We start from the raw sequence: 41,894 nt of genomic DNA on the forward strand, positions 1-41,894 counted from the left end.
ATGAAGCTACACTTGGGCTGATTCGTAATTATATCACTCATATCCTTTCCTGGTATGGTAATAAAATTAGCTGGCTTTCCAATTTCAATTCCATAGTTTTCTTCAAGCCCAAAGCTTTGCGCACCATGGTGAGAAATCATTTGAAAAATAGCATGTAAATCATCAGCCCCTGTCATATGCGCTAAATGTAACCCCATATGTGCAGCTTGTAAGATGTTTCCACTACCGAAAGGATAAAAGGGTGTGCGAATATCGTCATGCGCGATACATACATTAACTCCTGCTGTATATAAGTCTTTTATTCTCGTAATCCCTCTTCCTTTAGGAAACCGATCTAGCCTACCTTGTACAACACTATTAATCAATGGACACGCGACGATCGTTAACTCTGCTTGTTTAACTAATTGGATTACCTTTTGCGCATAGGGTTCATTGTAATAGGCTAAAGCAATCGCATGACTAGCTGTCACAGACCCTTCCATATTATTTTTAATCGTTAAATCCGCAACAACTTCCAGAAATCTGGACTGGTCATCATCGATCTCATCACAAAAAACATGAACAAATTTATCATACTGCTTCGCAATCGAAAAACAGTATTCTAGTGACGCTATCCCTTGTTCTCTCGTACGCTCTAAATGAGGTACAGCACTAACTGCATCAGCACCCATCTCAACCGCTTCTATTAATCTCGCTTGATTTTCCTCACATGACATTAATCCGTCTTGTGGAAATGCAATGATTTGGAGTTCTAATACCTCTGCCATTCTTTTTCTTACCTCTAACAAAGCTTTTAATGCTGTCAAATGCGGATCTGATATATCCACTGCTGCTCGTACGTACAATACACCGTGCTCCATTAACATGTGTAACGCCTTGGTCGCTCGATTTATTACGTCTTCTTCGGATAAATACTGCTTTCTTTCATGCCAGATCGAAATGGCCTCAAACAATGTGCCCGTTTTGTTATTTACTTGATTTCCGATCGTTAAAGTCGTGTCTAAATGTGTATGCATTTCTACGAATGGTGGCAGCACGATATGACCATGTGCATCCCACTCTTTTTCTCCCTGTATCGATGCTGTCGTTATGGCAGCAAAACAACCATTCGCAATGCCAATATTTACTGTTTTATCTTCATTTAATCGTCGAACATTCTTCACAACACTATTGAACATGCAATCAATCCACCCCGACTTACAGTTTAATTGTTGCTGATTGTTTGATTCCATTCCATAAATCTTCTAACTTACGATCTCCAAAAGAATGGGATTCTGTTGTACTTGTTAGCCATTTGCCCTTGGTAAATATATACCTTGAAGGAGAACTCGAACCAAACATATCATAGACATCATTGGTATCAAAAACAACAAAGTTTGCGTATGCACCTGGTTCCACCTGGTGATTGTCGATGCCGAACATACGACCTGGGATCGTTGTGATCATTTTTAACACGTGTAAGATTTCAGTTTTGCTCGCCATATGTGCTGCGTATGCAGTTAATAACCCAATTTGAAGCATGTCACCTCTACCAAATGGATGGAATGGATCATTTATATTGTCTGATGCAGTGGCTACAGGAACACTATACTCAACTAACTCTTTTACTCTAGTGATCCCTCTTCGAACTACACCCCGATCTGCTCTACCCTGTAAATACATATTTGCTCCAGGCAGAGTAATGGCATTTATTTGTTGCTCCGCCATGCTGCTCATAATTTGATCAGCCTTCTTTTGCTCCATAGCAGCTAAAGAACAAAGATGGCCAGCTGTTACCCTCCCCTGCAAACCATATTGCTTCGTTTTTTCAATAAGTTGTTCGATTGTACAGATCGCTGGATTATCATTTTCATCTACATGCAAATCAATGAATTTATCATACTTTATTGCTAGTTGAAATAATTTTTCTATATTTGCCTCTGCATCAGGGAAAATGTGTGGGGCGCCACCTATGCCGTCTACTCCTAGTTGAATCGCTTCTTCTATAATTTCCATTTCTCGTTTTGTTCTTCCGCTCATTTTTGAAAACATCGGTACTACTTGCATGGATACATAAGGGCTCAGTTCACTTTTGACTTCTAGTACTGCTTGCAAATGCTCTAATGCTAGCGTTTGACTTACATCTAACTCGAAATTCACATGGGTGCGTATATGTGTCGTACCAAAAGAAAGGGATTGAAGCGCAGACCTATAGACGCGCTTCTTAATCTCTTCTTTTGAAAATAAGTGTGCTTTTTGACTATAGTTGGAAATCGCTTCTTGCAACGTTCCAGATTCATTAGGTACATCTTTTAAGGAAAATGCTTTATCCATATGTGTGTGAATGTCAACAAAAGAGGGAAGAATGATTCTTCCCTCTACATCTATCTCAGAAACTTCTACTTGCTTACCATCCATAATAGACAAAGCTCTCACTTCTGTAGCATATCCCGGTTGTTGTTCGATCCGTTTATACATACCATCTTGAATAATAATCTTATAAAACATATTTTCATCCATAAGTGGTAACCGAACATTGTGTAATATCATTTCATTCGAGCTCTGCATCACTTATTCCTCCGTTGGTAAAAATTCCGTCGTGAAGTAATTGCTTGCATCCTCTTCGTATGAGATGATTCCTAAATCAATCATTTTTTGTTGTAAATCGGACCAACGTTCTTCAGACATATAACCAAAACCATGTTCCGCAGCATCTCCACCAAATACGAATTCATCTTGTGTTTCTGCTCCAAAATCCATCAATTCGGTTGTTAAATCTGGATTATATTCTTGTAGGAAAGATTGATATGCAGCTGGATCCTCTCGATAAGTCTCCCAACCTTTCACTGTAGCCTTCATAAATGCTTTCACAAGCTCTGGCTTTTCTTCTATTACTTTTTCCGTTGTAAAGATGACATTCGAGTATGGTTGGAAACCAGAATCATGGATTAATAGATGATTGTTTGCTACACCTTCTTTATCTAGTACAAATGGCTCTGAAGTCACATAGCCTTGTGTTACTGCATCAGGATTATCAATAAAGGTTGCTAAATTACCCGTATAGGAAAGCTCTTTCACATCATCTAGATCATACGCTTCTTTAATATATTCCCAATAACCAACACCAGGGGCAGTAATCACTGTTTTTCCGTTTAAATCAGAGAAATCTTCAATTCCAGCTTCTTCGTGTGAGATCAGTACATAGGGACTTGTTTGAAAAATAGCACCGATTGCTACGAGTGGAATACCTTTATCACGTGCATTCAGAATATCTTCTCCAGAAGTATAGCCAAATTCTACTTTTCCAGACGAAACCAACTGTGTTGCTGAAATTTGCGGGCCACCAGGCTCTACCGTCATATCTATACCTTCTTCCGCATAATACCCTTCCTTAAGCGCTGCATAGTTACCACCATGTTCCGGCTGTGCAAACCAGTTCGTTACTAACTTTGCTTCTCCTAAATCAACTGCTTCTTCACTCGCTTCTGTTTCACCTTCTGTCTCAGTTGTCTCCGTTTCCTCTACGTCCGTATCCGTTGCCGCTCCTGCTTCAGATGATGCATCTTCCCCACATGCTGCTATTACCATTAATAGCAACAGCATTCCAATCGCTACGATAAATTTCCCTGCAGTTGATTTCATTTGATTACCCCCTATAAATTTTTGTTATCTTTCTTTTTTCATCTCCGATTCATGCCAAGAGCCTAATACTAATTTCGAAAATAAACTTACTAGTAAGAAGAACACAATCCCTAAAATAGAAGCTGCAATACCACAAGCAAATAAGTATGGAATTTCCATCGTCGTTGATGCTACTGTAATCGCGTAGCCTAGACCACCGTCACCTCCCCCAATCCCCGCGATATATTCACCTACAATGGCACCAATGATCGCCAGTGTACAAGATATTTTTAGACCCGCAACAATGTACGGAAGCGCCGCCGGAATACGAATTTTCCACATAATTTGCCACTTGGAAGCTTTATATAAGCTGAGTAAATCTATCATGCTGCGATCTGTGGCATTAAGTCCAATTAATGTATTGGACAACATCGGGAAGAATCCAATTGTAAATGCAATAATGACAATGGCATTCATACCTGAACCAAACCAGATGACGATGATTGGAGCAATTGCCACGATTGGTATCGTTTGAAGTAAGATCGCATATGGGTATAGACTTCTTTCTAAGATCTTTGAGCTCGCCATAATAATGGCTGCCGATACACCAATCAATACACTAAACACAAACCCGATGACAGATTCTAGTATCGTCGTTGTTGCCGAATTCACAAGTCTACTCCAATTCTCAATGGTTGCTGCGAGAACATCTGTCGGTTTCGGCATGATATACGGAGGAATCTGTAATAATAATGTGCCAAATTGCCAAATAAGCAGAAACAGAACAAGCGCAATAATTGGAGGTCCCCAGACAGACAGAATATTCAGATTTATTTTTGTGGACCTAGCAGATGGTTTTTGCGTAACTTCCAGCTTTTCCGTTTGTATATTCTCCACGTTATCTCCTCCTTTTTAGTTAACTAATTCCTCATGCTCCGGCTTAGGAATTTTACCTCTATTCAACAGATCATACGGATCATTTTCTTGCTTCAATTTCGTTATTTCTTCCATTCGTAAATTGTATCCACCAAAACCAAGATAGTACGTATGTGGATTGTTTATCATCACACCATTTGCTTCAAAAAAGGCAATGATTTCATAAAGCCTTTCCTTCGATTGATATATGATTACAGGTAAAGAGGCTGGTGTCACTTTGCCATTTATTTTGATATATTCAAAATGAAATTGGACTTCATAACCAAAGCGATCACGAATTGCCTTCATTTGATCAAAAACCTTCGACGTATCAAATCTCGCTTGTAAGTAAGTCATATTCTCTCCGTGTTTATGCGCCCATAAGGTTGCATGATTCCAAGTGAAATCTGATACCTTCAGACCCTTGTGATACTTACTTGCCGGAATAGAAAAGCTAACTTCTCCTTTATGTTTTTGTATGAAATGGGACAATTCATCACCGTTTTGTTCATTTGTTTCCAACATTACAATCGACTTATTTTCAGGAAGAAACTTCTTTAACTGTTGAAAGTGTGATGGGATCGGCCATTCGCAGACGGAAACCAATCGTTTTAATACAGCTTCTTCATGGGCTAATTCATCACTAAAAGTGACAGCCTGTTCAAACGTATCAAATGAGACAATATGTTGGGACCATTCGGTCTTTGGTTCAATTGGCAATACAGCTTCGATCACAATTCCGGTAGTTCCATAATTATGGATATAATCTCTAACCGCATCCCCTTTTAACGTGAAGATTCGTGGTTGTTTTTCAACGGTCATCACTGTTACTTCTAGTACATTGCCATCCCATAAATTTCCCCATCGAATGGAACCAATTCCTCCTGAACCACCACATAAGAAACCACCAACAGTCGATTTCATAAAAGTGCTTGGATAAATATGAAGTTCTTTTCCTTCCTTTCTTAGCGTTTTCTCTAACATCCCTAGACGAAGTCCTGATTGCACATGCACTTCACCATCTCTTATTTGTAAAATTTGATCTAACTTTGTTAAATCAAGTACAATACCGCCATCTAGTGGAATCGCCTGCCCATAATTCCCTGTTCCAGCTCCCCTTGGTGTTAGTGGAATTCGATGTTCGACGGCAAATGTTACGACCGCTTTTAACGCATCCACTGTTGTTGGCTGCACCGCACAATCTGCTACTTTATCCTTTAACTCCTCGTATAAAACTGGTGAATACCAATAGAAATCTTTCGATAACCGCTCTACCGCCGCTTCCTTCACAATGATTTGTTCCTCACCAATTACCTGTTTCAGCTGATCGATCCACACCTTCATCACTCCCAGTTAAAATTTTAAATCGTGTGATACTTGCGCAACGATGTCACTAAATTGATGTGTTGTTCTGATTTCATCATTACGAGGAAATGCCAGTGGTACATCTACTGTAGAAGCAATCTTCCCAGGACTTGGTGTCATTACGGCAATTCGGGTAGATAAGTAAACTGCTTCAAATACGTTATGTGTGATAAATAACACCGTCATCTTTTGTTTTTCCCAAATACGTAAAAGTTCTGTTTGCAGACTTTGACGTGTAATTTCATCCAGCGCACCAAACGGTTCATCCATTAACAGTAGTTTCGGTTTTGCCACTAACGCTCTAGCAATCGAGACACGCATCCGCATTCCGCCTGATAATTGTCTTGGCAGTGATTTCGTATAATCTTCTAACCCTACAAGTTCTAATGCACGTAAGGCTTCTTGTTTCTTTTCCTGTTTAGACATTTTCTGAAATTCGAGCGGTAACATGACATTATCTAGAACAGACCGCCATGGTAATAGGGTGGCATCTTGGAATACAAATCCTACATCTGTTCGTTTCTGGCCCGTATCATTCATGTCTGAACCTAGAATCTCAATGTTTCCTTTTGTATTATCAATAAGTCCAGATATCATCTTAAATATAGTTGATTTCCCACATCCAGATGGACCTACAAACGAGATAAACTCTCCTGCTGAAATATCAATGTTAATGTTATTTACTGCAACATTGCCATTCGGAAACACTTTACCAACATCCGTCATTCTAACTACTGATTGACTTGATTCCACTTGTGTTGATACCTTATTTACCACTGTCGATTCCGTAACCACGCCTATCTCCTCCTATCCTTTTACAAATGCTCGTTTTAGTTCATCAATATTAAACATGCTCATTTCAATCAATGCTTCGGCAACAAAAGCACCAGCCCTACGGTTTATTTCTTGCCCTTTTTCCACTGTTGCTTTCGTCGCATCTCCTGCCATTCCGGTCGTTGATATATCCTCAATCACCCAAGCAAAGTAGCAACTACCCTTTAAATAAAGATGTTTATTTTCAACTGGCAACTGCACAAATTCTGTTGGACTTAAGTGCGCGTGAACCCAATCCTGTTTCATATCTAATACCATGGATGTTTCTACATCGCCCCCGTGAATCCCGAATTGCCTTTCACGTTCAGGTATCAAATCACCCAAAACGTTTCCATCAGAAGCATTTAACCGAAAAATCATCATTCCCGTTTCAATTCGAACTTCCCGAGAGATCATGTTTAATAGATCATGATTGCCTCCATGTGAGTTAAACAACACCAGTCGTTTAAATCCACTGTCCCTGACACTTTTAGCTATATCCATTACGACAGCCTGTAGTGTCTCAGCAGATAATGTTAATGTACCAGCCATCCCTAGATGCTCCGTACTTTTTCCGTATGGTAACGGAGGAAGCATCCAGATGTTATGGTCATCTGTAAAATGTTCAAATGCTTCTGTCAGCACACCTTCTGCAATTAATGTATCTGTATAAATTGGCATATGCGGACCATGTTGCTCCACTGCACCGATGGGAAGAACAATTAATGCATCCTCTTTTGGTAATGCTTTAACTTCTTCCGTACTAAGACGCGCAAAGAACCGGTCATGAAAAGCTGTGCCTTTAAATCTATCACTTTGCATAAGCTAGTCTCCCCCTCACTTTTTGTTTTTCAGAAAATTCAGACTATATTTTGTAAAAAATTAAAGGTTATACTTCAACCTGTAGGTCTCTTATAACCCTCTCTACTGATCTAATAATTCCTCCGTAACCTGTGCATCTACATAAATTACCAGATAGCGCCTGCCTGATCTCGTCTTCTGTAGGATTAGGGTTTTCATCGATTAACGATTTTACAGCCATAATCATGCCAGGGGTACAATAACCACATTGAAAACCACCTTCTTCTAAAAAAGCACGTTGTATGATCGGCAGCGTCCCTTTTTCCTTATCGATCGTTTCTATGGTCGTTATGTTTGATTCATCCACTTGATAAGCCATTACTAGACACGCATTTACAAGTTGATTATTAATCAACACAGAACAAGCTCCACACCTACCAATACCGCAAGAGATTTTTGTGCCTGTTAACGCTAAATCGTCTCGAAGTATATCAATAAGCCTCCTTGTAGGGTCAACTTCCAACATCATGTGCTCCCCGTTTAGGCTAAACGATATAGAAGTTTGCTCATTCACAGGTTCTGTTTCGGTTTTACTCAGTGTATTACTTTCTTCCATCTTTTCTTCCCCCTTTGACTAACCGCTGTAACAATCTCTTCCGATGAGACAGGAAGTTTAGACACCCAATGCCCAGTTGCATCATGGATTGCCTTTACAATTGCTGGCGCAACTGCTACGTTACCGATTTCACCAACTCCCCGAGGTCCATAAGGGTCCCCCTTAGCTAGCTTTTCAATTTTTTCTGTGTTCATTTTATACGGAACATCATAGATCCCTGGAATTAAGTAGGAATCAAAATTTTCCGTCACATACTTGGAATCCACCATCTTGGCTTCTTCCATTAATGTATAACCTAATGCCATCACACCCCCACCTTCAATCTGACCTACGTACCCCATTTCATTAACAACCGGCCCGGCTGCAACAGCTTGATCCAGTGCAACAACCCTCACATTTCCGGTAAGCACATTAATTTCTACTTCCGCTAGTACACCTGAAAATGCGTATAAAAAATGCCCCGAATCAATTTCGTCGGGTGTTGTTGGAAAGTCGAAATTGGTAGAAACCACGATCTTCTCTTTATCACCGATTGATTTAGCGATTACTTCATAGGAGATAAAAGTACCGCCACCTTCACTCGCTATCACACCACCATTACTTAATTGCAATTGCATAACTGGAATATCTAGTATTGCTGCCGCCTTTTCTAGGATCAATCGTTTAAATGGTTCTTTCATACGTTGCATCGCATGCCATACCATACTCGTACCACGAGAAGCCGTCGTTGAGCCTGAAGATGGCACATACTTCGTATCACCGATCAGAATCGATAGATCGTCCGGTGAACACCCCAGTTCTTCCGTTACAATTGTTTCAATAACTGCAATGATGCCTTGCCCTACTTCTTCAAACCCAAAAGCTATTTCGATCTTTCCCTTTTCTGTTAACGATAATCTGCCTCCTGCAGGATCTAATCTTCCGTACCCCAATCCACCACCATGCATCGTAAGAGCAATTCCAGTACCTCTCACTGTATAACGAGTTTCACTTCGTTTTGATTTTTGTTGTTTAATTTGTAATGATTTAGAAATAGATTCTAATACGTTAGAAGCTCCGTCTGTTTCAGCAATCCGTTGTCCAAGTGGACCAAGATCCGTTGCTTTTCTTATATTTCTTCTCCTAAGCTCAACGGGATCTAAGTTTAGCTTCTCCGCAATTCTGTCCATTTGGCCTTCGAGTGCAAACGTTACCTGGTTACCACCAAAACCTCTAAACTCACCAGATACACCATTATTCGTATAGACGGATACACCTTCCACTTCCACATTTGGTATAATATATGGTCCAGTTGCATGCTCTACAGCAAAATCCAAAATAGCTGGACCTAGGGTGGCATATGCTCCTGTATCCGCGACGATCTTAGCTTGATAGGCAAGTATATTACCTTTTTGGTCAACACCCGTTTTTACACTAATTTTCATTGGATGCCGTTTCAAACCAGAAATCATGGATTCTTTCCTTGTTTGATGGATTTTCACTGGCCTTCCCGTTTTTAATGCAAGTAAAGCACCATATGGTTGGATGTTTAGTTCATCCTTACCACCAAAAGAACCGCCCATTGGACTTGAAATAATCCGGATTTTCTCCTCTTCAATTCCTAGAATTCTGGATAATTGAAATCTATCTTTAAATCCATGTTGTGTACCTATATATACTGAAATCCCACCATCTTCTTCCGGTACAACGACACCGCCTTCCGTTTCCATATAGGCATGCATTTGTCTTGGTACTTGATAGGTCTCTTCCAAAATGACATAACTTTCATCTAGCGCTTTATTTACATCCCCTTTTTTATGACCCGCACGATGCAATACATTTCCATCCTTACCTAGTAGAGGTGCATCCTCCTTTAATGCTTTTTCCGGGTCATCAATAACAGGTAAGGTTTCATAGTCCACTTCAATAAGTTGGATTGCTTGTTCCGCAATTTCTATGGAGGTTGCTGCTACAGCTGCGATTGCGTCACCCACATATAAAACTTTATCTTTACATAAAACAGGTTGATCAGGCGTGATAATACCAAAGCCATTTAGCCCAGGTACATCTTCATGTGTAATAACACCATAAACACCCGCCAAGGCTTCTGCTTTCTCGGTATTAATGGATAGAATTCTAGCATGGGGATAGGAACTTCTTACTATTTTGCCATATAGCATATCCGGAAAAGAAAGATCGCTTAAGTATTTTAGGCTACCAGTAACTTTAGATCTCCCGTCCGGCCGAATTTTTTTCTGCTTAGCATTACTTTGCTGAGGGTGATGCATTTTTGGACCACTCCTTTGCTTTAGGATATGAGCTGTTCTAACTCAGCAACAATCAGGTTGGCTAACACGGATTTCCGATAACTTTCCGTAGCAAACGGATCTCCCGTTGGTTTGTACTCCTCTAAAATTAGATCATATACATCTTCTAATAACGCTTCCGTTATCACTAAGTCTTGTAGCTTATTTTCACATGCCACTAAGCGTTTTGGCGTAGTTCCTCCACCTCCAGCTGCTATACGTACAGCCGTAATTTTTTTACGCAAGTCGATGGAACAAATAAGTGAGACTGTCACAATTGATGGAATAAAAGCTTGCCTTCTGCCTACTTTTTTATAAAAAGTAATTGGTTCTAAGCCATTCCATTTTGTTGGTATATCTATTTGAGTGAGAATTATATTTTTATCTTTTTTCATGACCTCTAGAAAAGTAGAAAGTTCATTCGTGTTGTACTTCCTACCATCAAACCAGGTTACCTTTGCGTCTAACGAGAGGAGAGCTGGAATAATATCACCAATTCCGTATCGTACGTTTCCACCAATAGTAGCTCTGTTACGAATTGACGGAGAAGCAATCCCTTTTATCGCTTCAACCATGATGGGGTATTCTTTAGCAATAATAGGATGGTTCATACACATAGCCAGACTCGATAATGCCCCAATACTTACTTTATTTTCAGATCCGGTCCGAAAATAATGAATTTCTTTTAATTCGTCTATTTTTTCTAAACTTATCAGATGGGCTGGTAATTGATTACCTTGTTCTCGTTGCAATTGGATTAACGTACCACCAGCGATCAATATAGCATTGGAATCATATTTCACTTTAAGTTCATACGCTTCTTTTATTGATTTAGGCATCCATACTTTTGTTGCAAGCGTTTGGGTAGCATTTTCTGTTACTAGATTCCCATTATCCATCGGTAATCTTCCTCTGTATCAACGTCATAAAAACATCTCCAATCATCGCACTCGATAATCACACCACGATCATCATCTTTCATTCTAATTAACGATCTTGCACCTTTATCTCCTTCAAGCTGTAACAATTCAGGAAAGCATGTATCCTTAAATAAAATAGGTGGTTGAACTACCCCTTTGAAACTAGAAGCTACATAATGTACTTCTTTCCCTGTATTCATTAAGTCGTGATACGTATCAATCAATTGGTTAACTAGATTCTCGTTTATAAGAGGTTGGTCCGCTAGTAGGATGACTACCGCTTTTGCTTTTAAAGCCTTCGCGAACTTCACCCCACATTTAATGGAGTTTGCCTGCCCTTTATCAGCATCTTTACAAGCCAAGATTGAAATCTTTCTATCTATTATCTGTTGTTCCTTAAGCCAATGCTGTTTTTCCTTCTCTTTTGTAATTGCTGCAATATGATCGATTTTGGATTTCTTTGCAACCTCTAAGGCTGAATTCCCTAATACACCATTTTTGAATGGTAACGATAACTTATCCTTTCCCATCCTTGTACTCTTTCCAGCAGCTAGATATATACCGATACAATCCGCCTGCTTCATCATGATATACAAGCTTTCTTTATATCTCTTCTTTTGGAAATCTGAATCAGTTCTGCTACGACACTAATCGCAATCTCTTGTGGACCTTCTGCCTGTATGGATAATCCGATTGGAGACGTAATATTTTCAGGTATTGGTTTACCACCTAATAACCTGCGTGTTCTTTGCTTAGAACCTAAAACTCCTAAATAGCGTACTTTCTTATGCATTAACGTCGCAAGTAACTCTTTATCCTTTTCAAAATTATGCGTAAGAATTACTACAAAATCATTTTCAGTCAATTGGATGCGCGCAAGCAGTTCCGCTGGAAAACCAATAACTACCTCAGCCGCATTTGGAAATTTTTCTTTTGTACATAAGGCTGGTCTCCAATCTGCAACAGTGACATGAAATCCCGTAGCAGTAGCAAATGAAACCAAAGGTCTTGCATCAATACCTGCCCCGAATATAATTAGCCTTTGCTTCGGATGCATATGTTGCACATACACGTCATATCCAAGATCCTTACAAGCATGAATCCCATCCCCCAAATGTTGTATGTTTTTTGGAATTTCACCTATCCATTCTCCGAAATGATCATGATCTTCTGCTACATAAAGATAGTCGTTGGACACATCACCTTCCCTTAACTTTTTCAGGTAAGTCACAGATTTACCTTTGTCCAAGTATGACTTTAATCTTTGAAGGTAACGCTTCTGGTCTTGCTCTATTCTTTCAACTAAGACGTCAATTACACCATTACATCCAGAACCTTCTCCCCACGTAAGACTGTCTATACCACGCATATCATAGGAAATTGTACATGATTGTTCTTGAATCCCATTTTGTATTCTTACAGCAAGATCTTCTTCCAGACATCCCCCACTTATTAAGCCAACCTGAGAACCGTTATCTTGAAAAAAAGCCATTGCACCCTCTTTCTTATATGCGGAGCCTTCTACACGAATAATTCTAGCCATAAAACCATCTTCATCCGAAATGCAGATAGTATCTAAAATGTCATATAGATCATTCAAGATAATCTCTCCTTTACTATTATTTGAATAGTCAGTTTTATTAAGTAATACTCTTAGTATTTATATTGAATTAGAATTGATGAATCATCTATGTGTTTGTAAGATTATCTTACAAACTTCCAAGTAAATTACATTAATCACATCACATATAATGTAATGTTTAATTACGTTAATTACATCCTATACTATATAAAGCATCTAGTCATTGGTCAAAATAAATGAATAACACTTCGCTAATTAGATACTTTAACTAATGAATTATCAAACGCGTATGTATAAAGGTGTACCCTGAAATAGCTTCATAACAAGCTGAAGCTTAAGATTTGGACAACGTCAAAGGATGAATAAACAACCTTTCCAACCATCTTTTGTAGCAATCGAATTCACCTCGCAAGCATTCACCATGCATTTATTATCTGAAAATTTATAAAATTCAATTATATCATTTGCAATTATCCATTTTAAAATGTAACACTTCGTAACAAAAAGTGTTATGTAAATGAATATTCAGACTAATTAAAACATTCATCAATTCATGGAATTTTACATATTTCGGTTTGTTGTTGTAAAAAATCAGGGGAAAATGTAGGAGAAAGAAGAATGAAGAAAAAATAACGCAATCGTGTAGATAGAAGAATCCTACTGATTGCGTTGCCAATAGCGTATTTTATTTTTTTATTGAAGATTATTTTATTTCTAAGTCACCCTTCGTCCACTTCTTTGAGTTCATCCACTAATTTTTCTGCTAATTTCCGATACATATTACTTTGATTTACTAATGTAGTTATAAGTAGGAGAGATCGAAAGTATTCTTGATCGTTATCATTTATGTTATCTAACTCTTGATTTACCATATTATCGATCGTTTTCACATTTTCTTTAAAACCTGCCGAGTTCTTATCATGAAGTGATAAATAGCCGTTGTACACTTCTGCTAAACCGCCCTGATCTTGTTCAAACTTGGCATTCATTTTATCAAGCACAGCTTTTATATCATTAATTGATAATCCACCCTTAAGTTGATAGATAAAACTAATCATCAGCAAGTGTTCTTTTGAATATTTTTTATTTTTAATTGGAAATAAAAGCTTTGCCTTCGAATAGTTATTGATCATCGTTTTCGTTAGTATTTTATCTTCAGGATCTCGTTTACTCTCACTATATATATTTTCAAATAACTGGGTTACTTGATCCATGTATAAATCAATGTTAGGAATGTCCTCTAACGTAAGTCTCTTTTCTAATCCAAGGCCTTCTATTAACGCATCTATTTCTTTCATGTACTAATCACCCACATTCTTCTTTATAAATAGTAATTATTAGCAATCTATTTTATCAACCACAGCTTTCATTTTTGTACAGTATAACTCAATTAGCACCGAATTTAAAGCCTTGACCACACCTTACAACAGTAGTATTATAATATGTAGTATTTAAAACTACATGTTGTTATAGGAGGGTTTTAAATGAACACTTATATAAGAGAACCTATAAATGGATTAACACACCTAGCCGGTGCGATCCTTTCCTTCGTCGCATTACTTGCCATGGTGATTAAGGCGTCCATTACAACTGCTTCACCGCTTGTTATAGCTGCAGTGACTGTATTCGGTATTAGTATGATACTATTATATGCCGCTTCAGCCACTTACCATATGGTTATAGCAAAAAGCAAAGTTATTGCATGGCTTAGACGTTTAGATCATTCGATGATTTTTGTTCTAATCGCCGGGACCTATACACCTTTTTGTTTAATTACTTTAAACGGCGTGACTGGATGGTCATTATTTGGGATTATCGTCGCTTTCGCTATTAGCGGTGTTGCTTTTAAAATGATTTGGTTTAAAAGTCCAAGATGGCTTTCTACAATGCTATATATTGCTATGGGCTGGATGATCGTTTTCGCATTTGCACCTCTATCCAATGCGATGGAACAAGGTGGCATCATTCTATTAATTTTAGGTGGCATACTTTACACCATCGGGGGAATCATTTACGGTGTAAAACCTTCATTCCTGGAATTTAAACACCTGGGATTTCACGAGATTTTTCATATCTTTATCTTACTTGGCAGTCTAGCACACTTTCTTAGTGTTTATATGTACGTACTTTAATGGAACGGATGATACAAGTATTCTAGTATCATCCATTTCTTATTTTCATCATGTTCCCGACCTAACTTGCATATACCAAGGTATGGTGATAACGTTTATATATAAAGAAACACAAAATACATATAGATAGGTGAGGCTATAAGAAATGAATCAAATCATAGAGATTTTGGCAGATTACTTCCATAATTATGAATGGCTAAAATCTGCTTCTATATTTTTTATTGTTGTGCTTTCCATCCTTCTGATCCGGTGGTTACTTGGTTTACTCATAAAGAACATGAAAAAACATAACAACCCCATTATCAGTGAAAGTGAAACAGCATTAATCTCCTTATTAAACTGGGTAACTATATATGGTATTCTAATTTTTATTCTCTTTTATTTCTTTAATTCTAAATGGATTAAAAGCGAGATCGCATCCATCGGCTCTGTAACAATTTCTCCTTTTTTAATCATTGTTGCGATTCTTATTATCACTTTTGCAAATCGAGCCTCCAAAACGATTACCAAGTATCTTTTGCCGAGAGTGTACGGTAGATACCAACTTGATAGAGGCGTACAATTTACCTTCAATCGCATGTTTCATTATAGCATTATGGTTCTCGCTTTTATTATTAGTATTTCCACAGTTGGCATTGACTTGAGTGCGTTAACTGTATTTGCGGGGGTAGTTGGTGTCGGAATAGGTTTCGGCCTTCAAAATATAGCATCTAACTTTATATCAGGGATTATTATCCTATTTGAGCGACCAATTAAAGTAGGAGACCGCGTTATCGTTAACGATATTATTGGTGATGTTGAAAAAATAAATATGCGTGCCACTGTGATTAAATCCATTAATAACGAGCATATTATTGTACCTAACTCCTATTTTCTTGAAGAACATGTGGTGAACAGATCCTATAGCGATCCAACGATGCGCCTTACCATACCAATCGGAGTTGCTTATGGCTCAGATGTAGAGAAAGTAAGAGATTTACTCCTCCAAGTTGCAAAGGATGAGGCGGAAATTTCTCCGTCGATGTTATTAGATCCAGAGCCATTTGTTAACTTTGTCGGTTTTGGAGATTCTTCCTTAGACTTCGAACTGTTTGTTTGGATCTCTAATCCAAATGAGATAATCGTAACGAAAAGTAATATTAATTTTCGGATTAACAACACCTTACATGAACACAATATAGAAATACCATTTCCACAAAGAGATCTTCATATCAGAAGCATCGATAATGATACAATTAGAAGTTTAAAGAACTAAAAAAAGCATTTCAAACCTTTTTGGTTTGAAATGCTTTTTTCTTATGATACTGGTTGTTCGGCCTTAGTAAGAAATTCTAGAGCTTCTTCCGTCGAAGTGAAGTGGTGCTCATTATCATGACTAGACTCTTTCGCTGTTCTCCTAAGCTGCAATTTCGCTATCGCACTACTTACCACCACTGCTGCTCTATTCATTCCTTTTTCTATAGCCCAAGCCTGATGCTTCACTAATTCTTGTTGTGTTTCTGGTACTAATACAGTTATATCTCTCATATCGACTAATACATCGAAGCTAGTCCAACTTAATTCAGAAAGTGTGTTTTCTATTTTTTGGTTTGCTTGTTCGACATCTTCAACCGAAACTTTGCCACTCCATTCAATTCCTAAAATATTCTTGGTTTTATCGATCACTTTAATATTATGCATATGTATTTCCTCCTATTTTGTATAGTAATTGTATAACTTTTGTACACATTATATACCATATAGTTTAAAAAGCAAAGACTTTTGACCTAAAAAGTTATACAAAATTGCTATTGAGGTGAAATTGGCTGATTTTTGATTCGCATTTGATACAAAATGCGAAGTAACTTTCCCACCCGCTCCTCGAGTGAAATTGCTTCAAAATTATGATACAAGCATTTATCTAGTAGCGTATTAAACCATATTTCAATCTCGCAATGTTTTTAACCTTTAAGATGTCTGCTAAAACAGTAGCAAAATTATCTAAAAGAATCAGTGAATAGTAAGCCAAAACAGTGGAGACAGAATACGAAGACTCCTGCGGGAACAGCGCGAGCCGAAGATCCACTCAGGAACGCACTTTGTGACTGAGTTAGCTGAGGCCGTGCCCGCGGAAAGCGAAGTATTCTGCCGGAACGGCGTTGCAACACATCACTATTTCTATGACTTGAAATTATTACTACGTAGTTTATAAAGATAAAGATACAAACACTTTCCTCAAAAAACGCAAAAAAATAGAGAAACACGATAAGTGTTCCTCCATCTATCTCTTTATTGGTTTCTACGAGCAAAATCCACAAATCGAAACTTATCTGGTCTATGTCTAGATTCCGTGTACTGAAACAGGCTTGCATCATCTAGATATACATAATTCTTTATGATCACAATCGCACTAAACCCTTCAAGGTCCAATAATTCGCGATCTTCTTCTGTTGGTTGATCTACAGTTATTTCTTTCTTTGCAAAACTAATCATCAGATTCAACTCATTCTCCACATATGCATAAATCGAGTCTTGGCATATTTCATCTGTTAACGTTGGTACAAAACTATTATTTAAATAGTCCTTGTCTAAGATGACTTTCTTTCCTCCAATAACCCTTGTTCGAATCACTTCCCACACTTTATCTTTACTCGACGTATTCAACTGTTGCCGTATATAGGTTGTGGGTTGGATTAGTTCCAACTTATTTACAATCGTTTCTGGTTTTTTCTCCATTTTATCTGCCAGTTCTTTGAAGCTAACTAGCCCAGAAACCGGAAAATCCAATTTACTTCTTTCAATAATTATCGACCCTTTACCCCGCACCTTCTGGATATACCCATTTTGAGATAATAGGTTTAAAGACTTACGAATTGTTTCCCTTGAAGTATCATATCGATCCTTTAACTCATGTTCAGAAGGGAGATAGGAGCCCGACTCCATTTCTCCCTTTTCAATTTGCTCTACTAGCTCATTATAAATAACAATATATTTATTATTCATGACGGTATCTCCAATTTACTTTTTTAGATAGTAAACAATGGACTCATACGGACGCAGTTTTCCGCCTAGTTCTTTTGTAACATCTGGATAATTTGATATAAGGACTTCCTTTACTGATTCCTTGTTTACGTGACTAGGTAACTGATACGTCGTGTCTTTTCCATAAAAATTATTTAAGACCAATAATTTTTCATTTCCATCGTTTCGTATATAAGCAAAAATATCATCATGATCTTCTAAAATCAACTCAAAGTCTCCAGTTGTTATAATGTCATAGTCTTTTCTCAGGCGATTTAACTTCTGATAATGGTAAAATATAGAGTCTTTATCGGCTAGCGCCTTTTTAGCGTTAATGTCTTTATAATTGTCTGGGACAGGAATCCATGGCGTGCTAGAAGTAAATCCTGCATTTTTTGAATCATCCCATTGAACTGGAGTCCTTGAATTATCTCTTGATTTTTGCTTTAAAATGTCTAAAATCTCCTGTTCTGTCATCCCTTCAGCTTTTTTCATTTTGAACATATTTAATGATTCCACATCACGGTAATCATCAATAGCCTCAAACTTAGGATTCGTCATCCCAAACTCTTCACCTTGGTAGATGTACGGCGTTCCTTGCATCATATGAATCGTAGTTGCCAACATTTTTGCCGACTCTTTATGAAAGTTTTCGTCATCTCCAAATCGAGATACAATTCTCGGTTGGTCATGGTTACACCAAAATAGCGCATTCCAACCTCCACCTTTGTGCATCTCGACTTGCCAAGTTGAAAGTATCTTTTTCAATGCATGTAAATCGAATGGAGCCTTTGTCCACTTCTCCCCATTAGGATAATCCACCTTCAAATGATGGAAATTAAAAGTCATATCCAGTTCTTTTCGTTCTGGGTTTGTATATTTGATACAATGATCAATTGTTGTCGATGACATTTCACCAACGGTCATGATGTCATATTTTGAAAACACTTCTTCATTCATCTCACGAAAGAACTCATGTACACGAGGTCCATCCGTATAGAATTTACGTCCATCACCTGGTGGTACCGAACCATCGTCATCCGGGAAATTCTGATCTTTTGATATTAAGTTAATAACGTCTAATCGGAATCCATCAACACCTTTATCGAGCCAATATTCCATCATGCGGTAGACAGCATCTCTTACGGCTTCATTCTCCCAATTTAAATCGGCTTGTGTCACATCGAATAAGTGTAAGTAATATTGACCAGTTGTTTCATCATATTCCCAAGCTGATCCACCAAATTTCGATTTCCAATTGGTTGGCACATCTCCGTCTTTCCCATCTTTCCAAATATAAAAATCTCGATACGGATTATCTTTGGATGACATCGATTTGTGGAACCATTCATGCTCTGTTGAGGTATGATTCACAACGATATCCATAATAATTTTTAAATCACGCTTATGTGCCTCATCCAACAAACGATCAAAATCTTCCATGGTACCGTATTGTTCATAAATACTGAAATAATCACTAATATCATAGCCGTTATCTCGTTGAGGAGAATCGTATATTGGTGTTAACCATAGCACATCTACACCTAACTCTTTTAGGTAGTCTAGTTTTTCAATGATTCCCTCTATGTCTCCAATACCGTTTCCAGTCGTATCATTAAAGCTCTTCGGATAGATTTGATATACTACTGCTTTTTTCCACCATGGTTGACTCATACATACACCTTCCTAATCTTATAGTGAAAATAGCAACCGGTAATTTCCCGGTTGCTATCTAAATTAATTTATTTCCCTAAACGCTTATATGCATTTACACCCATTTTTGTTTTAGCAAGAGCAAACGTTAATAAAATTGGTACAACGATCGCTACTGCCATGGCGATGAAGAAGATTATCCAATCTTGGAATTGGATGGATAGAAATCCTGGTACCCCACCAACACCAATCGAATTAGCCATTACACCGCCACCTACGGAAATCACCGCTGCAATAGCAGAACCAATCATTGCCGCCAAGAAAGGAAACACATATTTCAAGTTTATACCAAACATTGCTGGTTCTGTTACACCCAGCCAACATGAAATCCATGCCGGTACGGAAACTTGCTTTTCTTTTTCATCCTTCTTATTTAACATAATCATAGCAAGAACTGCTGAACCTTGTGCAATATTTGATAATGCGATCATCGGCCATAGGTTCGTTCCATCAAACTCACTCATCAACTGTAGATCTATAGCATTGGTCATATGGTGTAGTCCGGTAATTACGAGCGGTGCATAAGCAAAACCAAAGATAGCAGCAAATAACCATCCAAAAGTGGATGTTAAGCTAGTATAAACTACTTCTGAGATCCAATCACCGATTACCCAACCAATTGGTCCTAACACGACGTGTGCGATTAGTACTGCCGGAATAAGTGCAAAAAACGGAACGAAGATCATAGAAATTACATTAGGAATAACCTTACGTAACCAAATTTCTAAGTAAGAAAGTACAAAACCTGCTAAGATTGCTGGAATCACTTGTGCTTGATAACCTATCATTTCAACTGTTGCAAATCCAAAATCCCATACTGGTATTTCATCCGCCGTTGCGACTCCATACGCATTCAATAACTGCGGAGAAACAAGTGTAATACCTAATACAATACCAAGAATTTGGGTTGTGCCCATTTTTCTTGCAATTGCCCACGTTATACCTACCGGTAGGAAGTGGAAGATGGCTTCACCAATTAGCCATAGAAATGCATGTACACCTGCCCAAAACTGAGAAACTTCAACAAGAGTTTGCTCATTATCCGGACCCGCCATTCCAATCTCACCAATAACATTTCTAAAACCTAAGATTAAACCACCAACAACTAGCGCTGGTATTAACGGCGTGAAAATATCAGCTAAATGAGAAATCAAGCGTTGAACAATATTCATGTTTTGTTTTGCAGCTTGTTTTGCTTCATCTTTAGATGTATCACCTACACCCGCGATCTTTGTAAACTCGTTATAAAACGTTGATACCTCATTACCAATGATTACTTGAAATTGACCAGCATTTGTAAAAGTACCTTTTACAATATCAATCTCTTCTGCTTTCTTCGCATCTGCCTTGTTCGGATCGTTTAATACAAAACGCATTCTTGTTGCACAATGCGTAACGACCGAAATATTTTCACTTCCACCAACTAATTCAAGCAATTCTTTTGCTGAATTTGTGTATTTTCCCATCCTGCTTTCCCCTTTCTTCATTGAAAGTATTAAGAGTAGTTTGCTACTTTTCTTATACGTTATACAACTACGAATTATTAACCACCTTGTATATACAAGTTCTGATTGCGTTTTCATTATAACTTGTACATACAAGGTGGTCAACAATAAATCAACAAAATTATGTCGATTAATTTTCATTACTTAAAACAGTATACCTAGAGCTCCTCACCTAATTCCAAGTAAAAAAATAAGACACTTGAAAATTCTCAAGTGCCTCTCTTTATATTTATTCTAATGCTGATTTGTGGATATGCGCTCCCGCTTCATTTAGGATAGCCATAGCATCCTTTACTTCATCTTCTGGCACTTCGAATTGGGCCAACTGCCGATGTACAACTTCTTCACCTTCAGAATCATCATCCTTAAGAATACCAGCACCACCCGCAGGCACAGAAGCAGACGCTCCATTAGGAACTAATGGGGCTGGTACTAACATCTCTAAATCTGTGTCTCCAGGCATTTCCTCTGCAGTATAATTTTTTATATTTAACTTATGAAGTTTGGCGTGCGCTGTTTCCAAGTCATCTTCTGATTTAAAATAGGCTACTATTTTTTTATCCATTGAACAACACTCCTTTTCGCTTTATATATAATTTACCCACTATTTTCATTCGTAAACGAACGTTACATTCCTTGGTGATCAAGGTTACTTATATAATTTAATTTACGCTTAAAAATTATGCATAAAAACAGGGCAATCCATAATGGACGGCCCTAAATACTATGTTTAAAGTTTATAAAATACGATAATACGCAATATATACCCTTATATATAAAATTAAACTGCTAAAAACGTAAATTTTTCTCTGTTTCCCTCATACATGTTTAGTAGCTGATCAAGCTCTTGACTACATCTTATTGTTTCTTTACTTGTTAACCCCTCTGTTAGCCCTACTTTGATCATTTCATTTCTTTTACTACTAATCTTTGTTAATAATATTTGATTGTTCACCTTCTCAACCTCTTCTTTCATATTCATTTACTATAAGATATTATGATCATTTTCTTACAAGATTGAAACACTTTCTACAAAGAAAGTCAGAAAAAGTTTTTATGTGACTTTTAACGACATTTGAGATCGAAAAGTGTCCGACGGTATCCAATTAAATTCATGTCATAGCAAATGATTATCCAAGTCACACCATGTCTAGTAACAAAAATCAAATAACAAAGACCACGATGAAAGCTATCGTGGTCTTAAGAACTGACTTATGACATCCACTTCGGTGGAGTGTTTTTATCCCAATAGATCTCACCAATCGTGTGGTGCTCTTCATAATTATCTTCGCTTAGATGGTAATGGAAATTAAACCAATATCCTTCTTGTGGTCGCTTATCTCTTCTAACATGAAATCTAGCAATATCTGTTTTTGTTTGATAATTTATGATATTAAAAATTTGCTCGCCATATCCTTGCGTAGGTTGTTCTGTTATTTCATAAAAATACAAACCTGATTCTTCCGCATCCGATAGAACTGTTCTAATAACTGACTCCATAGCTGGTAAGACAACCGATGTAAATTCATCTTCTATTTGATCCATAATTCTTGGGCCTAGCTTTGTTACCGTTTGCCCTTTTGCTTGTTCTATTATTCCGTCAACGATCGTTTCATTCGTCGGAAGGACTACCTCTGTTTGAACGCTTACCTCAGAATCAATATTACTATCTTCATTTGGAGTAGAGCTTTCATCCAATAGACCTTCATCAGCATTAAACACTTCTTTACTTTCTGCGTTTGCATTTAGATAAATTGGTGGTATATACAAGCCTAAGGTCATGAACGCGATTAATATTACAAATAGTTTTCTTAAGACTAGTTTCACTTATAAGCTCCCCCCTTTTGTAAGCAATTACATAAATTTTAACACGTAATTAAAAATTGTCTATATATCTAATAGAATTTAACCCAATTGTAATATATTCTAAATAAGTAATTTAACAGTTGAATTGTGTCCAAGCCTTTCGATATATTCCTTATATTTGTATTATTTGTGAAACATTGAACATTTTAGTGTTAATCTCATGGAGAAGTATTAAAATAGGAGTAAGAAAGACTTGTTAATTACGTTGTGAGAGGAGGATAATTATATGAAAACCGTCATACTTTATACAACCAAATACGGTGCCGTTGAGCAATCTGCTTTTAAATTAAAGGAACTTCTACCAGAACCCACTATTTTGTTTAACCTCAACAAGGAATACCCTACATCACTTGAAGAATACGACAGAGTCATCATAGGCGGCTCCATTTATATGGGACAAATCCAAAGAAAGTTAATACAATACATCAATGAACACCTATCTACCTTATTGTCAAAGCAAGTGGGCATGTTTATCTGTGCAGGACACCCAGATGCTGATGTAGTTGCCAGCGAATTACAAGGTGCGTTTCCTCTAGCGTTATATAACCATGCCAAAGTGAAAGATTCGTTTGGCCATATTTATGATTTCGAAAAACTTAACTTCATTGATACATTTATCACAAAAAAAATTGTTGGTATTTCAAAGAGTGAGACAAAGCTACTCGATGATAAAATAAATAGTTTTGTAACTTCTCTTGTGGGTTAATGATGAGAGGCACATACAATTTTAATGATGACAAATGAAACAAGGGCAGGAAACTATGCCTTTTCCCCTCCATTTTTCATACTAATTAACTCACTTAGTTAAATAAGTTTATCAGGATTGCAGGATGATCATTTCATTTCGCGAATAGTGTACATGTATAACTTCTATTTTTTTATATACGCTAAGATAAGGGTGAAAAAAATGAACATACTTGAGTTTTTGACAGCTTTAACTCCAGTTCTATCCGTATTTATCTTTCTAGTTATTTTACGAATGCCTGCAACAAAAGCAATGCCAATTAGTTTGTTATTAACAGCTATATTAGCCCTACTCGTTTGGAAAATTCCTTTTATTCAAGTTGCCGCAGCATCCATTGAGGGGATTATCATTGCCATCTCCATATTATGGATCGTTTTTGGAGCTATTCTATTACTAAATACACTGGCCAATAGTGGGGCGCTAGATTCGATACGAAATGGGTTTTCACAAATATCAACTGATCGAAGAGTACAACTAATTATTATCGCTTGGCTCTTTGGTTCCTTTATTGAAGGTGCTGCTGGTTTTGGGACACCGGCAGCAATTGGGGCTCCACTTTTGGTAGCCTTAGGATTTCCACCATTAGCCGCCGTGTCATTAGCCTTAATCGCTGACAGTTCCGCTGTATCATTCGGCGCCGTTGGTACTCCAATGATTGTAGGGGTGAAGCAAGGGCTAAATGAAGGAGCAACTTTAGCGGAGAGTGTACAAACTAACTTGGGAAACCAGTCCATTAATGATTACTTACAAGAAATAGCTAGTACAGCTGTATTCATTGACTTATTTATAGGTACATTTATTCCAGTTATTTTGGTAGCGATGTTAACGCGCTTTTTTGGAGAGAATCGTTCATGGAAAGAAGGACTTGAGATTTTTCCTTTTGCCGTGTTTGCCGGATTAAGTTTTACAGTTCCTGCTTTCATTGTAGCTACATTCTTAGGACCTGAATTCCCATCTATTATTGGGGGGTTAGTTGGTTTAGCAATTGTTGTACCAGCTGCCAAGAAAGGTTTTCTACTTCCAAAAAAAGCATGGGATTTCAAACATGAAAGTATAAAAGAGGTGGATGTAAGTCTAGAAAAGAACATGCCACTGTGGCTTGCCTGGTTACCTTACTTGCTTGTTGCGCTATTTTTAGTGTTGACACGACTAGATGTACTACCGATAAAAGATTTACTTCGTTCCGTGCAAGTAGGATGGGGATCCATATTAGGAACAGAAATCAGTACTTATTTCGAACCATTTTATTTACCTGGAACCATCTTTGTTGTTGTGATTTTACTTACAATTATTCTTCATAAGATGAGTGGGGCTAAAGTGAAATCAACTTTCATCACTTCCTCCAAAACCATGATTGGCAGTGTCATTGCTCTTAGTACTGCTGTCCCAATGGTTCGAATCTTTATTAACTCCGGAATTAATGGATCTGACTTAATGAGCATGCCAATGGAACTTGCTACATTTGTAGCTGCTAAAGTTGGCGAAGGTTGGCCATTTGTTGCACCAATAATTGGAGCGCTTGGCTCCTTCATTTCAGGCAGTGCTACATTTAGTAACATGATGTTCTCTTTGTTTCAATTTAGTATAGCAGATCAAATTGATGCCTCTCCTGAAATAATTCTCGCCTTGCAGGTACTAGGATCTAATTCCGGGAATATGATTTGTGTGTTAAATGTTGTAGCCGCAGCTTCCGTTGTTAACTTAGTTGGTAAGGAAGGTTCCATCATCCGGATGACGTTAGGTCCAATGATCTTCTATGCTTTATTGGCAGGAATAATTGGCTTTATATTGTTATAGTCACATGAATAAAAAACGAGGGTACCGCTTTGCTGTGGTACACCTCGTATTTTTATTCAATCTTGAATTTTTTCGTAATAGAAGAAAGTGACTTGGATAGGTGATGCAATTTTAAGCCTAATTCATTTGTGCTTTTCATCTGCGTGATTTGATGCTCGCTTGCCTCGAGCATTTGTTCTGTACTTGCTAGTGTTTCTTGTGAAACAGACGATAGTTGATCTGTTGTCGATTCGAGTTGTGGTAATATATCTTCAAAATACTTTAATTCTGTTTCTAATCCATCTAGGTTACCACTAACACCAGCTATTTCAACCATAAGGTTATCGAAAGAATGCTTAGATTCATTGGCTATATCCACATTCGTTTTTATTTTCGCTTGCATCTGTATAAATTCCTTCGTGGCCTTTGAAGTCATCTTTTCCATGTTTGTAATTGATTCGGATATCTCCTCTGTTACATTGCTCGATTGTTCCGCAAGCTTTCTAACTTCTGTGGCAACTACAGCAAAACCTTTTCCCGCCTCGCCAGCACGGGCAGCTTCAATAGAAGCATTAAGCGCTAAAAGTTTTGTTTGCTCTGCCATACCTCTTACTAACCCAACTAAATTTGTTATGGATGAAGAATAATCTTTTACTTGTTGAATGGTATTTGCTAAATGTTCAAATTCATCTTTGGCTTTCTGATTCATGCTTATTAGCTCACTTATATGCGCTTCACCAGTCCTTGCCGATTGGTTCATTTTTGTAGAACTGTTAGATACATTATGCATTACATTCAGCATAACCTCTACCTTTTGCTTCATGGACCTATAACTCGTTTCACTTTGCTCTGAACTACTTGCTGTTTGTTCCGCACCTGTTTTAACTATATTTATACTCGCTATTAATTGGTGACTAGAAATAAGTGAGTTCTCAGATGAAAACTTTAACTCATCCCCCGTACCATCTAACTCCTCTGTTGTATCTTTTATCTCCCGAAGCATGCTTTTCATTTGCGAGATCATTGCATTGTAACTTTTCGTTAATGACTGTATTTCAGGTATAGTCGTCTTAACTGATACGGAATCTTGAATACTTCCATCACGCACTTCCCTCATTGTATAGCGCAATTTATTAAGTGGTTTGGTCACTGATCTAATAAAGAATATAATCACAGTTGTGCCTAATAAAATACTAATTAAGATTACCACTACTGTAAAGAAGCCTAATTCATGCACACCACCCATGTATGTTTTGGTTGGTATTAGTAAAGCGTAAATACCATTGATTTCATCCATTTCTTGAAAGGATATCGTATAACGCTCTCCATTTATTTCATGATGAAGCACACCACTTTTGGTTTCTATCATTCTATTAACTACTTCATCCGATAATTTTGGCAATTTATCCTCACTTACCTGAAATGGGATTACTCTGTTTTCCTTGATGTAAAAAAATTCAGATTCAATCCCATCCGATTCAAGCTTTGATTGTTGCGTTCGTACATTGGCTCCTAATTCCTGCATGAAATATGCTTCATCACTTACATACACAAACTTCAAGTTATCTGCTATGTATCCCATTAATTCTACTTCTCTATTAATTCGATCTTCAATCGTATTAATTGTCATGTCTTTCGCTTTTACATAGGAACTTAGACCTATTACGACAACTGATACAACCAATAAGGAAAGAAATAATATAGACACCCGGGTTCCTAGGTTCAATTTTTGCATGGTCGTTTGATAAAAGTTATTTTGTTTACCATCCAGATCGAGATTCTGCCTCACCTTGTTATGCAATGATTTTTTCATAGATAGTACCTCCGAGATAAACTTTTTTCAGCTTCGTGATTCATTATACCTAACTAATATTAAGCTACTGTTAAGTTTTCTCGACGGGTTTACCAGCATGGACAAAATCTTGTTAAAGATAAGTAGATTTTCATTATAAATATAGTCTATTTACCCATATTTTCTTTTCTATTTTTTAGAAAAAGTATATAATTAGAAGTACCTTATGAATTTGTAGAAATTTGTCATACATTCGTATATATACTAGTCGAAATATATCAAAAGCCAGTGGACAACGTTGGGGTAAATATAGCTTCAACTGCTATTAGTCACATTTGTTGCTTGGAAGGGGTAAAGGCAGTGAGTAAAAAGAAACTTACATACATGCATCTATTCATATTAATCAGTTTACTATCCCTTACATTTTTAACAATAATGTATCCGGTTACACTACCTCTAGGGATTACAATCTCTCTGACTAGTATATTTTCCCTATTAACTTTACTTTTATTTAAACCATCTATAGGTATACCGGCGATTATTTTCGTTCATTTCATTAGCTTAGTTCGATTTCAAGCACCTATTGAAATCGTACTTCCATTAGCAGAAATCTTTTTTATTTCTATCATGATTTATTATGTGAAGACGAAGAGACATTTTGTCTTTTGGGGCGTTATATTTTGGATTTTTATCGGCACACCCTTATCTTTATGGATTTATTATAGCTACTATGATTTAAGCTTTGAAAATGTGTTACTATTTTCCCTTTCAAAAGACCTTTTTAACGGCGTACTGAATTTCCTTATCGCTGATATGCTTATAGCTTATATTCCATTTAAAAGGTTGTTAGGTAATCACCCCTATCAAAGCGTAACAATTAAACGCCTTTTATTACATTTGTCAATAACAGCTATGGTTGTTCCATTTATTATTTTTGTAAGTGTAAATAGCTATCAATCTATCGGATCGATGGAAGACACCGTGATTCAAACAGCTGAAAATCAGTTAAGCGAAGTAAAACAAACGCTTTTACAGTGGAGTGAAGAGGATCAGAATAAACTAGTCCTCTATGATATTATCCAACTTGGGCGTTTGGATGAACGTTTAAAGCAAACATCTACTACAGATGGTGCACATATCACCATCACTACGAAAAGCGGGCTGACATTAGGTACAACCGATCAAACGGTTCAAACGAAAGAGCCGTTTATTTGGAGAGAAACGAATAATGTAATTCAGAAAAATGAGCTATACCAAGTAATTTCGACAGACAGTTCCCTGGACATTATCAATTGGCAAAAGGGGACTTATACGTACACCAATACAATAGATGAAACCGGCCTAGAGATGATTATACAAATTCCTATCGGGATTTATCAAAAACAGTTTATTGGTGATTTTCTTAATCAATTTATTTTCCTACTATTTTTTATTCTTGCGGCGATTTTTTTCACCTTTAGTATGCAAAAAATCTTAGTTAATACATTAAATAAATTAACGGACGTGACTACTGGACTGCCTCAAAAAATAAATGATCATGAACAAATAGAGTGGCCACAGAGTTCCATCCAAGAGATAAGTGCTTTAGTTAATAACTTTAAAAAGACGTCGGTAACACTTCGACAAATGTTTGATGAAACACAAATTGTGAACACACAACTTAAATTAAAAACAGAAAAATTGACGGAATCACAAGTTATGCTGAATGAGTTGGCATTCTTTGACCCGTTGACAAATTTACCAAATCGTCAAAACTTCCAGGATTCACTTACAAGCATGATCCAGAAAGCTAAGCAAGAGGAAAAGGAACTGGCGATATTATTTCTAGATGTAAATCAGTTTAAGCAGATTAATGATACCTTAGGTCATTTAGCTGGGGATGAATTACTAAAAGAAATTGCTTCTGAATTAAAGAGCTTAATTACCGACTCTATTCAAGTCTATCGATTAGGTGGAGATGAATTTGTTATATTGGTTTATGACTTGGCTAGCAATAATAGTTTAGAGGCATTAAGCGACCACCTTGTACAAATCTTTAATGTTCCTTTTTCCATACAAGGTTCCATTTTACATATAAGTAGTAGCATTGGTATTAGTATCTATCCAAAAGACGGAACGACAAAGGATACATTAATTCAAAATGCCGATATAGCTATGTATTGTAGTAAACAAGAGTCAGGTACAACCATACGTTATTTTGAAGAACATTTACGAGATAATTTTACCGAACAAGTGCATCTCACCAATGAAATTAGGAAAGCTATTGCCGAAAATGAATTTGAACTCTATTATCAACCAAAGGTGTCTACAGAACAGAATGAGATTACTAGTCTAGAGGCCTTAATCAGATGGAATACAGTGAACGGTAGTATTTCTCCGTTACACTTCATCCCGATTGCTGAACAGAGTAACCTTATAAAAGATATAGACAAATGGGTTATCATGGAAGCATGTATGCAAAACAAGAAGTGGCAAGAGCAGGGCCATAAGAAAGTGCCTGTTTCTGTTAATATATCTGCCAAACACTTTGATGATGAGCAGTTAATAGAGATCGTAAGGCATGCTTTAAAAACATCAAATTTAGAAGGGAAATACCTACAAATAGAATTAACTGAAAATGTGTTTATCAATAATTTTGATAAAGCATCGATGATCATGCAAGAGTTAAAAAAGTTAGACGTGCTGTTCTCAATCGATGACTTTGGTAAAGGCTATTCTTCCTTAAACCATTTAATCCATTTACCAATCGATGAAGTGAAACTAGATAAATCATTTATTAGTAATATAGATAAAGAAATTAAAAAAGCAGAAGTCGTTAAATTAGTAATCGATTCTGCCCACACATTAGGATTTACCGTTGTTGCGGAAGGTGTTGAATATACTTGTGAGCTTAATCTTCTAAAGACACTTGGTTGTGATGAAGTACAAGGATTCCTTTTTAGCAAACCATTACCAAGCGAGGATCTTCACACTCTTTTCAATGCACAAAGCCTAATGTATAAGTTAGGGGGACATATAGAATGAGAAAAAAGACATTTCTACTAATCATGTCATTGTTTCTCTTCTTCCTGCTTGTCGGATGTAATCCTAACAATGACCGTGCGACTGATGAAAGCCCAGAAGACGAAACAGGAGTAAAAGAAAACAATAGCGAGAATACAGAAATAGAAATCTGGACTTTTTATAGAGGTTTAGAACCTATAATTAGCCGTTTTCATATGTTGCATCCAACCATTAAAGTGAATGTCACTTATTTTGATGGAATTCAGGATTATCATTTAAAATATTTAGAAGCGCTTGCGAATAATTCAGGGCCTGATCTTTTTGTTATTGACAACAGACATTTTGGAACTTTTACTACAAATGATAGTTTTGATAATTTGTTAGATGAACCTTATCAGGTAGAAGCATATCGAGATCGCTTCTCAGACTCCTTATGGCAGCTTGGATATAATTATGATCAATCAAAATTAGTTGGCATTCCTTTTGAAACTTCACCTTTAGTTACGTATTATCGTGCAGATGTGATGGACGCATACGGATTCCCTTCTGAACCAGAAGCATTAGCCACATTCATGGAAGACCCAGACAATTGGCTAGAAATTGCACGCACCTTAAAACAAGATAATAAATTTATTATTCAATGGCAATTAGAACCGTTAGAATTAGTTGAATCTACGCAAGGAATTTTTGATGAAAACTATGCATTTATGCGAAATAAAGACGCATTCAGACAAATGATTGACCGGATTAAAGTTGCTCGTGACGAAGGATTAATGTCTTATACTTCTATTTGGGACCCACCAGGACAGGAAGATTTAAGGAATAATCAGATTGCAATGGTGTACTTAGGAACATGGGGGGCACAAAACCTTAAACAGTGGGTTCCTGAGCAAGAGGATTTATGGAGAGCGACTCGGTTACCGTTCGGCCTTAATGGATGGAGTAATAGCTCGATGATCTCGGTTAATTCTCAAAGCGAGCATAAAGAGGAAGCTTGGAAGTTCCTAGAATACTATGTTTTTAAGCGTGAGTTAGTCAACGTTAGCCAAACGTACTCCGGGTCATTGCCACTTAGACAACCACCTGGCGTTAATGATTATAGCAATCCTTTCCTAGCTGGACAAAATGATCAAATTCTTTACTATCAATTAATGGACGAGCTAAAAATACCATTTACAACACCACTTGATTTACAAGCAGATAAAATTTGGAACGATACGATCTATCAAGGAATTGAATCGAATTTTAATACTGATCTAATGATGAGCAATGTAGAGAAAAATATTCAAAAAGAGTTAGGAAAAGAAATTGAAATCATAAAGGAAAGTCTCGATAAAGAACCGAATTAACTCACTTCTAAGCGAACCATCACAATACAAACTTGTGGTGGTTTTGTTATAGAGATAGCTTCGAGGGCTAGTCTACTATTCAACAATGATGCATACATTGACTATAAATGATAGATGGAGGTTTCTAAATGCGACTAACTGATCACTTAATTGTAATTTCTTTCGATTGTCTATCATCACTAGATTTTCAGATGCTAGAACAACTCCCTAATTTTAAAGAGCTTCTAAGAAATGGATCATACTGCAAGCAAGTAGAAACGATCTATCCATCCGTTACTTATCCTTGTCATACTTCTATTATCACCGGAAAATTCCCGAACCGTCACGGGGTTGTAAATAACACTTTTTTACAGCCAGGGGCAATATCACCTGATTGGTATTGGCACCGGAAGCACATCAAGGGAACTACACTGTATGATGAAGCGAAAAAGGCAGGATTACGTACCGCCGCACTATTATGGCCGGTCACAGCTAAAGCGAATATTGATTATAATATGCCTGAGATATTCGCTAATCGAAACTGGCACCACCAAGTAGCAGTATCCCTTTCAAACGGAAGCTTGCGTTATCAACTGGATATGAATCGTAAGTTTGGCAAAACGCGTAAAGGGTTACAACAACCAGAACTTGATGACTTCGTATTAGCGTCTACAGTTGAAACAATTATCAAAAAGCAGCCTAATCTTTTACTCGTTCATTTCACAGATTTAGATACAAAACGGCATTACCATGGCTTCTCTTCTAAAGAAGCTATACAAGCAATACATCGACATGACCAAAGACTTGGTGAGATTATTGGGGCACTAAAGCAAGCGGGTATGTATGAAAAATCTACGATCGTTGCACTAGGCGACCATAGTGCGCTTGATGAGTCTTCTGTAATCAAACCTAATATACTTTTAAGAGAAAAGGGACTCCTGACGATTGATGATCAAGAAAGGATAACGGATTGGAAGGCTTATTGTAAAAGCTGTGATGGTTCCGCTTATGTTTATGTGAAAGATCCGACTGATGCAGAAACAAAGCGCATAGTTCATGAGATATTTAAAGGTATCCAAGGGGAAAGTGGGATAGAAAGCATCTTAACAGGAATGGAAGCTGCTTTAAAAGGAGCAGATGGTTCTGCATTTCTCATGTTAGAAGCAAAGCAAGGCTATTACTTTAAAGAATATGCCACTGGTACCTATATAGAAGAAATATCGCCCGATGATGTACAAGCAGGCCGATATACGTATGCAAGCCATGGCTATTCACCTGATAAAAAGGATTATACAACTATTTTCATGGCAACTGGGAGAGGAATTAAGCCTCACATTAACCTAAATTCCATGCACCTCGTTGATGAAGGTCCAACATTTGCAAAATTACTCGGTGTGGATCTAGGTGCAACAGATGGTCGGATTGTTGAGGAATTGTTAAATTTGTAAACGCTTTATTAATTTTTGTCACCTCAAGGTATTTACTCTAGTTATCTAGTAAAATAAAGATACCGTCTAATAGGAGGCTATAAATCATGAAAAAATTCACAAAGCCAGAAAAAGGGTGGATGTACTATGATTGGGCAAATTCTGCCTATTCTATCATTATCACAACTGCTGTCTTTCCAATCTTCTATAAGTCAGCGGCAACGAATGCCGGCATAAGTAATGCTGATTCCACCGCTTACTTAGGTTATACGATCTCAATCTTTACATTTATTCTAGCTATGTTAGGCCCCATTCTAGGTACAATTGCTGATTACCAAGGATACAAAAAGAAATTCTTCACCTTCTTCTTTGCGCTTGGTATCTCCGCGACTGCACTACTTGCTTTTGTCCCTAGTGATAACTGGCTACTTTTACTTGTTTGCTATACATTTGCCGCCTTAGGATCGACAGGAGCCAACGTTTTCTATGATGCTTTCTTAGTAGATATAACGTCAGAGAAGCGAATGAATAGGATCTCCGCTCGTGGGTATGGATTAGGATACATCGGTAGTACCATTCCATTCTTAATTTCCATTGCTATTATCGTGTTAGCCCAACAAGAGATACTCCCGATTACAGCTACAATAGCAAGTAAAATTGCCTTCATTATCACAGCACTATGGTGGGGAATATTTGCTATTCCTATGTTTATTCATGTGAAACAAATGCATTATATCGAACGGGAACCGAAAATTATTGTTAGTAGTTTTAAACGCCTTGGCACTACATTTAAGGAAATTAAGAAGTATAAAGCTTTATTTATATTCCTCATCGCATACTTTTTCTATATTGATGGTGTAGGAACAATTATTTCCATGTCAACTTCCTATGGGACAGATTTAGGAATAGGTGCAACAGATCTCCTTATTGTATTATTTGCTACACAAGTAGTTGCCGCACCTTTCGCCATGTTTTATGGTAGGTTGGCTGAGCGCTTCACAGGAAAGATAATGCTTTACGTAGGGATCTTCATCTATATCATTGTCTGTATATATGCTTTCTTCTTAGATTCAGTCTTAGACTTTTGGATTTTAGCAATGTTAGTCGCAACATCACAAGGTGGTATCCAAGCATTAAGTCGTTCTTATTTTGCAAAGCTAGTTCCAAAGAAAAATGCCAATGAGTTTTTTGGTTTCTATAACATATTTGGTAAATTTGCAGCGATTATGGGTCCATTATTAATGGGCGTCATGACGCAAGTGACTGGAAATTCAGGTGCTGGCGTACTTAGTTTAGTCGTTTTATTTGTTATCGGGATTGTAGTACTATATTTTGTTCCAGAACCATCAAAGACCACAAAACTAGAGTTAGATGATTCAATCGATTCCTCTGTTTAAAACAGGTTCTCTTGACACTCATTTTTCATGGGTGTCTTTTTTTTGGCAAATATGAACAATGGATATATATTTTTTTAGATATGTTACACATACGAACCAACCGAAGAAAATGATAAAATGTATCTAAGTAACATTTAGTGTTAGTAAAGTTAACGCGTTGTAATTGGCACAGGCAATATTGGAGGAGTGAATGACCGTGAGCATAAAAGATTTAAATGAACGCGTAAAAACCGATCTATCTTACTTAGCATATGGAGGAACCGATTGGGTTGCAACCACACATCACCCCGAGGGCCATGTTTATGATGTGGTGGTCATAGGTGGAGGTCAAAGTGGACTTGGTGCTGCATTCGGTCTTTTACGTGAACGAATATCAAACATTCTGATCCTTGATGAGAATCCAGAAGGGTATGAAGGACCATGGGAAACATATGCCCGGATGGTGACTTTACGAACACCAAAGCATTTAACTTCGGTCGACCTTGGTGTACCATCTTTAACTTTTCGTTCATGGTGGGAAGCACAATTCGGGAAAGAAGGATGGGAAGAAATAGATAAGATACCAAGAGGCGATTGGATGCGTTATTTACGTTGGTATCGTAACATACTTGATTTACCTGTAATCAATGAAACGAAGTTAGAACTTATTGAACCGATTGAAAAAGGGTTACACCGCTTGCATTTAGCCGGTGAAAAAGCTCCAGCTAATTCTATACTTACGCGTAAAGTCATCCTTGCAACAGGAATCCAAGGAGGCGGAGAATGGCATGTACCTTCTATGATTTCAACGAAACTACCAAGAGATGTTTACGCCCATACTTCCGAACCTATTCCTTTTCATTCCCTTAAAAACAAAAAAGTCGCCATATTAGGAGGGGGTGCATCCGCCTTTGATAACGCTAACTTTGCATTAACAGAAGGGGTAGCTGAAGCACATGTGTTTGTCCGGAGAAAGGAATTGCCACGGGTTAACCCTATCCGCCAAATGGAAAGCTCAGGAATGATTGAACGATTCCATGCTCTTTCTGATCACGAGAAATATACGGTAATCGCTCATTTCTTTAAGTTAAACCAGCCACCTACGAACGATACGTATAATCGCGCATCCTCATGGAATGGATTTCAACTACATTTAGGATCACCATGGCTTGATGTACAGAAAACAAATAGTGGTGCTCTCGTTTCCACACCACAAGGGGATTTCGAGTTTGATTACCTAATCATTAGTACAGGACTACGAACAGATCCCGGACTACGAACTGAATTAAGGCTTGTAGAAAAATACATTAAACGCTGGAGCGATCAATACTCCGCATCAAAGGAAATTCAAAACCCTTTATTAGATGCTCATCCATACCTCGGAAATGGCTTTAAATTTTTAAGCCGTGATCGTGTGGGAGCTAGTCACCTACATGGCATATTTGCTTTCAACTATTCTGCCTTAATTAGTTGTGGTATTTCTGCTTCCGCTCTTTCCGGTATGCGCTTCGGTATTCCTAAACTTATAACTGAAGTAGCTGATCAACTTTTTCTTGATAATCGTGAAGCTATTTTAAACAGTTATTTTACTTATAATGAAATAGAATTTACTGGTCAGTGGCTTAATAAAGAAAAGGAAGCAACTAATAATTCAGATAAAAATAAAATATCTTAACAGCAGAAAACCTGCTTCATCGACTTTGGATCTTAGACATGAAGCAGGTTCTCTTTTTTTAGTGCACAATCTTCTACACTTCCATCTCTAAATCTTCCACTCTTTTTTCTACATAATCTATATCTTTTCTTGCGTGGTATCGTTCTGCCTTTTCAACTTTTACTGCTACACTATATTGCGGTATCCCAGATGGCCCATCATATATACCTTTTGGAATAAGGAAGTTTCCTTCTGGGAAGTGCAGACCAACATTCCCTTGTGTAATTTCAGCGTAATGGGCAATACCCTGGAAAGTTCCATGCTGGTTATACACGACAATCGGTTCACCATTTGCGATATTTAATTTATTTGCATCAGCTTGATGGATTAAAACATCATACCTACCTGCAGCATTAAAAGGATCTGTATCTTTATAAACCATGGAGTTAAACTGTTTGCCACGACGGGTTGTTATATAGAAAGTACCTTCAGGCTTTTCGAGAGATGGAATATCAATCGGAATTAAGTTTCCTCTTCCATCCGGAGTAGGACAAACGCCACCCTCGCATAACCAAGCACCACCCCATTGGAATACATCACCTTGCTCCTTCAAATGTTGAATTCCATCATAATCTCTGTTCGCTACAGCTATTTCATTGCGAATTGCTTGTGCATCCTTGAAATCGACGAGATGGGCCGTGTCTGGCTTCACTCTTTTTGCAAGGTCTATATATATTTTCCATTCCGAACGGGCCTCTGGTACTTCTTGTTTATTTCCACTAATTTCTGGTGAGAAATATACCATCCGCTCTGTAGAAGTGGACGTACCTCCACCCTCTTGTTCATACCGTGTTTTTGCAGGTAAGACAATCACCGCTTCTTTCGCGTCTACTAATGTGGAAGTATTAAAAATGATGTCCTGGTGAACTCGGATGTCTACATTTGCTAAAGCTTCCTCAATAAAATCTGGATTTGGCATTGTTTCTAGAAAATTACCGCCACTCATGTAATAGAGCTTTAGCTTTCGTTCATTTTCTTCAGCGAGCATGGCATTTTCTAGTGATACACCTACAATATCTCCTTGCCATTTTGGTAATTCGAAATCCCAAACTTGTTCAATTCTCCTTACGTTTTCTTCGTCCCACCCACCACCAGGTAGTACAAATGGATCCGCACCCATCTCACCAGTTCCTTGTACACTAGAGTGTCCCCGGAATGGCATTAGCCCTGCGTATTTTCGACCAAGGTGACCACGAAGTAATGCAAGGTTGGCAACCTGTGAAATATTATCCGTCGCAAAGGAATGCATCGTTAATCCTAACGCCCATGCATAGACAGCATTTTTACTTTTTGCTAGAAGCTCCGCTAATTCTATAATTCTTTTTTTTGTTATGCCTGAAGATTGGATAATTTCATCCCAAGATAGTTGCATTACCATGTCGTGAAGCGCTTCATAGTCGTTTACATGTTCTTGAACAAAATCATGGTTGATTGCAGACCCATATGCTTGTTGTTCCATTTCAAACCAATGTTTCATAATTCCGTGCATAAAAGCGATATCCCCACCAATATTGACCTGATAAAAATCATCAGCAACCTTTGTACCAAAAAGTGCAGATTCTGCATTGGATGGTACCCAATACTTATCCATGGCCGGCTCTTTGTATGGATTTATCATAATAATCTTTGTTCCTTTTTTCTTTGCGGCAAGCATATACTTGGTTGAAACTGGTGAACTATTCGATGCTACAGATCCCCAAAATAACAATACATCCGTTCCAATCCAGTCTTGATAATTCGAACTACTAGCACCAATACCAACTGATCGCTTTAATGCTGTTTTTGACGGCGAATGGCAAATGCGAGACGCATTATCAATATGATTCGTTCCTAAAAACCTAGCAACTTTTGCAGCCACATAGTAGCATTCATTTGTTACCCCTCTAGATGTTAAATAAAATCCATATTGTTTTGGATCTAGCTTTTTCATCTTTTCTCCAATCATATTCATCGCATCATCCCAACTGATTCTAGAGAATTTATTTTCTCCTTTTCTTCGAATCAGAGGATACGGTACTCTACCTAACTTTCGCAATTCCTTACTACTATACTTTTTCAACTCATTAATATCTGCATGAATAAACTCTTCTTTCATGGCAGGCATTGTACTTAACCGCAATACATTTAACCGAGTTGTACAGAGATGCGGGCCCTTTAACGTCTGGTCTTGGAGGCCCGATACACCTAATGCACAACCATCACATACGCCTTTCGTCAAAATGTTTTTAGCGTAATTAAGATTGTCTTTGTTTTCCCACATGATTTTCATCGTATCTCTAATATGCTTTGGTTTTACCTTTCCTAGTCCGAATGGGATCGGACTAACCCAGTGTTCAGGTGCTGGTTTTTTAGACATTTTTATTGGGCCTTGATGTTTTGTTTCTCCCATGATATTCACTCCTCCTGAATCTTTCGTTTTCTGATATAAAACAAAAACCACCGTAGTATTTTCCACTTGGAAATAAGTACGGTGGTTAGTCTTTAGCAGGATCACTACCAAGTGCCAAACCTAATTATTTACTAAACTTTTTTTCAATGTCTTGATCAAATACAAAAATGGACATTCCAAAATCTCGATCAAGATCAATATCAACAAACAAATCTATATAATTACATTCCAGAAATTCTTCCATCTGAACCGGACGATTTTTCCGGTACATTTCTTTGACCATTTCTGTTCGAGCAGAGCGTAGTACTTGTTTACCTTCTTCCGCACCAGCTATGAATCTTTCAACTGGCGATAGGTTTCCCTCCATCTCACAGATCGCCCAATTTTTACAGAATGTGGTTGTTACTTTACTTGGACCTTTACCCATATGTTTTTTTCGATAAGAACGGACGAGATTGCTAAATTCTGCTTCATACTTATTCATGGGCTCCTCCTGGTTCACTCATTAATCATTTAGCTATATTTTACCACAAGTCGGAGGATAGATTGCGAGCTTCACGGCGAGGTCAAAAGCGTCAACTATAAGGATAGAAGGATTCTTAGTAAAACATATAATTAACAGTTGTAAATAGCAGGTTCGCTACTATTATTACAACGGTAAACGTTGTTTTTACATTGTAATCAGATATAAACGGACGACAGGATCACTATCTCACGTTCAAATTTGTTACAATTATATGAACTTTTAAAAATCATAGCATGAAAACGCTTTATATATCAACTCCTTTTAAAAGAATTCTAGAAAAAGAGAATAGGAAACTCCTTGTCAATTATAATAGATTATGATTATATGATGTATAAATGGATCGATACGTAGGGTGGTGTAACTATGGTGCAACACATGAGTCTAAGACAACCTGTAATGAGATATGAAAATAAGGAGTTAGTTGAAATAGATGATGAAATCGTTTTGGAGTTTCCAATAACTATTCATGTAAATGGTGAAGAGTTTGCTACAATGGTTTGCACACCAACCCATTTAGATGAACTAATCATTGGTTTCTTAGCTTCAGAAGGATTAATCTTCTTCAAAGATGATATTACAGATCTTCAAATTGATGAGCATGCCGGACATGCACATGTCAACTTAAAATCCAAAGCACCAACCAATCAACAATTCTATTCCAAACGCTTGATCGGATCTTGTTGTGGAAAAAGTAGACAGTTTTACTTTCAAAATGATGCAAGAACTGCCAAGACATCGATGTCGACTTCAAAAATTCATGCAGAAGCGTGCATACAATTAATGAATCAATTGCAAGATAACAGTATTGTCTTTAAACATACAGGAGGTGTGCATAACGCCGCTCTTTGTACCACATCTAATTTGATTGTGGATCGAGCAGATATTGGTAGACATAATGCATTAGATAAGATCTATGGATACTGTATGATGAATAAGATACCTGCTCGCAATAATGTCATTGTATTCAGTGGCAGAATTTCCTCAGAAGTGCTTTTAAAAGCAGCAAAAATTGGAGTAGGAATTGTGTTATCTAAATCCGCTCCAACAGACCTTGCTATTGAATTAGCTGATGATCTTAATATTACTACAGTAGGATTTATCCGTGGTGAATCGTTCAATGTTTATTCACATCCTGAACGAATCATAAATACGTAATTATCTTAATAATCCCTGAAGTGAAGCGTTATTTTGGAGATTCATTGTATAGTATGGTCAACTGTACATTACCATACATGATTGATATAATAAGAAATAGTTCGATTTTAATACTATGTATAAAGGAGAAAATGAAATGGCAAATAATCCGAAACAAAACGAACCTATCGTTAAGCACATTTACACGGCGGATCCATCTGCGCACGTATTTGAAGGAAAACTATACATATATCCTTCTCATGACTTAGATCATGATGAACCTTCCAATGACAATGGTGACCAATATAAGATGGAAGATTACCATGTTTTATCTATGGATGACGTTAACTCTCCAGTTGTAGACCACGGGGAAGCGCTTCACATGAAAGATGTTCCATGGGTAAAGAAACAAATGTGGGCTCCAGATGCAGCATACAAAAACGGTAAATACTATTTATTCTTTCCAGCAAGAGATAAAGACGATATCTTCCGAATTGGTGTAGCTGTAGGGGATAACCCAGCTGGTCCTTTCACACCGGAAGAAAACTATATTCCAGGAAGCTTCAGTATCGACCCTGCTGTTTACATTGATGAAGATGATAAGGCATACATGTACTTCGGCGGCCTTTGGGGCGGTCAATTAGAAAAATGGCAAACAGGTGAATTCAAAGATGATGCAGAAGGTCCAGATCCATCTGCACCTGCATTAGGACCAATTGTTGCGGAAATGAGTGACGATTTACTAACATTCAAGAGTGATCCAAAAGAAATTTCTATCGTAGATGAGGATGGTAATCCAATCCTTGCTGGTGATGAAGAAAGAAGATTTTTCGAAGGTCCTTGGATGCATAAGTACAATGGTAAATATTATTTCTCTTACTCAACTGGTACTACGCATTCAATCGTATATGCTGTTGGTGACGATCCTCAAGGACCATTTACTTATAAAGGTAAAATTCTTGAGCCAGTAATTGGTTGGACAACACACCACTCCATCGTAGAATTCCAAGGTAAATGGTACTTATTCTACCATGATTGTGAAATGTCTGATGGTGTAAACCACAAGCGTAGTGTTAAATTCACTGAAATTAAGTATAACGAAGATGGTACGATCCAAACAATCAAGCCATATGGTGATAAATAATATTTTATCTGGACTGCGGTTAACCTAGGTTAACCGCAGTTTTTTTGAATATTTTTTTCAAGGAAAGTATTTGAATAAAGTCAGTTATAGCTAGCACTCCTATTCAGGGTTCTTGAAATCATCAACATTCATCATTTAATAAACGGACATTTGTTCCGCTACTTCTCATTCTAAACCATTCGTCTTTGTAATTCTGACTCATAATCGGCTTCGGGCTTTCTTCTTGTCCAAATACTAACCTGATTCTGACTTGTGGCGGCTTTCGGGCACTTTTCCTGTCCGAATACCACTCTAATTCTGACTTGCAATCGGCTCCGGGCACTTTTCCTGTCCGAATACCACTCTAATTCTGACTTGCAATCGGCTTCGGGCACTTTTCCTGTCCGAATACCACTCTAATTCTGACTTGCAATCGGCTTCGGGCACT

Annotated in this window: 34 protein-coding genes (1 of these 34 only partly in view); 11 read left to right on the forward strand and 23 right to left on the reverse strand. The window is 37.4% G+C overall.

The genetic code is table 11. The features are described from left to right. The 13 genes from NYQ66_RS18760 to NYQ66_RS18820 form a co-directional block, all read right to left on the reverse strand. On the reverse strand, positions 1-1,178 hold the 5' portion of the coding sequence (locus NYQ66_RS18760; RefSeq protein ID WP_259871705.1) for an amidohydrolase family protein. The gene continues 97 nt to the left of window position 1, outside the view; only the first 1,178 of its 1,275 coding nucleotides appear in the window; it begins with the start codon at positions 1,176-1,178; its stop codon lies off the left edge, out of view. Positions 1,179-1,197: 19 nt separating this feature from the next. Further along, positions 1,198-2,547 carry an amidohydrolase family protein gene (locus tag NYQ66_RS18765; protein ID WP_259871707.1) on the reverse strand — a complete coding sequence of 450 codons (1,350 nt, stop codon included), beginning with the start codon at positions 2,545-2,547 and terminating at the stop codon, positions 1,198-1,200. A 3-nt stretch (positions 2,548-2,550) separates the two neighbouring features. Beyond that, entirely contained in the window at positions 2,551-3,621 is a 1,071-nt protein-coding gene (locus NYQ66_RS18770; RefSeq protein WP_259871709.1) for an ABC transporter substrate-binding protein, read from the reverse strand. Positions 3,622-3,645: 24 nt separating this feature from the next. Further along, positions 3,646-4,497 carry an ABC transporter permease gene (locus tag NYQ66_RS18775; RefSeq protein ID WP_259871711.1) on the reverse strand — a complete coding sequence of 284 codons (852 nt, stop codon included), beginning with the start codon at positions 4,495-4,497 and terminating at the stop codon, positions 3,646-3,648. A 15-nt stretch (positions 4,498-4,512) separates the two neighbouring features. Next, complete coding sequence (locus NYQ66_RS18780; RefSeq protein ID WP_259871713.1) at positions 4,513-5,859, reverse strand: FAD-binding oxidoreductase; 1,347 nt, start codon at positions 5,857-5,859, stop codon at positions 4,513-4,515. A gap of 9 nt (positions 5,860-5,868) precedes the next feature. Continuing rightward, on the reverse strand, positions 5,869-6,606 hold the full coding sequence (locus NYQ66_RS18785; RefSeq protein WP_259871765.1) for an ABC transporter ATP-binding protein: 738 nt from the start codon (positions 6,604-6,606) through the stop codon (positions 5,869-5,871). Positions 6,607-6,687: 81 nt separating this feature from the next. Continuing rightward, on the reverse strand, positions 6,688-7,515 hold the full coding sequence (locus NYQ66_RS18790) for a creatininase family protein (protein WP_259871715.1): 828 nt from the start codon (positions 7,513-7,515) through the stop codon (positions 6,688-6,690). A 67-nt stretch (positions 7,516-7,582) separates the two neighbouring features. Continuing rightward, positions 7,583-8,110 (reverse strand): (2Fe-2S)-binding protein, encoded by a 528-nt coding sequence (locus NYQ66_RS18795; RefSeq protein ID WP_259871718.1) that lies wholly within the window; start codon positions 8,108-8,110, stop codon positions 7,583-7,585. Further along, positions 8,089-10,377, reverse strand: coding sequence for a xanthine dehydrogenase subunit D (pucD, locus tag NYQ66_RS18800; RefSeq protein ID WP_259871719.1), 2,289 nt, complete (start codon positions 10,375-10,377; stop codon positions 8,089-8,091). The genes NYQ66_RS18795 and pucD overlap by 22 nt, the downstream gene beginning before the upstream one ends. Positions 10,378-10,397: 20 nt before the next feature. Further along, positions 10,398-11,294 (reverse strand): FAD binding domain-containing protein, encoded by an 897-nt coding sequence (locus NYQ66_RS18805; RefSeq protein ID WP_259871722.1) that lies wholly within the window; start codon positions 11,292-11,294, stop codon positions 10,398-10,400. Then, a complete protein-coding gene (locus tag NYQ66_RS18810; protein WP_311202036.1) occupies positions 11,276-11,902 on the reverse strand; it encodes an NTP transferase domain-containing protein in 627 nt (208 codons plus the stop codon). Before NYQ66_RS18810 ends, NYQ66_RS18805 begins: the two co-directional genes overlap by 19 nt. Continuing rightward, positions 11,899-12,915: an XdhC family protein gene (locus NYQ66_RS18815; RefSeq protein ID WP_259871724.1), complete on the reverse strand. Its 1,017-nt coding sequence runs from the start codon at positions 12,913-12,915 to the stop codon at positions 11,899-11,901. Before NYQ66_RS18815 ends, NYQ66_RS18810 begins: the two co-directional genes overlap by 4 nt. A gap of 701 nt (positions 12,916-13,616) precedes the next feature. Next, entirely contained in the window at positions 13,617-14,195 is a 579-nt protein-coding gene (locus tag NYQ66_RS18820) for a DUF1836 domain-containing protein (protein WP_259871726.1), read from the reverse strand. 186 nt (positions 14,196-14,381) lie between these two features. Here NYQ66_RS18820 and trhA point away from each other — a divergent pair, with 186 nt between their 5' ends. Next, positions 14,382-15,029 (forward strand): PAQR family membrane homeostasis protein TrhA, encoded by a 648-nt coding sequence (gene trhA / locus NYQ66_RS18825; protein WP_259871729.1) that lies wholly within the window; start codon positions 14,382-14,384, stop codon positions 15,027-15,029. A 145-nt stretch (positions 15,030-15,174) separates the two neighbouring features. Further along, complete coding sequence (locus NYQ66_RS18830; RefSeq protein WP_259871732.1) at positions 15,175-16,284, forward strand: mechanosensitive ion channel family protein; 1,110 nt, start codon at positions 15,175-15,177, stop codon at positions 16,282-16,284. Between the two features lie 41 nt (positions 16,285-16,325). Here the strand turns inward: NYQ66_RS18830 and NYQ66_RS18835 are convergent, their stop codons facing one another. From NYQ66_RS18835 to NYQ66_RS18865, 7 genes are all read right to left on the reverse strand, one after another. Then, positions 16,326-16,709 carry a SpoIIAA family protein gene (locus NYQ66_RS18835; RefSeq protein WP_259871734.1) on the reverse strand — a complete coding sequence of 128 codons (384 nt, stop codon included), beginning with the start codon at positions 16,707-16,709 and terminating at the stop codon, positions 16,326-16,328. A 588-nt stretch (positions 16,710-17,297) separates the two neighbouring features. Next, on the reverse strand, positions 17,298-18,011 hold the full coding sequence (treR, locus tag NYQ66_RS18840) for a trehalose operon repressor (RefSeq protein ID WP_259871736.1): 714 nt from the start codon (positions 18,009-18,011) through the stop codon (positions 17,298-17,300). 15 nt (positions 18,012-18,026) lie between these two features. Further along, entirely contained in the window at positions 18,027-19,703 is a 1,677-nt protein-coding gene (gene treC / locus NYQ66_RS18845; protein WP_259871737.1) for an alpha,alpha-phosphotrehalase, read from the reverse strand. A 68-nt stretch (positions 19,704-19,771) separates the two neighbouring features. Beyond that, on the reverse strand, positions 19,772-21,208 hold the full coding sequence (treP, locus tag NYQ66_RS18850) for a PTS system trehalose-specific EIIBC component (protein WP_259871739.1): 1,437 nt from the start codon (positions 21,206-21,208) through the stop codon (positions 19,772-19,774). A gap of 268 nt (positions 21,209-21,476) precedes the next feature. Continuing rightward, entirely contained in the window at positions 21,477-21,812 is a 336-nt protein-coding gene (locus NYQ66_RS18855) for a hypothetical protein (protein WP_259871740.1), read from the reverse strand. A 216-nt stretch (positions 21,813-22,028) separates the two neighbouring features. Next, positions 22,029-22,202 carry an aspartyl-phosphate phosphatase Spo0E family protein gene (locus NYQ66_RS18860; RefSeq protein WP_259871741.1) on the reverse strand — a complete coding sequence of 58 codons (174 nt, stop codon included), beginning with the start codon at positions 22,200-22,202 and terminating at the stop codon, positions 22,029-22,031. 257 nt (positions 22,203-22,459) lie between these two features. After that, positions 22,460-23,074: a YpjP family protein gene (locus tag NYQ66_RS18865; RefSeq protein ID WP_259871742.1), complete on the reverse strand. Its 615-nt coding sequence runs from the start codon at positions 23,072-23,074 to the stop codon at positions 22,460-22,462. Between the two features lie 265 nt (positions 23,075-23,339). On the opposite strand from NYQ66_RS18865, the gene NYQ66_RS18870 reads away from it, so the two are divergent. Together NYQ66_RS18870 and NYQ66_RS18875 are read left to right on the forward strand one after the other, a co-directional pair. Then, positions 23,340-23,819, forward strand: coding sequence for a flavodoxin domain-containing protein (locus NYQ66_RS18870; protein ID WP_259871743.1), 480 nt, complete (start codon positions 23,340-23,342; stop codon positions 23,817-23,819). Between the two features lie 201 nt (positions 23,820-24,020). Next, positions 24,021-25,655, forward strand: a complete 1,635-nt coding sequence (locus NYQ66_RS18875; RefSeq protein WP_259871744.1) for an L-lactate permease — start codon at positions 24,021-24,023, stop codon at positions 25,653-25,655. A 52-nt stretch (positions 25,656-25,707) separates the two neighbouring features. On the opposite strand, the gene NYQ66_RS18880 is transcribed toward NYQ66_RS18875, so the two are convergent. Further along, on the reverse strand, positions 25,708-27,447 hold the full coding sequence (locus NYQ66_RS18880; protein WP_259871745.1) for a methyl-accepting chemotaxis protein: 1,740 nt from the start codon (positions 27,445-27,447) through the stop codon (positions 25,708-25,710). 339 nt (positions 27,448-27,786) lie between these two features. Between NYQ66_RS18880 and NYQ66_RS18885 the strand changes: the two genes are divergently transcribed. The 5 genes from NYQ66_RS18885 (at position 27,787) to NYQ66_RS18905 (ending at position 36,235) form a co-directional block, all read left to right on the forward strand. After that, positions 27,787-30,450: a putative bifunctional diguanylate cyclase/phosphodiesterase gene (locus NYQ66_RS18885; RefSeq protein WP_259871747.1), complete on the forward strand. Its 2,664-nt coding sequence runs from the start codon at positions 27,787-27,789 to the stop codon at positions 30,448-30,450. Further along, positions 30,447-31,778 (forward strand): ABC transporter substrate-binding protein, encoded by a 1,332-nt coding sequence (locus tag NYQ66_RS18890; RefSeq protein ID WP_259871749.1) that lies wholly within the window; start codon positions 30,447-30,449, stop codon positions 31,776-31,778. Before NYQ66_RS18885 ends, NYQ66_RS18890 begins: the two co-directional genes overlap by 4 nt. A 128-nt stretch (positions 31,779-31,906) precedes the next feature. Further along, the gene (locus tag NYQ66_RS18895; protein ID WP_259871751.1) at positions 31,907-33,205 is read left to right on the forward strand and encodes an alkaline phosphatase family protein; all 1,299 of its coding nucleotides are present in this window, start codon (positions 31,907-31,909) and stop codon (positions 33,203-33,205) included. Positions 33,206-33,288: 83 nt separating this feature from the next. Next, positions 33,289-34,581 carry an MFS transporter gene (locus tag NYQ66_RS18900; RefSeq protein ID WP_259871768.1) on the forward strand — a complete coding sequence of 431 codons (1,293 nt, stop codon included), beginning with the start codon at positions 33,289-33,291 and terminating at the stop codon, positions 34,579-34,581. 196 nt (positions 34,582-34,777) lie between these two features. Next, on the forward strand, positions 34,778-36,235 hold the full coding sequence (locus NYQ66_RS18905; protein WP_259871753.1) for an NAD(P)-binding domain-containing protein: 1,458 nt from the start codon (positions 34,778-34,780) through the stop codon (positions 36,233-36,235). A gap of 73 nt (positions 36,236-36,308) precedes the next feature. Here NYQ66_RS18905 and NYQ66_RS18910 read toward each other — a convergent pair whose 3' ends face one another. Together NYQ66_RS18910 and NYQ66_RS18915 are read right to left on the reverse strand one after the other, a co-directional pair. Then, positions 36,309-38,663: an FdhF/YdeP family oxidoreductase gene (locus NYQ66_RS18910; protein ID WP_259871755.1), complete on the reverse strand. Its 2,355-nt coding sequence runs from the start codon at positions 38,661-38,663 to the stop codon at positions 36,309-36,311. 124 nt (positions 38,664-38,787) lie between these two features. Further along, a complete protein-coding gene (locus tag NYQ66_RS18915) occupies positions 38,788-39,147 on the reverse strand; it encodes a DUF2294 domain-containing protein (protein ID WP_259871757.1) in 360 nt (119 codons plus the stop codon). A gap of 405 nt (positions 39,148-39,552) precedes the next feature. Between NYQ66_RS18915 and fdhD the strand changes: the two genes are divergently transcribed. Next, a complete protein-coding gene (gene fdhD / locus NYQ66_RS18920) occupies positions 39,553-40,344 on the forward strand; it encodes a formate dehydrogenase accessory sulfurtransferase FdhD (RefSeq protein ID WP_259871759.1) in 792 nt (263 codons plus the stop codon). A 136-nt stretch (positions 40,345-40,480) separates the two neighbouring features. Then, positions 40,481-41,467 carry a glycoside hydrolase family 43 protein gene (locus NYQ66_RS18925; RefSeq protein ID WP_259871760.1) on the forward strand — a complete coding sequence of 329 codons (987 nt, stop codon included), beginning with the start codon at positions 40,481-40,483 and terminating at the stop codon, positions 41,465-41,467. The last annotated feature ends 427 nt before the right edge of the window (positions 41,468-41,894 follow it).

The sequence above is a fragment of the Aquibacillus koreensis genome, assembly GCF_025154055.1.
Classification (GTDB): Bacteria; Bacillota; Bacilli; order Bacillales; family Amphibacillaceae; genus Aquibacillus_C; species Aquibacillus_C koreensis.

Coding starts and splice junctions, on each gene's coding strand:
- NYQ66_RS18765 (WP_259871707.1), bottom strand. CDS start 2,547: ATGCAGAGCTCGAATGAAATGATATTACACAATGTTCGGTTACCACTT.
- NYQ66_RS18770 (WP_259871709.1), bottom strand. CDS start 3,621: ATGAAATCAACTGCAGGGAAATTTATCGTAGCGATTGGAATGCTGTTG.
- NYQ66_RS18780 (WP_259871713.1), bottom strand. CDS start 5,859: ATGAAGGTGTGGATCGATCAGCTGAAACAGGTAATTGGTGAGGAACAA.
- NYQ66_RS18785 (WP_259871765.1), bottom strand. CDS start 6,606: ATGACGGATGTTGGTAAAGTGTTTCCGAATGGCAATGTTGCAGTAAAT.
- NYQ66_RS18790 (WP_259871715.1), bottom strand. CDS start 7,515: ATGCAAAGTGATAGATTTAAAGGCACAGCTTTTCATGACCGGTTCTTT.
- NYQ66_RS18795 (WP_259871718.1), bottom strand. CDS start 8,110: ATGGAAGAAAGTAATACACTGAGTAAAACCGAAACAGAACCTGTGAAT.
- pucD (WP_259871719.1), bottom strand. CDS start 10,377: ATGCATCACCCTCAGCAAAGTAATGCTAAGCAGAAAAAAATTCGGCCG.
- NYQ66_RS18805 (WP_259871722.1), bottom strand. CDS start 11,294: ATGGATAATGGGAATCTAGTAACAGAAAATGCTACCCAAACGCTTGCA.
- NYQ66_RS18810 (WP_311202036.1), bottom strand. CDS start 11,902: ATGATGAAGCAGGCGGATTGTATCGGTATATATCTAGCTGCTGGAAAG.
- NYQ66_RS18820 (WP_259871726.1), bottom strand. CDS start 14,195: ATGAAAGAAATAGATGCGTTAATAGAAGGCCTTGGATTAGAAAAGAGA.
- trhA (WP_259871729.1), top strand. CDS start 14,382: ATGAACACTTATATAAGAGAACCTATAAATGGATTAACACACCTAGCC.
- NYQ66_RS18830 (WP_259871732.1), top strand. CDS start 15,175: ATGAATCAAATCATAGAGATTTTGGCAGATTACTTCCATAATTATGAA.
- NYQ66_RS18835 (WP_259871734.1), bottom strand. CDS start 16,709: ATGCATAATATTAAAGTGATCGATAAAACCAAGAATATTTTAGGAATT.
- treR (WP_259871736.1), bottom strand. CDS start 18,011: ATGAATAATAAATATATTGTTATTTATAATGAGCTAGTAGAGCAAATT.
- treC (WP_259871737.1), bottom strand. CDS start 19,703: ATGAGTCAACCATGGTGGAAAAAAGCAGTAGTATATCAAATCTATCCG.
- treP (WP_259871739.1), bottom strand. CDS start 21,208: ATGGGAAAATACACAAATTCAGCAAAAGAATTGCTTGAATTAGTTGGT.
- NYQ66_RS18855 (WP_259871740.1), bottom strand. CDS start 21,812: ATGGATAAAAAAATAGTAGCCTATTTTAAATCAGAAGATGACTTGGAA.
- NYQ66_RS18870 (WP_259871743.1), top strand. CDS start 23,340: ATGAAAACCGTCATACTTTATACAACCAAATACGGTGCCGTTGAGCAA.
- NYQ66_RS18875 (WP_259871744.1), top strand. CDS start 24,021: ATGAACATACTTGAGTTTTTGACAGCTTTAACTCCAGTTCTATCCGTA.
- NYQ66_RS18880 (WP_259871745.1), bottom strand. CDS start 27,447: ATGAAAAAATCATTGCATAACAAGGTGAGGCAGAATCTCGATCTGGAT.
- NYQ66_RS18890 (WP_259871749.1), top strand. CDS start 30,447: ATGAGAAAAAAGACATTTCTACTAATCATGTCATTGTTTCTCTTCTTC.
- NYQ66_RS18895 (WP_259871751.1), top strand. CDS start 31,907: ATGCGACTAACTGATCACTTAATTGTAATTTCTTTCGATTGTCTATCA.
- NYQ66_RS18910 (WP_259871755.1), bottom strand. CDS start 38,663: ATGGGAGAAACAAAACATCAAGGCCCAATAAAAATGTCTAAAAAACCA.
- NYQ66_RS18915 (WP_259871757.1), bottom strand. CDS start 39,147: ATGAATAAGTATGAAGCAGAATTTAGCAATCTCGTCCGTTCTTATCGA.
- fdhD (WP_259871759.1), top strand. CDS start 39,553: ATGGTGCAACACATGAGTCTAAGACAACCTGTAATGAGATATGAAAAT.
- NYQ66_RS18925 (WP_259871760.1), top strand. CDS start 40,481: ATGGCAAATAATCCGAAACAAAACGAACCTATCGTTAAGCACATTTAC.